This is a genomic window from Campylobacter sp. RKI_CA19_01121 (assembly GCF_025771295.1).
Lineage (GTDB): Bacteria > Campylobacterota > Campylobacteria > Campylobacterales > Campylobacteraceae > Campylobacter_D.
This window is the reverse complement of the sequence record NZ_JAKMQA010000003.1, coordinates 57,672-113,804: the sequence shown is the minus strand read 5'-3', so window position 1 is coordinate 113,804 and position 56,133 is coordinate 57,672. Positions and strand designations below refer to the sequence as shown.

Below are 56,133 nucleotides of genomic sequence, written 5' to 3'. Positions count from 1 at the left end.
AAAAAGATTCTAAAATGCTTTTGGGCTGTGATACTATAAGAGCTGTTTTTACCAAAGAATTTAAAACTTGTTATAAAACCTATACTTCAGCAAAGCTTTTTGATGAGGTTTTAAAGTTAGCAAATTCACGCAAAGTTATAGTTGTCATTACAGGCGGTGAGCCTTTGTTAAATTATCAAAATAAAGATTTTTTGTGTTTTATTAATTTGCTTTTAGAAAATGATTTTAAAGTGCATTTTGAAACCAATGCAAGCATTGAAATTGATTTTGAAAAATATCCTTTGTATAAAAAATGTTATTTTGCTTTGGGTGTAAAGCTTAGTAATAGCGGGGTTAAAAAAGAAAAAAGGATTAATGAAAAAGCGTTGAAAGCTTTTAAATATTATGCTAAAGATAGTTTTTATAAATTTGTTTTAGATAAGGATTTTTTACAAGAAAATAAAGCCTTAGGCGAAATTAATGAAATTTTACAAATTTGTGAAAATGAGGTATTTTGCATGCCTATGGGGTCAAGTGAAGAAGAAATTTCTAAAAATGCCTTAAGTATTGCTGAATTTTGTATAAAAAATGGATATAATTACTCCGATAGATTGCATATTAGAATTTGGGGAGATAAAGAAGGCGTATGATTATTAGAAAAATGTTTGAATTTGAAAATGCTCATATTGTTAGATTTTGTAGCTCCAAGCGATGTAAAACAAGCATACATGGACACTCTTATAAGGTAGAAATTTTACTTGAGAGTAAATACCTTGACAATGCGGGAATGGTGTATGATTTTGGTTTGTTAAAAGATGAAATAAAACAAATTATTGATAGTTTTGACCATGCTATTACGCTTTTTAAAGATGATGATAAAGTTTATTTAGAAGATATGAAAAAACACTCACAAAGATGGGTAAGTTTACCTGTGAATGTAAGTGCAGAAAATTTTGTACGCATATTTTTTGTACTGATAGATACTTTGCTTTTAAAGACTAAGATGGTCAATGGCGAGCAAGGTGTTAGCTTAAAAAGTATTATTGTGCATGAAACAAGAACAGGCTATGCACAAGGTTTTAGAGAAGATGCTTATAGTGAGTTTTTACCAAAGATAAATTTGGCAGATATTGAATTTTCACAATCTATAAGCGATGAATGGAAAGATAAAGATTTTTTTAAAAAACTTCAAGATGCAAATTTTGTTTTTATTAATCAAAAGGAGGTGTAATGAAAAAGATTTTATTGATTGTGCCATTATTGTTTTTTATTGCTTGCTCAAGTCAAGAAGATACAAGCGTAAAAAAAGAGGTGCAGACTGAGCAAGTTCAAATTGAGCAAAGTGATTCTAATGTGATTATAGATGATGATACGCTTCCTATACCTGTAGATGATGATATCAAAGATGAAAATAACACACAAGGACAGTGATGGATCAAAGTTATGAGTTTTTTTTAGCATTACATGTATATAGTTTATACGCAAATGGCTTTTTAATGTTATTTTATTTGTATTTAACTCAAAGTAGTTTTTCGCAAGAGTTTATTTTTATAAAAAGAATTCGCCTATTTTTGCCAATTTATTATTTATTTTTAGCAATTACACTTTTTACAGGAAGTTTGCTTTGGGCTTTAAAGCATTTTGAGCTAAATTTATACATGCTTTCTATGTGGTTTTGTTGGATTTTTATCTTTGCCTTGGCTATTTATCAATTTGTTTTATTTAAAAAAGCAAGATTGTTCAAACGTTATGCTAAATTTAGATTTTTAAGCTTTTTTATTTTGTGTTTAGGAATATTTTTACTTTTTGTGCCTTATTTGCTTCAAAGGTTTTATTTTTAATGCGATTTTTGTATCACCCACAAAGCGGTGCTTTAAATTTAGAGTTAGAAAATGAAGCTTTCTTGCATTTAAAAGCTAGAAGAATTAAAGTAGGCGATAAAATCATATTAAAAAATTTAAAAGATTTTTTTGCTTATACTTATGAATGCATAGAGTTTTCTAGACGCTCATGTGCATTAAATTTACTTGATAAAAAAGAAGAAAAACAAGAATTAAAAACGCATTTACACCTAGCTTTAGCGGTGATTGATCCAAAGATTATAGAAAAAACCTTACCTTTTTTAAATGAACTTGGAGTAGCTAAGCTTTCTTTTGTGTATATGGATTATTCACAAAAGAATTTTAAATTAGATTTTAAAAGAATGGAAAAGATTCTTATAGAATCATCCCAGCAATGCGGTCGCGCCTCTTTAATGGAGCTTGAAAGCTTTGATGATTTTAAAAAATTTCAGCAAGTTTATAAAAATATTGTTTTAATAGACTTTGAAGGTGAAGATTTGATGAGATTTGAACCTAGTAAACATGTATTTTTAATTGGAGCTGAAGGTGGATTTTCGCAAAAAGAAAGAGAGGAGAATGTAAAAAAAGCAAAATTACAGGCTGGTTTTATACTTAAAGCGCAAACAGCTTTAATAGGGGTTGCTTCAAAATTCATAATTTAAAAACATGCTTAAATTTAGCTATTTTTTATATAAAAATTTATATAATTACGCCTTAATGTTTTGAAAAAGGATAAACAATGAAAAAAGAAATTCACCCAGAATATGTAGAATGCAAAGTTAGTTGTGCTTGTGGAAATTCTTTTACTACTAAGTCAAATAAACCAGAAATTAAAGTTGATATTTGCTCAAGTTGTCATCCATTTTTTACAGGTAGTGAAAAAATCGTAGATGCTGCGGGTCGTGTAGAGAAATTTAAGAAAAAATACGCAATGCAATAATGTTATATTTTATTCCTACGCCCATAGGAAATTTAAACGATATTTCTTTTCATTCTTTAGAAATTTTACAAAAATGCAAACTCTTTTTATGCGAAGATACGAGAGTTTGCAAATCCTTAGTTCATCTCCTTAATGAAAAATTTAATTTAGAAATAAAACCTGATAAATATTTAGCCTTACATACTCATAATGAAAAAGATTTTTTAGCAAAAATAGATGATGATTTTTTTAAACAAGATGTTGCATATTTGAGTGATGCGGGTATGCCAGGTATTAGTGATCCGGGGCAATTTTTAATTGAATATGCCATTAAAAATAATATTGATTATGAAGTCTTGGCAGGGTCAAATGCTGCTTTACTTGCATTAGTTTCAAGTGCATTTTGTAAAAAAGAATTTATTTTTATGGGTTTTTTGGCTAATAAAAATCCTCAAAGACAAAAAGATATTGAAAATTTAATGCTTAATCCTTATCCTAGTATAGTCTATGAAGCACCTACTAGGATACTTAATTTAGTAGAAGAAATTAGTAAAATTGATCCTTTAAGAGAAATTTTTATCATAAAAGAAGCAACAAAGAAATTTGAAGCCAAATTTAGAGCAAATGCCTTAGAAGCTTTAGAAAAATTAAAAACAATGGACTTGCGTGGTGAATGGTGTGTAGTCGTAAGTGCTAAAGAAAAGCAATTTCACCAAAATACCTTGTGTGAGCAAGATATTTATGAACTTGATTTGCCTTTAAAAACAAAGGCAAAGCTTCTTTCAAAAATCAATGCAAAATCTCCAAAAGAAAATTATCAAAAACTGCTTTTAAGTTGAATTTGGTTATTATTTAAAAATGATAGTTTATGGTAAGCAAGTGTTTTTTTATATCTTAGAAAAGCACAAAGAAAAAATTAAAGAAATTTATTTAGCAAAAGAATGTGAAAAAGCTGATTTTTCAAAAATAGCAAAGGCATCAAAAAAAATTAAAAAACTTGATTTTAAGGCCGCGCAAAGTTTAGCAAGAGGTGGAAATCATCAAGGTTTTTTAATGGAAATTGATGAGTTTGAATTTAGCTCTTTTGAGGGTTTAAAAGAAAAAGATTTTATAGTTATTTTATATAATATTAGCGATGTTGGAAATATAGGCGCTATCGTGCGTAGTGCTTATGCTTTGGGTGCTGATGGGATTATTTTGGTAGCTAAAAGCGTGGCTATGGATGGAGTTATTCGTGCAAGTAGTGGCGCGGCTTTAGATATGAAAATAGTTTTAAATGATGATATTTTAAGCATGATAAATGAATTAAAACAAAAAGGTTTTTATATCTATGCTAGCGCAAGCGGAGGTAGTGATATACATACTATCAAGGCCAAAAATAAAAAAGTTTTGATTATGGGAAGTGAGGGTTTTGGTATAGCACCAAAGGTGCTTAAAAAATGCGATGAATGTGTAGGGATAAAAATGCACAATGATTTTGATAGTTTAAATGTTAGTGCAGCATTTGCAATACTTTGCGATAGGATGAAAAATGGATAGTTGGAAAAAATTAGAAGATTTAAATTTATTAGAAGTTCAAAAAAGAACACAAATAGAAATAACTTGTCTTGAATATATTATTAAAAAAGATTTTAAGTCTTTATCTCGTTTTAATATAAATGGTTTTATCAAAATTTTACAAAGAGAATATGAGCTTGATTTTTCTAGCTTTTTAGAAGAATATCATGCCTATTTAGAAGAAAATGGTATTGAGAAAAAAAATCATGTGCATATTGCTCCTAGAATGAACTCATATACCAAAGAAAGCTCAAGTGTATGGTATATTGTAATTATAGTAGTAGTGCTTTTGATAGTGGCTTTAGCTTGGGGTGTTTCAAGATTTTTCCAAAGTTCCACACTAGATGAAAATACTACTAATGTGCTAAATCAAGAACAAATTATCTTAGAAGAAAAAGTTGATGAGAATGAAACTCCGGTTCTTAATTTTTTTGCTGATGAAACCACAGAAAATAATGAAACAAACACAAGTGCTATTTTAGAACCAATAGATGAGAGTAATAATACTATAGAAGAAACATTAGAGGGTAATACTAGTTTAAATATGCCCGAAGAAAATATGGTTTTGCTTAAAGAAAGTATTATAAAACCAAGCGCTGAGCTTTGGCTTGGTATGGTGGATTTAAAAACTTTTAGAAAAAGTTCTTTGACTATTAAAAATGATTATACTTTATCTTTAGATAAAGATATGCTTATTACTACGGGTCATGCTGCATTTAGTTTAAATGATGAGAATAATAATACTTTAGAGTTTAAAAATGGTGTGTCTAAGTTTTTAATGATTAAAGATGGCAAAATCAAACAAATTACAAAAGCTGAGTTTATAAAAGAAAATAGAGGAAAATTATGGTAAGAATTTTAATATTTTCCATTTTTTTTGCTCTTAATGCTTTTGCGCTAAGTGCTTTAGAAGTTGCTAAGCATATTGTTAATGATAATTCTAAAGATGCGCAATTGGAACTTTTGTTTGCAAGAAATGATTATAAAGATGAGCGTGGAAATGTAGATATTTACACTATTTCTCAAATTTTAAAAACCAATTCTTTGGCAAATTTTATATTAAATGAACCAAAAACTTTAACTTTTAGTTTTAAAGCCCAAGCTGATTCTGTTTTGTTTTTTAAAACAATCAATGATACTTTAAATGAACTAGGTTATATTTATTTTATACCAACTGAATTAACTTTAAGGGAAAACTATATCACATATAAGTTAGCCGTAGATTCTCAGTATATGCTTGATCCAGGAGTTTTTTATAAGGCTTTGTTGGGTAGTTCTGTTTTTATTAAAGATATTTATAAAATTTCAGAGTTAAATTATGAATATGAGCTAGATTTTTCAAAAGCAAAACCTAAAGTTAATACTCAAATTCCATTAAATACTATTACTCAATTAAACAAACCTTTAAGAGAATATATTATTGATTTGCAAGGTGCAAAAAGTATGGAGCTTAGTGCGCACAATCTTGATTCTTGGTTTTGCAAAATTCAATTTTTAGATAAAAACTTGAATTTTATACAAGGTGTAGAAAATACACATAAGCAAAATGAAGTAAATGTAAATATACCATTGGGTGCAAAATATGCTATTATAGGAGATATGTTTAGCCTTGATAATATAAAAAGGGGTTTAAAAATTTACTTAAGACGCTAAAAAGGACGGACGATGTTTGAAGAAATTCATTTTAATACCATAGAAAGACTTCCAAATTATGTTTTTGCTGAAGTTAATGCGATTAAAATGGCAGCAAGAAGAGCAGGGGAGGATATAATAGATTTTTCTATGGGAAATCCTGATGGCAAAACTCCTCAGCATATTATAGACAAGCTTTGCGAAAGTGCAAATAAAGACAAAACTTCAGGGTATTCTGCTTCGAGTGGAATTTATAAACTAAGACTTGCAATTTGTAATTGGTATAAAAGAAAATATGATGTTGATTTAGATCCTGAAAGTGAAGTAGTTGCAACGATGGGTTCTAAAGAAGGCTTTGTAAATTTAGCAAGAGCTGTTATTAATCCAGGAGATGTAGCTATTGTACCTACACCTGCTTATCCTATACATACTCAAGCTTTTATCATAGCAGGTGGTAATGTAGCAACTATGAATTTTGATTTTAATGAAAATTATGAATTAAACGAAAATACTTTTTTTGAAAATTTACAAAAAACACTACATGAAAGCATTCCGCGTCCAAAATATGTAGTAGTAAATTTTCCGCATAATCCTACAACAGTTACAGTGGAAAAAAGTTTTTATGAGAGATTGGTTGCTATGGCAAAAAAAGAAAGATTTTATATTATTTCTGATATTGCCTATGCGGACTTAACTTTTGGTTCTTATAAAACTCCTTCTATTTTTGAAGTTGAAGGTGCTAAAGATGTAGCAGTAGAAACTTATACACTTTCAAAATCTTATAACATGGCAGGTTGGCGTGTGGGGTTTGTGGTGGGTAATAAACGCTTAATTGCGGCTTTGAAAAAGATCAAATCTTGGTTTGATTATGGTATGTATACGCCTATACAAGTTGCTGCTACTGTAGCTTTAGATGGAGATCAAACTTGTGTTGAAGAGATTAAGGCAACTTATGCAAAAAGATTGGAAGTCTTACTGGAATCATTTTACCAAGCAGGATGGGAATTAAAAAAGCCTAATGCAAGTATGTTTGTTTGGGCAAAACTCCCTCAAAGCAAGGCCCATCTTGGTAGTATGGAATTTTCTAAGCAGCTTTTACAAAAAGCAAATGTAGCAGTAAGTCCTGGAGTTGGCTTTGGTGAAGCGGGTAATGAGTATGTTAGAATAGCTTTAATAGAAAATGAAAACCGTATTCGTCAAGCAGCAAGAAATATCAAAAAATACTTAAGAGAATAAAATGAAAATAGCGATTTTAGGCTATGGCACGGTAGGAAGTGCTGTTGTAGAAACTTTGTTAAAAAATCAAGATTTAATTAAAGCAAGATGTGATGAAGAAATTCTTCCGGTAATTGCTTTAGCAAGAAGTGCAAAGCCAAATGCATTGATTCCTGTGGTTAATGATATTGATGAGGTTTTAGAGCGTGAAGATATCGATGTATTTGTGGAGTTAATGGGTGGTATTGATTTACCCTTTGAGATAATTTCAAAAATTTTAAAAAGAAAAAAATCAGTAGTAACTGCTAATAAAGCTTTACTTGCTTATCATCGTTATGAGCTTGAAAAATTAGCACAAGATACAGCTTTTGGTTATGAGGCAAGTGTAGCGGGTGGAATTCCTATTATTAAAATTTTAAAAGAGGGTTTGAGTGCCAATAATATCGTTTCTATCAAAGGCATTTTAAATGGCACAAGTAATTATATTTTAAGCAAGATGGCAGAAGATAATGCCAAATTTCAAGAGGTATTAAAAAAAGCCCAAGATTTAGGATATGCTGAAGCTGATCCTACTTTTGATATAGAAGGATTTGATGCTGCGCACAAGCTTTTAATTTTAGCAAATATTGCTTATGGACTAAGAGTAAAACCTGAGGATATCTTGATTGAGGGTATTAGTAAGGTAAGCGATGAGGATATTTATTTTGCAAAGGAATTTGAGTACACCATAAAACATTTAGGTATTGCTAAAATAAAAGATGAAAAAATAGAATTAAGGGTTCATCCTGTTATGTTAAATAAAGATAAAATGTTAGCAAAAGTTGATGGGGTGATGAATGCTATCAGTATAGATGGGGATATTTTGGGCGAAAGTTTATACTATGGTCCAGGAGCAGGTGGTAAGGCAACTGCAAGTGCTGTTGTAGCAGATTTAATCGATATAGCAAGAAAAGAAAAAAATAGTGCTATTTTTGGATATTTAAATGATACTTCTTATAAGCTTTTAAATAAGGATGAAATTTATACAAGATACTATCTAAGATTAAAAGTATTAGATAAAATAGGTGTTTTATCAAAAATTACGCAATTAATGAGTGAACATCAAATTTCAATCGATACTTTTTTGCAAAAGCCAAAAAAAGAAAAGCAAGATTGTAGTACTTTATTTTTTATTACTCATCAAACTTATGAAAAAAATATACAAATTTTAACTCAAAAACTTAAAGAACAAGAATTTGTTAAAGATGATGTTTTTATGATGAGAATAGAAGATTAAATGGCTTTATCACAGTATCTTTTTGGTATAAAAGGTGAAGATATAGCATGTGAATATCTTAAAAATAAAGATTTTGAAATTTTAGAAAGAAATTTTCATTCTAAATTTGGAGAAATTGATATTATTGCTAAAAAAGATAAAATTTTACATTTTATTGAAGTTAAAAGTACACAAGGAAATTATGAAGTAGCCTATAGACTAGATGGTAAAAAATATAACAAAATTATTAAAACCATAGAGTATTACTTTATGAAACACAAAAGTAATGAAAATTTTCAATTAGATTTACTTTGCGTGCATAAAGATGATATAAAACTTTTAGAAAACATTAGTTATTAAGAGAATGTTTATTTTAATCTAATAAAATCTTAAAAAATTAAAGGAGATAACATGGGAAAATATATTGATTTAACTGCAGAAAATTTTGCACAAGCAAAAGAAGGCGTAGCTTTAGTAGATTTTTGGGCTCCATGGTGCGGACCTTGTAGAATGCTTGCACCGGTAATTGATGAGCTTGCAAATGATTTTGATGGCAAGGCTAAAATTTGCAAAGTAAATACAGAAGAGCAAGGTGATTTAGCTGCGCAATTTGGTGTAAGATCTATTCCAACTATCTTTTTCTTTAAAGATGGTGAAGTGGTTGATCAATTGGTTGGCGCTCAATCAAAACAAGTTTTAGCAGATAAACTAAACTCACTTTTATAATCTCAAGCCACTTTTAGTGGCTTTTCTTCATATTTTTTACTATTTAATAATTTTTATTATTTATAATTAAAGAAAAATTTGTATAATATCTCTGAAATAAATCACAAGGAAAATAATGATGTTAGATTTAGCTATTATAGGCGGTGGCCCTGCTGGTTTAAGTGCGGGATTATATGCTACTAGAGGCGGATTAAAAAATGTTGTAATGTTTGAAAAAGGTACACCAGGTGGGCAAATAACTTCAAGTTCAGAAATTGAAAATTATCCTGGAGTTGCACAAGTTTTAGATGGAATTTCTTTTATGGCTCCATGGAATGAACAATGTATGCGTTTTGGTTTAAAACATGAAATGATAGGTGTAGAACAAATTAGCAAAAATACTGATGGTAGTTTTAATATCAAATTAGAAAATGGTAAAGTCGAACAAGCAAAGACTGTTATTATTTGTACAGGTTCTACCCCACGTCGTGCAGGTTTTAAAGGCGAGGATGAATTTTTTGGCAAAGGTGTAAGTACTTGTGCAACTTGCGATGGATTTTTTTATAAAAATAAAGAAGTAGCTGTTTTAGGTGGAGGAGATACAGCCTTAGAAGAGGCATTGTATCTAGCTAATATTTGCTCAAAAGTATATTTAATCCATAGAAGAGATGAGTTTAGAGCAGCGCCTTCAACGGTAGAAAAAGTAAGAAATAATGATAAAATAGAATTAATTACAAATGCAGTGGTTGATGAGGTTTGTGGTGATAATATGGGTGTTAATAAGGTAAAAATAGCATTTAATGATGGCTCTAAAAGAGATCTTGATGTGCCTGGAATTTTTACCTTTGTTGGATTGAATGTGAGAAATGAAATCTTAAAACAAGAAAATGGTGAGTTTTTATGTGCTATGGAAGAAGGTGGTCAAGTGAGTGTTGATCTTAAAATGCAAACTAATATAGCAGGGTTGTTTGCAGCAGGTGATTTAAGAAAAGATGCTCCAAAACAAGTAATATGTGCAGCAGGCGATGGAGCAGTCGCAGCACTTAGTGCTTTAGCATATATTGAAAACTTGCATTAATCTTCACATAAATTTCACAAAAATTAATTAAGATTCTCCTATAAAAAATCAAGGAGAATCTAAAATGAAAAAAATACTAATTCTAAGTACAACTTTAGCGCTAATGGCTAGTGCAAATATTACACAACAAAATACTAATTCATATCAACAAAATATGCCTCATATGCCTCAGCATAATCCTTATGCGCAAAATTATTATGGGCTTTCTAAACCTATTATGGATAGAATTCAAAGTTCTTTTCCTGGAGCTTTTATTGTAGATGTGGATTGGGAAGAATTTGGTTATGAAATTAAACTAAGTAATAATATGGAAATGTTTTTTGATAGAAATGGAAATTTTTTAGGGCAAAAATGGGATGATTAATTAAAAGCGTTATTTGCTTTTAAATAAATAAACGCTACAATTTTCCAAATTCTAAAAAGGCAGATTTAAAATGATTAATATTGGAATCCATGGAAGTAATGGGCGTATGGGTACTCAAATAAGACTTTGCCTAGAAGATGATGAGCAGGCAAAGGCTAGTGCGTTTTTTGATCAAGGATCAAATTATGAAGATTTTTTTAATAAATGTGATGTAATTATTGATTTTTCTACTCCAAAGGGTTGTGAGGATTTACTTTTATATGCAAGAAGTAATCCCAAGCCTTTGGTGATAGGTACTACAGGTTTAGATGCTAAGCAAAATGAGTTAATGCAAAGTGCAAGTATTACTATGTCTATTCTTTATGCAACTAATATGTCTTTGGGTGTGGCGATTTTAAAAAAGCTTTCTTATTTAGCTAGTGAGGCTTTGAGAGATTTTGATATAGAAATACTTGAAATGCACCATAATAAGAAAAAAGATGCTCCAAGTGGTACCGCAATGACTTTAGCACAAAATGTTGCTAAGGCTAGAAATTTAGACTTAGAAAAGGTCAGAGTAAGCGGTAGAGATGGGATTATTGGGCAAAGAAGTAAAGATGAAATCGCGGTGATGAGTTTAAGAGGCGGTGATATAGTAGGTTCACATAGGATTGGTTTTTACAATGAAGGTGAATTTATAGAATTAAATCATACGGCTACTTCAAGAGCTACTTTTGCAAAAGGTGCGATAAAATGTGCAAAATGGTTAGTTTCTCAAGAAAATGGCTTATATGATATAGATGATTGTTTAGGAATTTAAATGTGTGCAGTAGTTGGAGTAATTAATTCAAAAAATGCAAGCACTGTGGCTTACTATGCCTTGTTTGCTATGCAGCACCGTGGACAAGAGGCAAGTGGGATTAGCGTAAGTGATGGTTTGAGTATCAAAACACACAAAGCTAAAGGTGAAGTAGGGCAAATTTTTAATACACAAATTCTAGCAGGATTAAAAGGCGAGATAGCTATAGGACATAATCGTTATTCTACTGCAGGAAATTCTTCTTTGCATGATGCCCAACCTGTTGCAGCTACTTGTTCTTTGGGTGATATTTCTTTAGTGCATAATGGAAATTTGATTAATAAAGAAGAAGTTAGAAAAGAATTGATTAACAATGGGGCTATTTTTCATTCTAATATGGATACAGAAAATGTGGTGCATTTAATAGCAAAAAGCAAAAAAGAAACTTTAAAAGATAGATTTATAGAAAGCTTGACTCAAAGCAAGGGAGCGTATTGCTTTATGCTTGCTAGTAAAAATCAACTTTTTGTAGTAAGAGATCCTTATGGGGTTAGACCTTTATCTTTGGGTAGATTAAAAGATGGTGGGTATATTGTAGCGAGTGAAACTTGCGCTTTTGATTTGATAGAGGCTGAATTTATCCGCGATGTAAAACCAGGCGAGATGTTGATTTTTACTCAAGGTAGTGATGAGTTTGAAAGCATTCAAGTATTTGATAAGACAGATCCAAGAATTTGCGCATTTGAGTATATTTATTTTGCTAGACCTGATAGTATTATAGAAGGTAAAAGCGTATATGAAGTGCGTAAAAAAATGGGTGAAGCCTTGGCTAAAAAATTTAAAGAAAAAGTGGATTTTGTAGTGCCAGTTCCAGATAGTGGTGTAAGTGCTGCTATAGGTTTTGCGCAATATTTAAAAATCCCACTTGAAATGGCAATAGTGAGAAATCACTATGTTGGAAGAACTTTCATAGAGCCAACTCAAGAAATGAGAAATTTGAAGGTAAAATTAAAACTCAATCCTATGAAAAAAGTCTTAGAAGGCAAAGATATAGTGGTGATTGATGATAGTGTGGTAAGAGGAACAACTTCTAAAAAAATTATTGCTCTTTTAAAACAAGCAGGTGCAAGGAAAATCCATTTAGCGATTGCATGTCCAGAAATTAAATTTCCTGATATTTATGGTATAGATACACCTACCTTTGAAGAATTAATCTCAGCTAATAAAAGCGTTGAAGAGGTTAGAGAGTATACAGGTGCAGATAGCTTGACTTTTTTGGATATTAATGAACTAGTTTCAAGTATAGGCGATGAAAGAAAATACTCTTTAATTAGTTTTGATGGGGATTATTTTATTAAATAATCCTTATCTGCATTTTAATTGTTTAAATACCTTATAGCTTTGAAAATGAGGCGGTAATCCTACTTCAAATGAAAAATCTTTATAAGTATGCCCTGGTAAATTTTTTGCAATATTGATATTATACGAAGCATCTCTTTGTTCTTGATTTGCTCTTTTTATGCTATCAAAATTTTGTTGATTAAAGATTTCACCACTTACCTCATGTTTTTTGTTATCATCAATTATCCTAAGTTCTAAAAAGCATTCAGAAATTTTAAAATTAGTATCATTAGTTACTCTACCTTTTACAATAATACTTTCTGTTGCTAAGCGTCTGTAGGTTGAAAAATTACTCAAACTTGCTTTTTTGGTATATTGATCTATAGTTAATAGTAATGAAATGGTTAAAATTAATGCTAGTATAAAACTCACTATGCAAAAAATAATCATATATTTTTTATTTTGAACTTTTAAGTAGAGCAAAACCCAAGTTAAACCTGTAGAAGCTAACATAATAACAATGATTAAAATATGAAAAAATGTAAAATATCCCATTAAAAACACTTTGAACTAATCTCAATGTCAAAATTTTGACCTTCTTTAAAATCGGAAAATTTGGTTTTTAAATTAATAGTTTGTTGTGGATTTATTGTTTTTTCTATCATGGTTGATTTGCTTCTTAGAGGTTTTATAGTATGTATTAAATTTTTAAAAGTACTATTATCATCACTTTTCTTAAAAACTTCTACTTTTAATTTGCAGTATCTAAAGCTTTTTTTAGAAGTATTTGTTAAGCTATAATCAACGCTGAGTGAGTTATCATATACAAAAAATTGAGCATTATCTAAGCTGGTTATTCTTGATCTAACTTTAGTATCAATTAAAAAATATCCTAAATAAGCGATACCTGCTGAACATAAAATTCCTAAAAAAATCACCATAAAGGCAAAAGCAGGCTTGTTTCTGATGATTAAAGCTAAAAATAAAGTGATAATGAAAAAAAATACAACCAAGGCCATTAATAAAAAATCTATTAAGTGTAAATGAGTAGTATAAAAAATCATTTGCTCTCGAATGTGTTGGGCATTCATTATCACTTCTTTAGTTTTTAATTTGCTACTGAGCTTGTTCTTTTACTATCTTTGCTATCAACCCAAATATTTGGCACAGCTCCACCAGGTGTTAAGAAAATTTTGGCATCTTTATTAACCTTAAGTGCTTCGTTAAACTGCTTTTGAGTTTCAATTTGTTTTAAATCAAGCAAAGGGTTATTTAAACTTTTTGCTATTTCTCTATTTGAATACGCTTGTGCATCAGCTTCTATTTTAACCGCACTTGCTCTACCTTTAGCACTAATTATGGTTGCATTTGCTTCCCCTTCAGCTAAAGCTGCTTTTTTAAGTGCTTCTTGATTAGCTCTTTCTACTTCGTATTTGGTTCTTTCAGCTTCTTGTTTAGCAATTTGTACTCTTTCAATTTGCTCTTTTACTTTTATAGGCAAGATAATCTCTCTAAGTTGAACTGCTTGAAGCTCAGCAGGCTCATTTGGTTGGCTTTCTATGGTTTTTCTAATGCCTTGATCAATTTGCACTGCTATGGTGTTGCGATTGGTCGGAAGCTCTTCTGCAGTATATTGACCTACCACATTTCTTACTACATCTCTTACAACTGGGTCAATGATTTTATTTTCCCAATTAAGCCCCCATGTCGCGATAGTTTGAGGAACCTGTAAAGGATTTAATCTATATTGAACAGTTACATCAATAGACACAGGCAAACCTCTTGAATCAAGCACCGAAATACTATTTTTATTTACAACCCCTGAACCTATTTGTAAATTTTCATTTACACCTTCAATAGAAGCATAATTAATTTGTCTTACTCTAGTATCTACTATAGTGATTTTTTGTAATACTGGCATAAAAAAATGAAGTCCTGGCTCAAGCGGAGTAGGGCTGTATTTACCCGTGGTAGACTTGATCCCCATTTCCCCTGAATTAACTATTGCAAAAGGTTTAAAAAGTGCAAAGACTAAAACAATTGCAATCGCACTATAAATTAATGGAGAAAATTTTCCAAAACCTTTGAAATTAAATTCTGGGGCTTTGAAATTTAAATTTTGCTTATTGTTGTTTTGATTGTTTTTTTTATTAAAATAATCATTCAAATCAGCTGGCATTTAGTTCCTTTGTTAAATATAAGTTAGCATAGAAGCGTATTTTTCATTGCGTCCATAAACTATATCAAAATACGCATTTTGGAGCTTTGTCGTTAGCTCACCTCTTTTTCCATTTCCTATAATTCTTGCGTCAATATTATTTATTGGGGTTATTTCTGCTGCAGTTCCTGTAAAAAATGCTTCATCGGCCACATAAACTTCATCTCTTGAAATTCTTTGGCGCACTACGCTTATGCCCAAATCATGTGCAATTTTTAAAACAGTATCTTGGGTAATACTTTTTAATGAAAAATCATTTGGTGGCGTGATTAATTTCCCGTCTTTAACCATAAAAAAGCACTCGCCTGTCCCTTCTGCTACAAAACCTTCTTCATCAAGCATTAAAGCTTCTTCATATCCTGCTTCTATAGCTTCATATTTAGCCATTTGAGAATTTAAATAATTTGCACTTGCTTTGGCTTTACCTAGGCTAGATTTTACGCTATTTCTAGCAAAAGAAGAAATTTTAACCTTAATACCTTTTTCTAAGCCTTCTTCGCCCAAATAAGCACCCCATTCCCAAGCAGCAATAGCTACTCTAACAGGAGCTTTAGCATGATAAACTCCCATAGTTCCATCACCCAAAAAGATCAATGGGCGCAAATAAGTGTTATTTTGAAAATCATTTGCTCTTAAAAGTTCAACTTGTGCATTTTCAAGTTCTTCTTGAGAAAAAGGTGAGTTGATTAAAGTGATTTTTGCAGACTCTAAAAGTCTTTTGGTATGTTCTTTTAATCTAAAAATTGCTAAACCATTTTGTGTTTTATAAGCTCTTGTTCCTTCAAAAACTGCATTTGCATAATGTAATGAATGTGTTAAAACATGAATTTTTGCATCATCAAAATCAATGATTTTTCCATCCATCCAAATTTTTTTTGCCCTAATCATAAATAAGCCTTTATTGAAAATAAAACTAATTTTATCAAAAATATACTAATAATTGCTAGAATATAGTAAAATTCTTTATTTAAAGCAAGGAAAAACAATGCCTATTATTAGTATCAAACTCGCTAAACCAGAATTTAGCAAAGTACAAAAAGAAGAGTTAATAGCAGATATTACAGAGCTTTTGCATACAAAATATAATAAACCAAAGCAAAATATAGTCATAATGCTAGAAGATATTGAGCCATATAATATTGCTTTTGGTGGTGAAAGTGTAGAAAAATTAAGATTGAAAGGTAAAAAATGAAAGAATTGCAAATTGGCGATAAAGCCCCAGTTTTTGAACTTTTAAATCAAGATGGGGTTAAAATTTCTCTAAGTGATTTTTTGGGTAAAAAAATTATTTTGTATTTTTATCCAAAAGATAATACCCCAGGTTGTACTACACAAGCTTGTGAATTTAGTCAAAATTATGAAGATTTTTTAGGGCAAAATGCTGTGATTATAGGTATTAGTCCAGATAGTGTGAAATCACATGAAAGTTTCATAAAAAAATATGATTTAAAGCACACTTTGTTAAGTGATAGCGAAAAAGAAATTTGCAAACTTTATGGTGCTTGGGGTTTAAAGAAAAATTATGGAAAAGAGTATGAAGGACTTATAAGATCTACTTTTGTAATTAATGAGGAAGGAAATATCGCAAAAATTTATAAAAATGTAAAAGCTAAAGATCATGCTTTTAAGGTGTTAAAAGAATTATGTTAGTTCATATTTGTTGTAGCGTGGATAGTCATTATTTTATACAAGAATTAAGCAAAGCCTATCCTGAAGAAAAAATCATCGGGTATTTTTATGACCCAAACATCCATCCATATAGTGAGCATGAACTTAGATTTTTAGATGTTAAACGCAGTTGTGATAAATTAGGCATTAAACTTTATAAGGGTGAATATGAGTATGAAAAATGGCTTGAGAGTGTAAAGGGTTATGAGGATGAGCCTGAAAAAGGTGCAAGATGTCAAATTTGTTTTGATTTTAGAATGCATAAAAGTGTTGAATTTGCCCAAAAAATAGGAGAAAAAAAACTTACAACAACTCTTTTAACATCTCCTAAAAAAGATTTAGAGCAATTAAAATTAGCATTACAAAAAGAATGTGATAAAATTGGCATAGAGTTTTTAGCACCTGATTTTAGAAAAAATGGAGGCACACAAAGACAATTTGCCCTAGCAAAGCAAGATATGCTTTATCATCAAAATTATTGTGGATGCATTTATGCACTTTCTAAACAAAAAGGTCAAAAAGCCTTTATAGATGAGCTGATGAGTCCTATTAATAAACAAATATTGCCTTCAAGCATAGAAGAAAAAATTAAATTTTACAACCAAGTAAAAAAGTTAGAAAAAAAAGGCATTAAATTTGAAATTCAAAGAGAAAAATTTTTAAATTATCGCTTGTTAAGGGCTTTGATAAAACAAAACAAGCAAGCTATAAGAACTCATGTTTTATTTTACTCACATTTTAAAAATTCTTACACTAAATTTAGTGTTTTAGATGAGGGTTTAAAGCATTATAAAAGTGCAAAGGATGAGATTAATTTATGGAGTTTTGATTATTTTAATAGCTTATGTAAAATGCGATTTAAAAATTACGAAGATTTTTTACAAAATCCTTTAAAAATAGAGCAAGAAATCAAAATAAGACAAAAGCATTTTGGTGCTTATGATCTTTCACCGGTGATTATTGTTGAAAATATTATTAAAGGTGCTTATGAATTTATGGCAAAAAGTGAAATTTATTTTGATAGCAAAGAAAAGATTGTGAAGTTATAAAACTTAATTAATTTATTAATATTTTTTTTGTAAAATCTGAATTTTGAATATATTTTAAGGCTAAATTTATGATAGATGTAATGCAAATTCAAAAAATTTTACCACATAGGTATCCATTTTTACTTGTAGATAAAATCGTAGAATTAAAAAACAAAGAAGTTGTTAGAGGTTATAAAAATATTAGTATAAGTGATCATGTTTTTATGGGACATTTTCCAGATCATCCAATTTATCCGGGTGTGTTAATTTTAGAAGGTATGGCACAAACCGGAGGGGTTTTAGCATTTGAAAGTATGGATGATAAAGTAGATCCAAGCACTAAGGTAGTATATTTTACGGGTATTGATAATGCAAAATTTAGAAATCCAGTGCGTCCAGGTGATAGACTTGATTATGAAATGAGTGTAGTAAAAAATCGTGGAAATATGTGGATTTTCCAAGGAAAAGCTTTTGTAGATGGACAATTAGTTGCAGAAGCTGAACTTAAAGCCATGATAGTAGATAAATGATGAGCAAAATTCATCCAAGTGCAGTTATAGAAGATGGAGCTATTATAGCAGATGATGTTGTAGTAGAAGCTTATGCTTATGTTGGTAAAAATGCTAACATAGGCGCAAATACCATCATCAAACAGGGTGCAAGAATTTTACCTAATGTAACTATAGGTGAGAATTCAAAAGTGTTTTCTTATGCTATAGTTGGAGATATCCCGCAAGATATATCTTATAAAGATGAGATAAGCTCAGGTGTTATCATAGGAAAGAATGCGGTTATTAGAGAATTTGTTACTATTAACTCAGGTACAGCTAAAGGCGATGGCTTTACAAGGATAGGTGATAATGCTTTTATCATGGCTTATTCTCATATTGCGCATGATTGTACTTTAGGAGATCATATCATCTTAGCAAATAATGCTACTTTAGCAGGCCATGTAGAACTTGGAGATTATACTGTAGTAGGTGGGCTTACTCCAATACATCAATTTGTAAAAGTAGGAGAAGGGTGTATGATAGCAGGTGCTAGCGCACTTTCTCAAGATGTGGTGCCATTTTGTTTGGCTGAGGGAAATCGCGCAAGCATTAGAAGTTTGAATTTAGTAGGCATTAGAAGACGCTTTGATAAAGAAGAAGTGGATGTTTTAAGCAAAGCTTTTAAATTTTTATTCAGACAAGGAAATTTAAAAGATAATGCTTTGAATTTATTAGAAAGTACTTCTAGTGAAAATGTTAAAAAAATGTGTAATTTTATCTTAGAAACAAAAAGAGGAATTCCTATATATAAGGAAAAAAACCATGGTTAAAAGATGTAGTTTTTGTAACGAAATAGAAACAAGCGAAAGAAGAATTTTAGTAAATGATTATAATAATGCCTTTATATGTGAGTATTGTGCTGAAAGTGCTTGTAATATTTTCTTTGGAGAGGAAAAAGAGCTAAAAAATAAAGAAGTTGATAAAGAAAATTTTAAAGACATAACCCCTAAAGAATTAAAAGCATATTTAGATAAATATGTCATCGGGCAAGATAGGGCTAAAAAAATCTTTAGTGTAGGGGTGTATAATCACTACAAAAGACTTTTTAGATCTGACTTAGAAGATGATGATACAGAATTAGCAAAATCAAATATTTTATTAGTAGGTCCAACAGGAAGTGGAAAAACTTTACTAGCACAGACTTTAGCTAGATTTTTAGATGTGCCTATTGCAATTTGCGATGCGACTTCTTTAACTGAAGCAGGTTATGTAGGAGAAGATGTTGAAAATATCCTTACCCGTCTTTTGCAAGCTGCTGATGGAGATGTGCAAAGAGCTCAAAAAGGGATTATATTTATCGATGAGATAGACAAAATCGCAAGAATGGGCGAAAATCGCTCTATTACAAGAGATGTGAGTGGTGAGGGCGTGCAACAAGCTTTGCTTAAAATCATTGAAGGATCTTTGGTAAATATCCCACCAAAAGGTGGTAGAAAACACCCAAATCAAGATTTTATACAAATAGATACGACTAATATTTTGTTTGTGTGTGGTGGAGCTTTTGATGGTATTAGTGATATCATTAAAAGAAAACTAGGCGATAATGTCATGGGCTTTTTTACTGATGATAAAAAAGATGAAAAAGAAGCTTTACTTCAAAGATTAGAACCTGATGATTTAGTGCATTTTGGGCTTATTCCTGAACTTATAGGAAGATTGCATGTGCTTGCTTCTTTAGAAGAGCTTGATGAAGAAAGCATGGTGCGTATTTTAACAGAGCCAAAAAATGCCATTATTAAACAATATCAAAAACTTTTTGCTATTGATAATGTGGAATTAAAATTTGAAGATGAAGCACTAAGAGAGATTGCTAAGCTTTCATTGGAGCGTAAAACAGGGGCTAGAGGTTTAAGAAGTATTATTGAAGAGATGATGGTAGATTTGATGTTTGATTTGCCAGAGTATAATGGATATAGTATAGTAATTACCAAAGAGGTAATCAAAGAAGGTGCAAAACCTTTATTTATAAAAAATAAAAAAGTTAAAGGCTGAGAATGATTTTAGATCAAATAATTGGATTTTTTTCAAGTGATATGGGGATTGACTTAGGTACTGCAAATACTTTAGTTTTGGTAAAAGATAAAGGTATAGTGATTGATGAACCTTCGGTTGTTGCAGTAGAGCGTGAAAGATATGGTAGGGTTAAAATTTTAGCTGTTGGAAAAGAAGCTAAGGAAATGGTAGGAAAAACCCCAGGTAATATCGAAGCAATCCGTCCTATGAAAGATGGTGTGATTGCTGATTTTGATATGACTGAAAAAATGATCCGTTATTTTATAGAAAAAACTCATAGAAGAAAATCTTTTTTAAGACCTAGAATTATCATTTCAGTACCTTATGGTTTAACCCAAGTTGAAAGAAAAGCAGTTAGAGAAAGTGCTTTGAGTGCAGGCGCTAGAGAGGTATTTTTAATAGAAGAGCCTATGGCAGCAGCTATTGGTGCAAATTTACCTATTAGAGAGCCTCAAGGGAGCTTAGTGGTAGATATTGGTGGTGGTACAACTGAGATTGGCGTTACTTCTTTGGGCGGACTTGTAATATCCAAATCAATTCGCACAGCCGGTGATAAACTTGATACTAGTATAGTAAATTATGTAAAAGAAAAATACAATCTTGTCATAGGTGAAAGAACGGGTGAGGAGATTAAAATCGCTATTGGTTCAGCAGTTCAGCTTCCAAAAGAGCTTTCTATGGTGGTTAAAGGACGCGATCAAGTAACAGGCTTGTTAAATAGAATCGAACTAACAAGTGAAGATGTAAGAGAAGCTATGCGCGAACATTTAAAAGAAATCGCTGATGCTTTAAAAATCGTTCTTGAAATGATGCCACCTGATCTTGCAGCTGATATTGTTGAAAATGGTGTTGTTTTAACAGGAGGTGGAGCTTTAATACGCGGGCTTGATAAATATTTATCTGAAATTGTAAAACTTCCAGTATATGTAGCTGATGAGCCACTTTTAGCAGTTGCAAAAGGTACAGGTAAAGCTTTAGAAGAAATTTCATTATTACACCAGCTAACGAATGAAGAGTAAAATTCTTAGCGTTTTAATATTATCTTTTTTAGTATTTATTTCGTTTTATTATGGAGATGTAATAAAACGAAATGTTTTAGATTTAAATATTGCTATTGTTAATCAATTTTCTCAAAGTATTGATCTTTTAAAAAACAAATTCAACGAGCATTTTAACCAAGCTGAAGAAATTAGAACTTTAAGAGAAAGAAATGCTGAGCTTGAAAAAAATAATATTTATATGAAAAACTTTGCTAATGAGCTAAATAATATTTTAAGTGATAAAAACTCAAGTTTTTATTATCCTAATGTGAGTTTAGTTAAAGCAACTTCTTATGCGCAAATTAGTGATTATCATAAGGTTTGGCTTGATGTTGATTATAAAGGAAAAATCAAAGGCTTAATTTATAATGGCTATACAGCAGGCATAGTCATAGAAAAAAATGGTAGAGCTTTGGGGCTTTTGCAAGGTGATGAAGAATGTATTTTTTCTGTTTACATAGGTAAAGAACAAGCACCAGGTATAGCTCATGGAAGAAATGATTATATTTTAGTTAAGTATATTCCTAAATGGCTTGAGCTTAAAATAGGTGATAAGGTTTATACAAGTGGCTTAGATGAGATTTTCTTTTCAGGAATTCCAGTGGGAGAAATTTTTAAAATAGAAGAAGAGGGTGCTTATCAAAATGCTTATGTTAAACCCTATGCTAAGATGAAAGTGCCAAACTATTTTTATATGGTAGAAAATTTATAGTAAAAAATTATTTATTTTAATTAATATAAATTATTATTTAGAATTAAATATTACAATAGCTTCTAAGTTTAAAACTAGGAGCTTTAATGAAAAAATATATCAGCAGTTGTTTGGCTATTTGTTGTTTAAGTGGTGCTATTTATGCAAACGAAGTAGAATATGATGCGCAAAAAATAGCAGATATTTTTTATCAACTTAATGCAGATCCTAAAAATCCAAAAGCAAAAGTTAATCATGCAAAGGGCTTTTGTGCTATGGGAACTTTTGAGCCAGCTTTGTCTATCAATAAAGAAGTTGATGTGCCTTTATTAACACAAAAAAGCTTACCGATTCAAGTAAGATATTCTTTGGGTGGCGCTTTTAAAGATGATAAAAGTAAAACAAGGGGTATGGCTATTAGAATTACTGATCCTAAAGATTCTGCCTCTTGGACTATGGTTATGCTAAATACAGAAATAAATTTTGCAAAAAATCCTAAAGAGTTTGGTCAGTTTTTTGAAATGAGACTTCCTGTAAATGGTAAAGTCGATCAAGAAAAAATAAGCAAGATGATGAAAGAGGTTGATTCTTATAGAAATTTTGCTGCATATACGGATAAAATTGGTATCAGTAAAAGCGTAGCAAATACTCCATTTTTTAGTATCCATACTTTTTATTTTAAACAAGCAAATGGAGAAAATTATCTACCAGCAAGATGGAAATTAGTTCCAAGCGAAGGTGTGGTGTATTTAAATGAGGCACAAATGAAAAGTGCAAGTAGTGATTTTTTAAAAGAAGATTTTCAAAATCGTATAAAGGCTAATAAGTCAGTTGAGTATAAGATGTATTTAGTATATGCAAATAAAAATGATATTACTAATGATACAACGGCTTTGTGGAGTGGTAAACACAAAGAAAGTTTAGTTGGGACTTTTAAAGTTAATGCTTTGAGCAAGGAAGATTGTAATTTTGATGTATATTTTCCTTCAGATATACCTCAAGGGGTTAATCCACCACAAGATCCTTTATTTGATGTAAGAAATGAAGCTTATGCTATAACTTTTGGTAAGCGTCAATAAAATTTAGCTCTTTAAGAGCTAAATTCTTTATTAATTTCAACTTCTAAAAAACTTATATTTGTTATAATTTGGCTAAAAATTCAGCTTAGGAAAATACATGCCAAAAAGAACAGATATAAAAAATATATTATTAATAGGCAGTGGGCCTATCGTTATAGGTCAAGCTTGTGAGTTTGATTACTCAGGAACTCAAGCAGCAAAAACCTTAAAAGAGCTAGGTTATAGAGTGGTTTTGATCAATTCTAATCCAGCTACTATTATGACAGATCCTGAATTTGCTGATGCAACTTATATAGAACCAATTACCAAAGAAAGTATTCTAAGTATAATCAAAAAAGAAAAAATCGATGCGATTTTACCTACTATGGGTGGCCAAGTTGCTTTGAATGTTGCTATGGAAGTTTATGAAAGTGGCGAGCTTGCAGATGTAAAATTTTTAGGTGCAAATCCTGAAGCGATAAAAAAAGGCGAAGATAGACAAGTTTTTAAAGAATGTATGAAAAAAATTGGCATGGATTTGCCAAAATCTATGTATGCGTATAATTATGAAGAGGCTTTAAAAGCTGTTGATGAGATTGGTTTTCCTTTGATGATTAGAGCTTCTTTTACCTTAGGTGGTGCAGGAAGTGGCGTGGTGTATAATATGGATGAGTTTGCAGAACTTGCAAATACTGCTTTAGCACTAAGCCCTATCCATGAAATTTTAATTGAAGAAAGCTTGCTTGGTTGGAAAGAATATGAAATGGAAGTCATTAGAGATAAAAATGATAATTGTATTATCGTTTGCTCTATTGAAAATGTTGATCCTATGGGGGTTCATACGGGTGATTCTATTACTATAGCTCCTGCTTTAACTTTGACTGATAAAGAATACCAAGCAATGCGTAATGCTTCTTTTGCTATTTTAAGAGAAATCGGAGTAGATACAGGTGGATCAAATGTGCAATTTGCTATCAATCCAACTAATGGTAGAATGATAGTTATTGAAATGAATCCTAGGGTTTCAAGATCTTCAGCCCTAGCTAGTAAAGCTACGGGCTATCCTATAGCTAAGGTAGCTACACTTTTAGCAGTTGGATTTAGTTTAGATGAGATTAAAAACGATATCACAGGAACTCCTGCTTCATTTGAACCAGTAATTGATTATATCGTAACCAAAATTCCTCGTTTTACTTTTGAAAAATTCCCAAATGCAAACACAGAGCTAGGTACTGCTATGAAAAGCGTGGGTGAGGTTATGGCTATAGGGAGAACTTTTAAAGAAAGCATTCAAAAAGCACTTTGCTCACTTGAGAGAAATTTAAGTGGATTTGATACTATAGAATGTGATAAAAATGAGCTTTTGACAAAAATTCGCCAAGCTAATGAAAAACGCTTGCTTTATATAGCACAAGCTTTTAGAGAAGGTTTTAGCACACAAGAGCTTTTTGAGCTTTGCAAAATAGATCCTTGGTTTTTAAATCAAATCAAAGAAATAGTGGAATTTGAAAACCAAATAGATATGGATATTTTAAGCAATAAACAACTATTAAGAAAAGCTAAAACCTTAGGTTTTTCAGATAAAAAAATCGCTAGTTTGATTAATCAAAAAGATAATCTTGAGTTAAGCCAAAATGATATTTATTATGCAAGAATTAAACACAAAATCATCGCTCAATATAGTGAAGTAGATACTTGTGCAGGAGAATTTGAAGCACTGACCCCTTATTTATACTCAAGTATTAATACAAATGAAGCTACGCAAGTAAAAGAAAGTAAAGATAAAAAAGATAAAAAAGTGATGATTATAGGTGGTGGACCAAACCGCATAGGACAAGGCATTGAGTTTGATTATGCTTGCGTGCACGCTTCTTTTGCTCTAAAAGATATGGGCGTAAAAACTATAATGTATAATTGTAATCCAGAAACGGTTTCAACAGATTATGATACAAGCGATATTTTGTATTTTGAGCCAATTGATTTTGAGCATTTAAGAGCAGTTATTGATAGAGAAAGACCCGATGGAGTGATAGTGCATTTTGGTGGTCAAACTCCGCTTAAATTTGCAAAACGCCTTAGTGCTTTTGGAGCAAAGATCATAGGAACAAGTGCAAGGGTGATAGATTTAGCTGAAGATAGAAAGAAATTTGCTAAATTTATCGAAGATTTAGGCATAAATCAACCTAAAAATGGCACAGCTATAAGCGTTGAAGAAGCGATTATAAAAGCAAATGAGATAGGTTATCCTGTGCTTGTTAGACCAAGCTATGTTTTGGGTGGTCGTGCAATGCGTGTGGTGCATGATGAGAGCGAGCTTAGACTTTATATGCAAGAAGCCGTAGATGTGAGTGATAAATCTCCGGTATTAATCGATCAATTTTTAGACAATGCAACTGAACTTGATGTAGATGCGATAAGTGATGGAAAAGAAGTTTATGTAGCAGGCATTATGGAGCATATTGAAGAGGCAGGAATTCACTCAGGCGATAGTGCTTGCTCTTTACCTGCTGTAAATATTGATGAAGCTATGCTTGAAACGATTGAGCAAAAAACAAAAGATATTGCTTTAAATTTAGGTGTAGTAGGGCTTTTAAATATACAATTTGCTATCCATGATAATAAACTTTATATGATAGAAGTAAATCCAAGAGCTAGTAGAACTGTGCCTTTTGTAAGTAAGGCTACAGGAATTCCTTTAGCTAAGGTTGCAACGCGCGTGATGTGGCAAGGAAATTTAAGAGAAAGTTTGAAATTTTATGATACCTTTAAAGTGGTAGAAGAAAAAAATGGAATTTTAAAAGCTAAAAAACCAAAACACATTAGTGTAAAATCAGTGGTATTTCCTTTTGCCAAACTCAGTGGAAGCGACCTTGAGCTTGGGCCTGAAATGCGCTCAACAGGTGAAGTTATGGGTGTAAGCAAAGACTTTGAAAACTCTTATGCAAAAAGCCAACTTGCTTCTTCAAATTTCTTACCAGAAAGTGGCAATGTATTTTTATCACTAAGAGAGCAGGATAAAAAATATGCAGTAGATTTAGCTAATGAATACATTAAGCTAGGATTTAAAATCATTGCTACAAGTGGAACTTATAAAATTTTACAAGAAGCAGGTTTAGAGTGTGAGTTTGTGCATAAAATTTCTGAAGGACGCCCAAATGTAGAGGATAAGTTAAAAAATTCTCAAATTCAACTTGCTATTAATACTAGCGATGAGCATAGTTTTAAAGGTGATACTAAAAAAATCAGAGCAAATATTTTACGCTTTAAAACCCCATATTTTACAAACTTAAGAGCAGCGTATGCAGGTGCTAAAGCGATTAAAGCTATACAAAATAAATCATGTCTTGAAGTAAAGAGCTTGCAAGAATACTTAAAAGCATGATTTATCTTGCTCAAACTGATACAACAGCGGGGTTTTTAAGCAAGGACTTAAAAACCCTTAATACTTTAAAGAAAAGACCTTTAAGCCAAGATTGTTTGATTACCACAGCTAAATTTAGTGAGCTTAAAAAACTTACAAGAGTGCCAAATCATTTTAAAAACACTATTAGAAAATCCAAAAAAACTACTTTTTTATATCCTAATTCTAAAGCAATACGTGTCGTGAAAGATTGTGCTCATGAGGAATTTTTAAAAGAGTTTGATTGGCTTTATTCTACTTCTGCAAATCTTCATGGAAAAAAATTTGATCTAAATTGGGCTATGCAAAATGCAGATAAAATAGTAGATGAAAAGTTTTTTGAAAGCGGAGCCTCAAAGATTTTTAAACTTCGAGGCGTTAAAAAAGTTAAGTTACGCTAATTATTTTCCAAGTGGCCAAAATACTTTTGGTTCTTCGCCGATTTTTGCTTGTCCATGATACATTCCAAGTTTATCTTTAGTCCAAGCATAGCCAACTTTTCCATTTTTATCTATTGAGATGATTCCACCTGTACCGCCAAGTTTAGCTACTTGTTTGATAGTTTCTTCGGCTGCTTTTTGTACTGAAAGTTTTTTATATTTATATAAAGACGCAACTTCATGAGCCACAGCCACTCTTATGTAAATATCACCTGTTCCTGTGCAAGAAATCGCAACTGAGTCATTATTTGCATAATTTCCTGCCCCTATGATAGGAGAATCTCCAATGCGTCCTGTCATTTTATTTGTAGTGCCACCTGTGCTTGTGCCCGCTGCAAGATTGCCATTTTTATCTAAAGCTATCGCACCTACTGTGCCTAAATATGGCTCAGTACTTACACCAAGATGAGCCTTTGCTTTATCGCTATCTAGTAATACTTCTTTGCTTTTTTTAGCTTCTTGAAGTTGTTTGTATCTGTGCTCTGTGAAAAAATATTTTTGACCTACTATTTCTAAACCATGTTTTTTGGCTAATTTATCAGCACCTTCCCCTGCTATTAAAGTATGAGGTGTTTTTTCCATAACAAGTCTTGCTGCCTCTATAGGATTTTTAATTGTCCTAGCCATAGCAATTGCACCTGCTCTTAAATTTTTTCCATCCATTATAGATGCGTCAAGTTCATTAAATCCATCAGAAGTAAAAACAGCACCTTTTCCAGCGTTAAATTCAGGACTATCTTCCATTACTTTAATGGCAGCTATAACTGCATCAACAGAGCTTCCACCTTTTTCAAGTATGCTTTGGCCTGCTTTTAAAGATTCTTTCATTACTTTTTCCCTTTTAGCAAATTCTTCTTTAGTAAGTCCTAAGCCACTTGTACCACCGTGTATCACGATGATAGGTTCAAAATCTTTTGCAAAAGTATTATTACTTGTTAAAAATGCTAAACTAGCTAATATTAATAAAGCCTTTTTACTATTTGTTAAAAAACTCATTTTTATCTCCTTTTTACAAGCTTTTGATTTTATAATAATAAAAATTAAATATAAATTAATATTATAAAAATATTTATAATAATGATATTTTTTATTATTATATGTTTAGTTTTTGATTAAAGTTTTATTTTTGTAATTTTAGCTATAATTTGCGCTTTTGAAAAAAGGTAGATTATGATAGAAAGAACAAAAATAAGCTCTAATTTTGGTTGGTTTATGGTGATTTTAGGTGGTTTGGTTGAGTGTTTTTGGGTGAGTGGTTTAAAATACTCTACTGAAATTTGGCATTATGCTTTAACAGCCATTGGGGTTTGCATATCTTTTACATGTTTTTTAAAAGCTTGCGAAAGACTTGAAGTAAGCATTGCTTATAGTGTTTTTGTAGGTATTGGCACGGTTGGGGTAGTGCTTAATGAGATGTTTATTTTCAATGAGCCAAGTTCTATCACCAAGCTTACTTTAATAGCTATTTTACTTTTAAGTATCATAGGCCTTAAAATCATTAGCAAGGAAGCTAAATAATGGAATGGTTCTTTTTGTTTTTAGCGACTGCTTTTGAAATTTTTGGTGTGATTATCATGAAACAACTCGTAAGCACTAAAAATAAGCTTTATCTTTTAGCTTTGATAGTGTGTTTTGGTTTTTCTTTTGGATTTTTAAGTCTTAGCATGCAAAGTATTGCTATGAGTGTGGCTTATTCTATATGGACAGGAGCTGGAACTGCAGGTGGGGTTATCATCGGAGTGCTTTTTTATAAAGAAAGCAAAAGCTTTTTAAAGCTTTTTTTGATTGCTCTTATCATTGCTTGTACTGTGGGTTTAAAAATACTTTCATAGGCTTAAAATGAAAATATACATTAGTGGCATAGACACAGATGTTGGCAAAACTTATCTAAGTGCTAGAATTTGTAAGGAATTAGGATTTGATTATTTTAAGCTTATCCAAGCAGGCACGCCAAAAGATAGTGAGGTAGTAGCTGAGTTTAGTCCAAAAACTAAGATTTTTAAAGAAGGTGTGTTTTTACAAACTCCTGCTTCCCCGCACAAAGGCAGGATTTTAGAAAATTTAAGCTATAAAGCTTTTGATATACAAATTCCACAAAGTGAAAAACTCATTATCGAGCTAGCTGGTGGGCTTTTTTCGCCTCTTGATGATGAAAAAACAATGATTGATTATATGAGTGCGTTTAAGCACCCTACGATTTTAGTGGCAAAAGATTATCTAGGAAGTATCAATCACATGCTTTTAAGCATAGAAGCACTAAAACAAAGAGATATTAAAATCCTTGCTTTGATCTTAAAAACCCAAGATACTTTTAGCAAGGATTTTATAAGCAATTACGCTAAAATTCCTATCATAGAATTTGATGATAAAGTGTGCGAAAATATTAAAAATAGTATTTATTCAATTAAATAAAATTTTTTAAATAAAATTGATTTTGTTATATTTTTCCCATTCTTTTCCAAAAAGTTCATATTCTGGAATTCTATTTAAAACTATGCATGTATAACTAGGTCTAGTTAGTGCTATATAAGTCTCAAAGTCACTTAGTTCGGTTTTTGTAGTACTTGTTAGAAAAATCACACATTGCAATTGCATTCCTTTGAAGCTTTTGATAGTTGAAATTTTAACGTTATCACTTGTAAAAGAAAAATATTCTTTGTTGTTTATCATATCTTCAACTGAAACATTTTTTTCTTTGAAATATTTTTTTATAATATCAACTTCCTCGTGATTAGATGTTAAAATTACAATATTTTTTGGAGAATTATGCTTTAATAGAAAATTATAAGCCCTGAAAACTATTTCAGTGTAATTATTTTTTTCTATATTGCACCAATAAAGCTCTCTAATTAAAGAGCTATCTGCGTTTTGAGTATTAATTATAGGAGGTTCTAGAGTTTCACCAAAATTTTTGTTTGATTTTATCAAATAACCACTAAGATAAAACACATAAAACCTATAGGCTTCTATTAAAATTTCAGGGAAATTGTATTGTCGTATATTTATATTTAATTTCCCCCATTGCCCCTTAAATTTATACCCTTTATTGTTCATATTTCCAATCCATGAAATTTCTCTATCATATATATTTTGCTTATCATCTGCAACGACCATTACTTGCCCGTTGTCTTTTAGAAAATATAATAAAAAATCAAACCATTTTTGTTTAAAATCTTGAGCTTCATCAATTAAGATAGCATCATAATATCTAGAATTTGAAAAATCTTCTGATTGTAAAATATAATTTGCATTTTCTAAAGCTTCTTTTTCATTATTTTCAAAAGATTTTGTATATTGTAATGATATGTCGCTATTTTTTATAAAGTTAAACAATAAGCCATGAAAGTGATCTATGTCTATCAAATTCCAATCAAATTCTTTTCTCACATCGTTAATTTGTGCTTTTAAATATTGTTTTAATGTTTTGTTATAACAAATTACTAAAACTTTTTTACCTTTTGAGGCTATATTTGCTGCTCTGTGTGCTATAATCAAACTCTTTCCACTCCCTGCAACACCTTTTATTCTGTTCCAGGTATTAGGTTTGTCTTCAATATAATATTTTTGTTGATTTGTTAGTGTTATGTTTTTTCCATGTTCTACTTTATGTATATTTTTTAAAAAAAGCTTCCTAAAGTTATCACAAGTATAATAATTTTTACATTGTATGTAAAATGTAATAAAATTAAATAGCTCGTTTGCGTTATTTTTTCCAAAAATTTTTATACCTTTATTGTCTATTTTTTCTAGAATATCTTTTGTAGTAGCGTTGTGAAAATAAAGAATTTCATATATTGGGATAAAATTATTTTTTAAAAAATTTGATATTATATTTTTATATTCATTAGTTTGTTGTATTGGATTTTTGATTGATATATTATTTTTATAAACTATTTCAGGATAGATTTTATTGTTAATAAGTTTGTTTTTACAGTTATTATTTTCAGTAAAACTAAAATTTTCTAATTTCCAATCTTTAACCTCTATTATAAAAATACCTTTATTTTTATGATAAATAATAAAATCAGGTATATATAATTTGTTCTTATAGTTGATTTTCGGTTGCTCATAAATTTCATAATCTCTACTAAGTCCATTATAAAGCATGTTAGATATATATTCTTCGCCTTTTGTGAATAGTTTATACTGCTCTTTACTCATTATATATCCTATTTTTTGGTATTTTTAGCTTTCAAAAATCCTTGAAAATCTCTCTTAAAGACTGCACTACATAAGCAATCTCATCTTCATTTATAACATATGGTGGCATGAAATATATTGTATTTCCAAGTGGTCTTAAAAGCAAGCCTTTTTCTAAGGCTCTTTGAAAGACTTCAAGTCCTGCTCTTTGGTATTTGCTTTTTTGTATATCAAATGCACTCACCATGCCTAAATTTCTAAAATTTCCTAAAAAGTCAAATTCTTTTAAACTCTCCCATTGAGTTTTTATAAAAGCACTTTTGATTTTATTTTTTGCGATGATATTTTCTTTTTCAAAAATATCCAAAGTCGCATTAGCCGCTGCACAAGCTAGGGCATTACCCGTGTAAGAGTGAGAGTGCAAAAAGGCCTTTTGGCTCTCATAACTATCATAAAATTTCTCATAAATTTCATCTTTAGTAAGCACCACTGAAAGCGGTAAATACCCACCCGTGATAGCTTTAGAAAGACATATATAATCAATACTTTGTGAGCAATAATCAAGCGCAAACATTTCCCCTGTGCGTCCAAAACCTGTAGCTATCTCATCAAATATCACTTGCACACCATAATCTTTAGCAAGTTTAACTGCCTCATCTAAATACCCAAGCTCATACATATGCATATTACCCGCACATTGAAGCAAAGGTTCAAGTATAAAAGCACAAATTTCATGATGATGATTTTTTAAAATACTTTCTAAAATTTCGAGTTCTTTTGTATAGTCCTTGCTAGTTGGCACAGGTGTTGTGATGCTTTTTAAAAGTAAAGGCTCATAGGTTTTTTTATAAAGAGCTACATCGCCAACACTTAATGCACCTAAGGTTTCTCCATGGTAAGAATTGCTAAGAGATAAGAATTTATCCTTTTTAGAGCCATTGTTTAAGTGGTATTGAAAGCTCATTTTTAAAGCCACTTCTATGGCTGAACTACCATTATCTGCAAAAAAGCATTTATCAAAAGGCAAAAGCTTGCAAAGTCTTTGCGAAAGCTTTATGATAGGCTCATGTGAAAAGCCTGCAAGCAAAACATGCTCTAAATTTTGAAGTTGATCTTTGATTTTTTCATTGATATATTCATTACAATGGCCAAAGATATTCACCCACCAAGAGCTAATGCAGTCTATGTAGGATTTTTCATCAAAATCATACAAATACACTCCCTTAGCCTTTTTTATAGGTATTAAAGGTAAAAACTCATGATCGCTCATTTGTGTGCAAGGGTGCCAAATGTGTTTTAAGTCTAGTTCTTTTAAATTCATTTTTACTTCTTTGATTTTTATTACTAATGATACTACAATTTTTACTCAAATTTATGCTTTAAAATGAAAAAGGATTATTTAGAAAATATTTATATAATTAGCTTTTTATCTTAAATTTAGAGGTAAAGTATGAAAAAAGTTTTGATTATCTTAGCGATTTTATTTTTAAATTTTGCATACTCACAAGAGGATATACTCGAAAAAGGAATTAAAGCCTATGAGAGTGGTGATTATATAAATGCTATGAAGTATTATAAAAAAGCCTGTGATTTAAATAGTGGAAATGGCTGTTCTAATCTTGGTTTCATGTATGCAAATGGACAAGGTATAAAAAAGGATAATTTTAAAGCAGTAGAATTATATCAAAAAGCATGTGGTTTAAATAGTAGTTTGGGTTGTTTTAATCTTGGAGTTACGTATGAAAATGGATTCGGCGTAAAAAAGGATAATTTTAAAGCGGTAGAATTGTATCAAAAATCATGTAATTTAAATGAAGGCTTGGGTTGCTCTAATCTTGGCTCTATGTATAGAAATGGTTATGGTATAAGAAAAGATAATTTTAAAGCGGTAGAATTGTATCAAAAGGCTTGTGATTTAAATATAGGCATAGGTTGTACCAATCTTGGTGCTATGTATGTAAGTGGAGAAGGTGTAAGAATAGATAATTTTAAAGCAGTCAAATTATATCAAAAAGCTTGCGATTTAAATGATGGATTAGGCTGTATTCGCCTTGGATTTATGTATGGGTTTGGAAATGGTGTTAAAAAAGATATTTCCAAAGCTTTAGAGTATTTTGGCAAAGCTTGTGACTTAAAAAATGAAGATGGGTGTATGCTTTATGCAAATTTTAAAGAACAATTTTAGGTTCAAATATGCAAATTACACAAATTTTAGATGCATTAAAACAACAAGATAATTTTAGAATTCTACGCTCATTAAAACATGAGGGAAAATATGTCGTTTATAATGGGCAAAAATTACTAAATTTAGCGAGTAATGATTATCTAAATTTAAGTAATGAAAAAGCATTGAAGCAAGATTTTTTAACGCATTTAAAAGAATTTGAATTTTCTAGTTCAAGTTCAAGAAGCTTGAGTGGAAATTATGCGATTTTTGATGAATTTGAAAGCTTTTTAGAAACTAAATTAGGCAAAAAAATTTTGCATTTTAACAACGGCTATGCCTTAAATGTTAGCTGTTTGCAAGCTTTAGCAAGCATTAAAAATACTTTATTTTTAGCAGATAAGCAAGTGCATGCAAGTATCATCGATGGTTTAAGGCTTGGCGGGGCTAAATTTATAAGATTTAAACACAATGATATAAAGCATTTACAAAGCTTAGTGCAAAAGCATTATAAAGAATTTGAAAATATCATCATTGTAAGTGAAGCACTATTTAGTATGGATGGAGATTTTGCACCTATAAAAGAATTTATAAATTTAAAAAAAGAGTTTAAAAATATCAAAATTTATATTGACGAAGCTCATAGCATAGGGTGTTTTAATGATGATGGTTTGGGTTATGTGAGATTTTTGGGCTTCGAAAAGGAAGTGGATTTTTTAGTTTTTACCTTTGGTAAGGCTATAGCTTCTATGGGAGCTTGCATGATAAGTAATGAAAAAGATTTTTTTATCAACAAAGCAAGAGCTTTTATATACTCAACTGCTATTGCTCCCATTAATGTAGCTTGGACTTTGCATGTTTTTAAGCATTTGCATGAATTTAACGCTCAAAGAAAAGAGCTTTTAGAGTTAAGCACTTGGTTTAAAAATGCTTTGGCAAGTAAAGGTGCAGTTTTAGGTGAGGCTTATGTGATATCTTTTATTTTAGGGCAAAATGCACTAGCTAGTGAAATTTCACAAAAGCTTTTAGAAAATGGTATTTTTGCACCTGCTATTAAAGAGCCAACTGTGGCTAAAAATACAGCTAGAATTCGCTTTTCTTTGCATGCTGGGCTAGTGAAAAAAGACTTAGAAAAGGTTTTGGAGGTACTTTGAAAACTCATTTTTTACATAAAAATGCAAATTCATCTGAGTTGATTTTATTTTTTTCAGGGTTTTGCTCACATTTTAGCCATTTTGCGCATTTAAAAAGTAGTGTAAATGTTTTAATGGTGTATGATTATACGAGCTTTGATTGGGAATTTGATCTTCATAAATTTGAAAAAATCACCCTTATTGGCTTTTCCATGGGAGTTTGTGTAGCGAGTAAAATTTTAAAAGATATAAAATTTGATAAAAAAATAGCCATAAATGGCACAAATTTACCTATTGATGATGAATTTGGGATTAAAAAAGCCATTTTTAAACTTACTATGAAAAGGTTTGCTTTAGAGGATTTTAAATTAAATTTACTTGAGAAAAGAATGAGTTTAAGTGATGAGTTTTACTTTGAAAAAGATGAGTATTTAAAAGAAGAACTTTTAAGTTTATATGAGTTTTGCACTAAAAACTTAAATGAAAATTTCACTTGGGATAAAGCCATAATTAGCAAAGATGATAAAATCTTTCCACCAAAGCATGCTTTTAATTTTTTCAAAGAAAAGGCAATGTTTATTGATGAGCCACATTTTGCATTTTTTAAATACCACACTTGGGAAGCACTTTGCAAACTTTCATAAGAGCAAAAGACACTTATAGCGCAAATACACCTGTGCAAAAAGACATGGCTAAAGAGCTTTGTAAAATGCTTAGTGAGAATGATTTGAGCGATTTTGAAGCGGTGTTTGAATTTGGCTGTGGGGTAGGGGTTTTTAGCAAGGCTTTGCAAGAGTGTATTAAATTTAAGCATTATTTTTTAAATGATATTTATCCTTTTGAAAATCCTTGTAAGTTTGATGAATTTGGTGTTTTTGATATGAATGAGCTTAAAAATCATCATTTTTATACGAAAAAATTTGATCTTATAGCTTCCAATGCTTGCATGCAGTGGCTAAAGATAGATGAGCTTTTAGAAAATCTTGCAAGCATGCTAAATAAAAATGGGATTTTACTTTTTTCTACTTTTGGAGAAAAAAATTTCACTCAAATAAAGCAAAGCACTAATTTATCACTAGAATATTTAACTTTAAAGCAAATTGCACAAAAGCTTTCTAAAAAATTTAAGATTATCAAGGCAAAAGAAGAACTAAAAGAGCTAAAATTTGATGATACTTTAGAGCTTTTTAGACATTTGAAATTAAGCGGGGTAAATGCTTTGAGTGAAAAATTTTTCATAAGCAAGGCATTTTTAAAAAACTATGAAAAAGAATTTCAAAATACCTTGACTTACCATCCTTTATTTTTTATGTGTCAAGTTTGTTAAATTTGATAGATATTTTTTTGCTAATTCTTCTCTTAGATAAAGCTTGTTAAAATCACTTATATCCATACATAAAGCAAAAGCATAAATTTGATGAGTTTTTTTGTCTTTTATAAAACCTACGATTTGTCCGTATTTTTCTTTTCCCCAGCCTGTTTTTGCAAAAAACTCATAATGGTTATTTTCACTAAGTTTTATTATATTTATAATTTCTTTTTGTATATTTTTAGGATAATCTAATTTTATATTTGCTAGTTCAAAAAGTAAGTTTGCTTGTTCTTTAAGACTAATTTGCAAAGAATCATCAAGCCAAAATTCATCGATTTTACTTATTTTTTGATTACCATAATTGAGTTTATTTAAGTTTTTTTGCATTTTTTCTAAGCCTATTTTTCTAGCTAGTTCTTTATAAGCAGGTAGTTGTGATCTTTGCATAGCTAGGGCTAAGTTTGCGTCATTTTTCCAAGAGGGTAAAAATACTTTTTCGCCTTTGTAGTGATAAAAAATCTCATTAGTATTTTTCACAACGCCTTCATTAAGTGCGATTAGGGCATTGAAAATTTTAAAAGTAGAGGCAGGTAAAATGCGCTTGTTTGCTTTTTTAAAATCATTACTATAATAATTTTTGCCATCATAAGCTATAAAAGTCCCACTTTTGTTGTAATCTTTAAAAAGATCTTTTAAATTTTCATTTGCCAAAGCAAAAGAGCAAAAAAGACTAAAAAGTAAAAGTAATTTTTTCAATTTATTTCCTTTTTCATTAAAAAATTTTTCAATTCTTGTTGATCTCTTATAGCAATGTTTTCTTTGATGATTTTAAATCCTGCTCTTAAAAAGAAATTTTTAGCGCTAAGGCTAGCAAAAGTATAAATTTCACTATAAGGGTAGTTTTTAAGAGCAAATTCTAATAAAGCTTTGCCATAACCTTGATGAGCATAGTTTGCATGAGTAAAGCAAAGATCGAGCGTTTTTTCTTCTAAATTTATATTTATAAAAGATATGATTTGACATTTTTCTTCATAAACAAAGCCTAGTTGATTTTGAAATTTTCTTTCCCAAGCTTTTTGGTTTATATTAATCCATGCATGAATTTGTTCTTTTGTGTAATCATTTTTACAAAGAGTGGATACGCTTTGCTTAAAAAGCTTGATACAAGAAGCTAAGTCTTTTATATCAAGCTTTCTTATCAAGCACTTTCCTTAAAGCCAAAGAAGCTAAAGCAAGTCCAAAAGAGGCTGTTACACCCATAAATGAGCCAAGATCTTTACAATGAGCTTCTTCATCTGAAAATACCACATCAAAGTCTCCTTTAAAGCCTGATTTTCTAAGTTCATAACGGAATTTTTTAGCTAAAGCATCGCCGTGTGTTTTAAATATGCTTGTCGTTTTAATACGCGTTGGATCAAGCTTTCTAGCTCCACCGGTTGATGAGATAAAAATTTGCTTTTTCAAATCAACTAAATTAGCCAAAGCAACCTTAGCAGGTATATCATCAATCGCATCAATGATTAAATCAAACTCGCTCAAATCAAAACTTTTTAAAAACTCATCATCGATTTTACTAACTATACCTTTGGCATTGTAAATACGCTCAAAAACCTTAGCTTTTTCCTCACCTATATTTTCGCTGTGAAGTTGGCGGTTTTGATTAGTAGTTTCAAATTTATCTGCATCAATTAAAGTTAGATTACTAAAGCCACTTCTAAAAAGCGCATCAACGCAAATTCCACCAACTCCACCAAGTCCGCAAACTAAAACTTTGGTATTTTGAAATTTAATAAAATTTTCTTCATTAACAAGCCATTTTATGCGCGTGTATCTATCCATTTTTCATCCATTTTTTGAGATTTTTCATTTGATTATAAGCTGTTAGATCAAGCATTATAGGTGTTATTGTGGCATAGCCTTGTTTTAAAAGTGCTATGTCTGAGTCTTTTTCATTTTCATGATCAAGATTAGCAGCAGCTAGCCAGTAGTATTCTACACCTCTTGGATTTGTATTTGAGTGTGCTTCATAACTATAAATTCTTTTACCTGCTTTGCAAATTTTTAAGCCCTGAAAGGCTGTTTTGCTAGAAGGAAAGTTGATATTTAAAAATTCTTTTTTGTCTAAAGGAAAGCCCTTTTCAAAGATATTTTTGACTATTTTTTTAGTAAGTTTTAAAGCAAGTTTATAATCAAGCTCTTTTTGATTATCTTTATAAAATTGTGATAAAGCAATGGCAGGAATTCCATGAAGTACTGCTTCCATTGCTCCTGCACAAGTTCCTGAGTAGGTTATATCCTCGCCTACATTAGCTCCTTTATTAATCCCACTTATGACAAGATCAGGCAAACGCTTTTTGTATAAAGCATGCAAAGCAAGATAAACACAATCTGCAGGCGTGCCATCATCAAGTTTATAAAATCTTTTGCCAACCTTGTGAAATCTCAAAGGTTTGGTTAGTGTTATAGAGTGCGAGCATGCTGACTTTTCACTAGCAGGAGCTACTATGGTGATTTTAGCTTTAAAATGCTTTCTTAGCATTTTAATAAGTTTTTTTAAACCTTCACTTTCGTAACCATCATCGTTTGTTATTAAAATTTCTTTCATATTTTTCCTTTTTTTAAATTTTAACATAAGTGATAAAATATTTTTTAAAATAAAGAAAAATTATTAATGGTGTTTTGTATTACAATTTATTTATAATTATGATAATATATTTAAATTTAAATATTCAAGGAGGAAAAATGCAAAAAATTAAATTCATAATGATATTTAGTGTATTTGTAGCTTTTTTTATCGGATGTTCTTCTAAAGAGCAATTTAATCCTTTGGCACGTTCTTTGGGCGGTGTAAATGATATTGATCCTTTAAAAATAGGTAAAAATCCAACACCACCTGCTAAGCAAAAAACACCAGCTTTAGTAGATGGGAAACATTTTCCTGCTATACCGCTTGTGCCACCAGTAATTACTACAAATACTTTTAAAGGAGATAATCCCATAAAAGGACCCTTGCCAAGGTTAACTTCGGATAATAAATTTACTTCAAACGCTTTGTATGAAAATTCAGGTATTGCAAGTGATTTTGTAACTATTATGAATCCAAATGGTGCTGCATTAACTGTTTGGGCATTAAATCCAGGGAATTGGATATGGGGTTATAATTTATTTGATAGCAAGCCTTTTGGTGATGCAAGAGTTTGGCAACTCATTGAATTTCCAAATAATAAGGTAATGATTAAAAATGCAAAAACTTTAACTTGTTTAAATGCCTATGGAAATGGCATTGTGCATTATCCTTGTGATCAAAGCAATTTTGCTCAGTATTGGAGACTCTTTCCTATGAGCAATGGTGCTTATCAAATTCAAAATTATGCTACCCAACAATGTATACAAACAACAGTTGGAAATGTAATGGAGGAGTTTTATTTTAACTATTATAGTATTTATTTGACGCCTTGTTTGAAACCAAAAGAAAAAAATTTAGATAGACAATGGAGTATAAGTGCACCTGCTTTTCAAACAAGATCACCTTATGCTTATACGGGAGAGTAATAATGAGAAAGATAATATTTTTAATTTTTAGTTTTAATTTATTATTTGGAGCTTTAGAAAATTATAATAGCGGAACTTGGAATTTACAAGGCTCATCAGCTTCTACTGAAAGCAAATGGAATATTAGTATAAGACAGCTTGTAACGGGTGCTAATCCTATGGATATATTAGCTGTTCAAGAAGCAGGAGTTTTACCAAGCACAGCTATAATGACTCCAAGACAAGTTCAACCTGTGGGAGTTGGAATTCCAATTCATGAGTATGAGTGGAATTTGGGCTCATCAAGCCGTCCAAATTCTGTTTTTATATATTATTCAAGAGTTGATGTTGGGGCAAACCGTGTGAATATGGCTATAGTAAGTAGAGTGCAAGCTGATGAGGTTTTTGTTTTACCACCTCCAACCGTTGCTTCAAGACCTATTATAGGAATTCGCATAGGAAATGATGCGTTTTTTAGCATACATGCTTTAGCAAGTGGAGGTAATGATGGTGGAGCTATTGTGAGTGCTGTGGATAGTTTTTTTAGAAATAGACCAGAGATTAATTGGATGATTTTGGGTGATTTTAATAGAGAAGCAGGATCTTTGGTTTCTTTACTTGATCCAGATTTAAGAGCGCGTACACGAGTGATCCCTCCAAATACTAATACTCAAACTAGCGGAAGGATTATTGACTATGCTATCACAGGAAATTCCAATACAGCTTCTTTGTATAATCCACCGCCAATCATTGCTCTTTTAGCTGTAGCAGGACTTAGGACTTTTTTAGCTTCTGATCATTTTCCTGTGAATTTTAGAAGACCTTAGGAGTAAATGATGAAAAAAATTGGTATTTTATTTTTTATGGTTTTGAGTTTTTTAAGGGCTGAGGTTAGTTTAGATGAATTAGAAGATTTTACACCTATGTTTGCTATAAGATCTTTAGAAACAGGAATTTCACTAAGCCCTTTTAGGTATAGCTCTGAAATATTAGAAGAGCAAAATTGGTTTTTAAAAGAAATAATACTTAGCGATGAGTTAAAGGAAAAAGACAGGTATGCTGTGCAACGCCCTTTTGGTTATGTGCAGTTTATAAATCCTAGAGGTGCTGATGTATGTTTGGCTGTTTTAGATGAAAGAACATTTGGAACAAAATCTTGCAAGCAAGATTTACAAGATGGACAAATGCAAACGGTTTTTTCTATCATGCCTACTACAAGTTCTGCTGTGCAAATTAGGTCTTTAACGCATGGTGGGGTAAAATGTATGAGTACTTTTTATGAAGCACGCGTGCCTATAGAAAATCGCTTTGGCTTAGACGATTGCACCGTAAATCCTTCTGTACCTATAGAATTAAAAGAATTATTTTTCTTTGCCCCTGCTATCGTTGAAGCAACTCCGCTTTATTAAACTAAACCCGCTTTGCGGGTTTAAACTCTAAGTTAAAATTTGTTAAAATATCTTTTAAAATTGATATAAGGTAGGTTAATGAAAACCTTTTTAGTTTGTGCCTTAGAGCCTTCAGCAAATTTGCATTTAAAAGAAGTTTTAAAAGCTTATAAAAATGAGTATAAAGAATTTGATTTAGTAGGAATTTATGATGAGAGTTTGTGTAAAGAATTTAGTCTAAACTCCAAGCCACTTTATAGCTCACATGAGTTTAGCGCTATGGGTTTTATAGAGGTTTTGCCACTCATTTTAAAAGCCAAAAAAGCTATAAAAGAGCTAGTAAATTTAAGTCTTACTCAAAAAATTGATGCGATTTTATGTATAGATTCACCTGCTTTTAACATACCTTTTACAAAGGTTTTAAAAAAAGCAAATTCCAAAGCAAAAAGAATTTATTATATCTTACCTCAAGTTTGGGCATGGAAAAAAGGTCGCATACCTATCATAGAAAGTCATTTTGATGTGCTAGCTTCTATCTTGCCTTTTGATAGCGAGTTTTTTAGCAAAAGCACTTATGTGGGTCATCCACTTTTAGATGAGATAAAAGAATTTAAAAATCAAGAAGATATAAATTCTATACTTTTAAAAAAAGATGATGAAAAAATCATCGCTTTTTTACCAGGTTCAAGAAAAAGTGAAATAAAGCGTTTAATGCCTATTTTTAGAGAATTAAGCATTAAATTTAAAGGTAAAAAAATCCTTTGTGTGCCCGAGTTTAATCTAAAAAGATTAGATCTTTATGGAGATGTGAGTAATTTTGAAATTCAAAGCAATACCCCAAAAGTGCTTAAAAATGCTGATTTTGCTTTTATTTGTAGTGGCACAGCTACGCTTGAAGCAGCTTTGGTCGGCACGCCTTTTGTACTTGCTTATAAGGCTAAAGCTATTGATGTATTTATCGCAAGATGTTTTGTAAAACTCAAACATATAGGCCTTGCAAATATTTTTTTAGATTTTGCAGGAAAAAGCGAGCTTAATCCTGAATTTTTACAAGAGCAAGTGAATGTGGAAAATTTGTATCAAGCTTATCTTAAATACGATTATAAGGCATTTTTTGATAAAGTAGATTTTTTAAAAGAATATTTGCAATTTGCAAGTGCAAAAAATTTAGCTAAAATACTTTATGAAATCAAATAAGGATAAATCATGCAAAAAGAACCTATGAGTAAATATGGCTATGAGAAATTAGAAAAAGAATTAGAACATTTAAAAAAAGTTGAACGCCCAAAAGTAGTAGAAGAAATAGACATAGCAAGAAGCCATGGAGATTTAAAAGAAAATGCAGAATATCACGCGGCTAGAGAAAAACAAGCTTTTATAGAAGGTAAGATAGCTGAACTTGGGGATTTGATCTCAAGAGCACAAATCATCGATCCATCTTCTTATGAGCATGATAGTGTGAAATTTGGCTCAACTGTTGTTGTAGAGGATTTAGAAAGTGAAAAACAAAGCACTTATACTTTGGTAGGGGTAAATGAGGGAAATTTAGAAAAAGGTTATATTTCCATTAGTTCGCCTATTGCTAAAGCAATGCTTGGTAAAAAAGAAGGCGATGATTTTAAAGTGCGTTTGCCAAAAGGCGAGAGTGAATTTGAAATCATTTCTATAGAATATAAAGCTTTGGAATTTTAATTTTTGCAAAAAATAATTATAAAAGAAAATGCTATTTTCATTGCTGATGTGCATGAAAATGAGAATAGGCGTGGTTTTTGGGATTTTTTACAAGCCTTAAAAAATAAAAAAATTCAAGCCCCACAGCTTTTTTTAATGGGCGACATATTTGATCTTTTAATTTATGAAGTAAAAGCCACGCATGATTTTGCAAAAGCTTATATAGCCTTACTTGAAGAGCTTGCTGATGAGATTGAAATCATTTATTTAGAAGGTAATCATGATTTTAATTTAGCTAAATTTTTTAAAAAAGTGAAGGTTTTTAATATAAAACAACAGCCTTTGCTTTGCGAATTTCAAGATAAAACCTTAGTAGAATTAGCCCATGGGGATATTTTTTTAAAACCTTTTTTGCAATTTTGCTTAAAAAGTTTGAGAAATCATTATCTACTACTTTTTTTAAATTTTTTAAATGTTACTAGTAAAGAAAAAATTACTCAAAAAATTTTAAAAAATCAAAATAAAAAACAACTTCTTAGAAAAATTCCTCAATTTGCTACTTTAGTAAAAGAGCGTATAAAGCACTACAATGTAAAATTTATAATAGAAGGACATTATCATCAAGATGTATTTTTAGAATTTGAGGATACAAAATATTTAAATTTACCTACTTTTGCATACAAGGAAAGTTTTTTTGTAGTAAAATATGAACCAGAAATCAGATTTCACAAAATAGAACTTAAGGAGGCATAATGTTTGATGAGAATGTCGTTAAAACAGGTTCAAATGAAATGGAGCTTGTTGATTTTCGCATCTTTAAGCAAGGCCAAGATAAAGTCTATGAGGGAATTTATGGTGTAAATGTTTCTAAGGTTAGAGAAATCATAAAAATTCCTTTTTTGACTGAAATTCCAGGGGTGCCTGAGTATGTTGAAGGTATTTTTGATCTTCGTGGTGTGGTGATTCCTGTGATTAATCTAGCTAAATGGATGCAAATTCAAGAGCCAGAAATGACAAATATAAAACCTAGAGTTATTATTACTGAATTTAGTAATGTATTAATCGGTTTTATCGTACATGAGGCAAAAAGAATTCGTAGAATTAATTGGAAAAATATCGAGCCAGCTAATTTTGCTACAAGTGCAGGTAGTTTGGATAAAAGCAAAATAACAGGTGTAACTAGAATTGAGGGTGATGAGGTTTTGCTTATCCTAGATTTAGAAAGTATAGTGCAAGAGCTTGGAATTTATACTCCACAAACTGATATTGAAGATGATAAGATTCAAAAAATTGAGGGTATAGCTTTAGCACTTGATGATAGTTCTACTGCAAGAAAACTTGTTAAAGATTTACTTAATAAAATCGGCTTAAAAGTTGTAGAAGCAAAAGATGGTGTTGAAGGTTTACAAAAACTTCAAGAACTATATGGGGCATATGGTGATGATTTAAATAAACATCTAAAAATCATCGTAAGTGATGTTGAAATGCCTCAAATGGATGGTTTTCACTTTGCAGCTAAAGTAAGAGAAGATGAGAGATTTAAAAATATTCCTATCGTGTTTAACTCTTCTTTATCAAATGAGTTTATGAGTGATAAAGGTGTTAAAGAAGCAGGTGGTGAGGGGTATTTGGTTAAATTTAACGCAAGTGATTTCTTTGCTGAAATTTCTCGTGTTATTAAAAAACATGAAAAAGGTGAGGAGTAAAAATGGAAGATATTCAAGAAATACTTGAGGATTTTTTAGTTGAAGCCTTTGAACTAGTTGAGCAAATTGACCATGATTTGGTTGAATTAGAAGCAAATCCTGAAGACTTAGAACTATTAAATAGAATTTTCCGTGTTGCACATACTGTTAAAGGTTCATCAAGCTTTTTAAATTTTGATGTTTTAACAAAACTTACTCATCACATGGAAGATGTTTTAAATAAAGCAAGACACAATGAGCTTAAAATTACTCCTGAAGTAATGGATGTGGTTTTAGAGTCTATTGATATGATGAAAACCTTATTAAATTCTATTAGAGATAATGGAAATGATACAGCAATAGGACTTGATATAGCTCCAATTTGTACAAGATTAACCGCTATTTCAGAGGGTGAAAGTTTAGAGTCTGTTGCACCGGCTAAAACTGAAGAGCCAAAAGAAGAAGTAAAAGAAGAGCCAAAGGCTGAAGAACCTGAAGTTGATGTAAATAAACTCAGCGATGATGAGGTTGAGGCTGAAATTGAAAGACTTTTAAAAGTAAGAAAAGCTGAAGACCAAGCAAGACGTGCTGAAAAGAAAAAAACACAAGAAGCTAATCCAGCTCCAAGTAAACCAGCCGCTCAAGCACAAAATGCAACTGCTGAGAAAAAAGTTCCTGCAGCAGGTGGTGGAAGCAGTGGTGCAAATATGGATCAAACCATTAGAGTTGAAGTAAAAAGACTTGATCATTTGATGAACTTAATTGGCGAGCTTGTTCTTGGTAAAAACCGCTTATTAAAAATTTATGATGATGTTGAAGAAAGATATGATGGGGAAAAATTCTTAGAAGAATTAAACCAAGTAGTATCGCAACTTAGCATTGTTACTACAGATATTCAATTAGCAGTTATGAAAACAAGAATGCAGCCTATTGCAAAAGTTTTCAACAAATTCCCAAGAGTTGTACGTGATTTGGGTCGTGAACTTGGCAAGCAAATGGAGCTTGAAATTTCAGGGGAAGAAACTGAACTTGATAAGTCTATTGTGGAAGAAATTGGCGATCCTATTATGCATATGATTAGAAACTCGTGTGATCATGGTATAGAAGATCCAGCAACACGTGTGGCTAATGGTAAACCAGAAAAAGGAACCGTTAATCTTAAAGCATACAATGAAGGAAACCACATTGTAGTGGAAATTGCTGATGATGGTAAAGGACTTGATGCGGATGCTTTAAAATCAAAAGCTATAGAGAAAAACTTAATCACAGAGCGCGAAGCTGATCAAATGAGCGATAAAGAAGCGTTTGCATTGATTTTCAAACCAGGTTTTTCAACTGCTGCTAAAATTACTAATGTTTCAGGTCGTGGCGTTGGAATGGACGTTGTTAAAACTAATATTGAAAAACTAAATGGTGTGATTGAGATTGACAGTGAACTTGGTAAAGGCACTGTGATGAAGCTTAAAATCCCACTTACTTTAGCAATTATTCAATCATTGCTTGTAGGTACACAAGAAGAGTTTTATGCTATTCCTCTTGCAAGTGTTCTTGAGACAGTTAGGGTGCCAATTGATGATATTTATACCATTGAAGGTAAAAACGTACTTCGCTTAAGAGATGAGGTTTTATCTTTAGTAAGACTTTCAGATGTATTTGGTGTAAAACAAGTGCTTGAAAATACTGATCAAACTTATGTAGTTGTTATAGGTGTAGCAGAAAGTAAGCTTGGTATTATAGTAGATACTTTAGTAGGTCAAGAAGAAATCGTTATTAAGTCTATGGGTGAATATTTACAAAACATCCAAGGTATAGCAGGAGCGACGATTCGTGGTGATGGTAGAGTTACTTTGATTATTGATGTTGCTGCTATGATGGATATAGCTAAAGAGATCAAAGTAGATATTAAAGCACAAATTGAAGCGCAAGCTAAAAAAGTTGTGAAAGAAAAACCAAGTGATTATACAGTACTTATAGTGGATGATTCTAAGATGGATAGAAATATCATGCAAAAATCACTAGAACCACTAGGTGTGAGTATTATAGAAGCAACTAACGGTGTTGAGGCATTAAATACAATTAAATCAGGTGAGCATGATATTGATGCAGTGCTGATTGATATTGAAATGCCAAGAATGGATGGTTATACCCTAGCAGGTGAAATTAGAAAATATTCTAAATACAAAAACCTTCCACTTGTTGCGGTAACTTCAAGAACTAGTAAATCAGACCGTCTAAGAGGTGTGGAAGTAGGAATGACTGAGTATATTACTAAGCCTTACTCTCCAGAGTACTTAGAAAATGTAGTTAGAAAAAATTTAAAACTAGGATAAGAAGATGAATGATAAATTAAGCCAGGTTTTGCAAAAACAACAAGCGCAAATTGCAGAACCAGATGTGGATAAAGAAGAGGATATTATTCAGCTTGTTGGTTTTGTGGTAGGAGATGAGGAATATGCTATTCCTATTCTTAATATTCAAGAAATTATTAAACCTATAGAATATACTAGGGTTCCAAGTGTACCTGATTATGTTTTAGGTGTGTTTAATATGAGGGGTAATGTTATGCCTTTGATAGATCTTGCAAAAAGATTTAATCAAGGTAGTTCTAAAATGACACCTCAAACTAGATATATTGTTTTAAAAGGCGTAGCAAATGGAAATCAAACTCCTGCAGGTAATGCGGGTTTTGTGATAGATAGATTAACAGAGGCTATCAAAATTCACAGAAGCAGAATTGATCCGCCACCTGAAACTTTACTAAAAGAAAAAGGTATGATTTTTGGTATAGGTAAAAGAGAGGAAAATATTTTAACTATATTAAAAGCCGAAGCTTTATTAAAGCGTGAGTTTTAATGATAAAGCTTTGTGCCTTTGACTTTGACTCTACGCTAATGGATGGAGAAACCATCGACATTTTAGCACAAGAGTATAATGTCGGTGATGCTGTTAAAAGTATCACCGATAAAGCAATGAATGGTGAGCTTGATTTTTTTGAAAGCTTAAGTGCTAGAGTAGCCTTGCTTGAGGGAATGCCAGTTGATCAAGTAAGAAAGTGCTGTGAAAATTTACCTTTGATGAATGGCGCTAAAGAATTATGCGAGTATTTAAAAAATAAAAATATAAAAATTATTGTTTTTAGTGGTGGATTTCATGAGGGAATTGACTTAATACAAAATAAACTTCATTTTGATTTTGGTTTTGCTAACTTTTTGCATAGTAAAAATGGTGTTTTAACGGGAAAAGTTGGTGGAGAAATTATGTTTAACAACTCAAAAGGTATTATACTACAAAGACTTAAGAAATTTTTAAATTTAAAAACAGAAGAAATTATGTGTGTGGGCGATGGAGCTAATGATATTTCTATGTTTAAAGAATGTGGATTAAAAATAGCTTTTTGTGCCAAAGAAATTTTAAGATCTCATGCAGATATTTGTATAGATAAAAAAGATTTAAAAGAAATAATAAAGGTAATACAATGAAAAAATTTTCACTATGGTGTGATTTTATAGAAAATGAATTTTTAGATCATGAATTTTTGGATTTAATATACTCAAGAACAATCAATGGTGCTACTTCAAATCCTGCTATTTTTAAAAATGCGATTTTGAACTCAGCTGTTTATAAAGAAAAAATCAAAAAATCAAATCTCAAAGATAAAAAAGCCTTATATGAGTATCTTGCGGTAGAAGATATTGCTAAGGCTGCAGATAAATTAGCTATTAATTATTATGAAAATAATGATGGTTTTATTAGTATTGAAATTGACCCAAGATTAAAAGATAATACTAGCTTATCTTTGGCTGAGGCAAAAAGATTATACACGCAAATTGCAAAAGAAAATGTGATGATGAAAATTCCTGCAACAGAAGCTTCTTATGAAGTAATGCAAGAATTAATGAAAAATGGTATTAGTGTAAATGCTACTTTGATTTTTGATTTTGAGCAAACTAAAAAATGTTTTGAAGCTTTAAATTTAGGTTTAAAAGAATTTAGAAAAAATAATACCGCAGCCAAAAAAGAACCTCAAGCTGTTATTAGTATTTTTGTAAGCCGTTTTGATAGATTATTAAATAATCAAGTTTTAGATAAAAATTATATAGGAATTCTTACTGCAACAAAGGCTTATAATTATATCATTAAACAAAATGAAGCAAATATTAGAGCTTTATTTGCAAGTACGGGTGTTAAAGGTGATGATTTAGAAAAAGATTATTATATTAAAGAATTACTCTATGATAAAGCTATTAATACTGCACCACTAGATGCTATTAAGGCTTTTAAAGGTAAGCAAATCGTATTTAAAGAGCCTTTAAAAGATGAGTGTATAGAGAAAAAATTGAATGCAAATATTTCAAAAAATGCTTTAAGTAAAGCTTGTAAAGATTTGCTTGATGATGGTTTAGAGCAATTTTGCATAGCTTATGAAGATATTTTAAAATCTTTATAAACTTATTTAGCTATAATTAGCGTTTATTTTTTTAGAAAGGAAACAGATGTTAGAAGGTATCGTTAGAGAGAGTATCGGTAGAAAAGCTGCTAAAGCTTTAAAAAGAGATGGTTATCTAATCGCAAACATCTACGGAAAAGGATTAGAAAACATCAATGCTGCTTTTAAAGTAAATGAATTTATTAAAGAAGTACGCAAAAAAACTACTTTAGCTTTTGATGTAAAAGTAGCAGATAAAGTATTAAATGTTGTGGTAGTTGATTATCAAAAAGATCCTGTAACTGCAGAATTAAAACACGTAGATTTAAAAGTAGCACAAAAAGGTGTTATTTCTAAATATATGGTTCCTGTAAAAATCGTAGGAACAGCTATGGGTCTTAAAAATAAAGGTGTTTTAATCCAATCAAAAAGAAGATTAAAAGTAAAATGTGCAGCTGAAAACTTACCAAATTATTTTGAATTAGATGTAACCAAACTTGATGTTGGTGATGCACTTTTAATCCGCGATGTAGTTGTACCCGAGGGTGTAACTATGGTTGATGCTGATAGAGTAGCTGTAGTTGGCGTAGAAAAAGCAAGATAAAATGACCTTAGTCGTAGGACTTGGTAATATAGGAGAACAATACGCCCAAACCCGTCATAATGTAGGGTTTATGCTAATTGACTTAATTTTGAAAGACTTGCAAACAACAAAGCTTTCAAATACTAAATTTAAAGGAGAGCTTTTTAAAAGCTCTTCTACTCTTTTTTTAAAACCTTCCACTTATATGAATTTATCCGGAGAAAGCGTAAAAGCTGTTAGTGAATACTATAAATGCGATAGAATTATTGTAATCCATGATGATATAGATTTAAATTTAGGTGCTTTGAAATTTAAAATAGGTGGATCAAGTGGTGGGCATAATGGACTTAAAAGTATAGATAATCTTTGTGGTAATGCTTATGAGAGAGTACGTATAGGAGTAGGAAAAGGACAAGATGTAATTTCTCATGTTTTGGGGAAATTTAAACAAGAAGAGCAAGAAAGTTTAACTAAGGTTTTAGAACATAGTAAAAAAGCCTTATTTGAGCTTTTAAATTCTGATATAGAAAAAATCGCTTCAAAATATTCTTTAAAAAGTTAAACGATGAGTATATTTTTTCGCTATATTTCATCTTTGTATTTAAAATCATTTTTTATTTTATTTTTTTCTTTGACTTTTTTCTTTGTAGCGATTGATTTTTTGCTCAATTTCAATAGGCTACCAAAAAGTGCAAATTTAGAGCTTTTATATATATTTTTCTTAACATGCTCAGCGGCTTCTTATATACTACCTTTAGCTATAGTCCTTGCTTTGGTTTTATGTATTTTTAATATGATACGCTCGAATGAATTTGTTAGCTTATATGCTTTGGGTTTAAGTAAAAATCAAGTGATTTTTTATCCTTTTTTATGGGCTATGTTTTTTTGTTGTGTTTATGTTGGACTTAATTTTAGCTCCTTTGCTTATGCAGATGAATATAAAAGTAATATTCTTAAGCGTGGCGTTGTAGATAGAGAGGGTGGGGAAGTTTTGATTAAATATAATGATAAATTTATTTATATACAAAAAACAAGTTCTCAAACCCTATATAATGTAAAAATCTTTGATGTAAAAAATTTAGACATTCAAAGCATAATCCATGCAAAAACTGCTAAATTTAATGGAGATTCTTGGGATTTAAATGATGCTAAAGCTACTAATGTACCACAAAATTTGATTGTTTCAAAAGAGGGTTTAAGTATAGAAGAATTTAAAAATATTAAAGGTTTAGAAGACTTTTCTCCAAAAATTTTAGAAAGAATTTCTTTAGTAGAGAGCAATCCTTCTTATTCTATTTTAGACGCGCTAGAAAGTATGGCAATTTTTGCAAAACAAAATATTTCTACTAATACACTTAGAACAAGCTTGTATTCTTTGGTTCTTACACCATTTTTTGCGCCATTTTTAATGCTTATTGTGTATTATTATTTCCCTTTAACAGCAAGATTTTTTAATCTCGCACTTTTAGCTTTTGTGTTTTTTGTGTGCATACTTTTAGTTTGGGGTTTATTGTTTTTATTAACAAGATTGAGTGAAAATGAAATTTTACTTCCAGAGCTTGGTATAATGCTGCCAGTATTTATTTTAATGAGTATAGGAAGTTTTTATTATTTTAAACACAAATAACTACAAGTGAGGTTTTTATGGATTATTTAAAACTAGCAAAAGAATACAGCACACCATTTTATATTTATGATTTTGATAAAATCAAAGAACGCTTTATAATGTTAAAAGATGCATTTAAAGCAAGAAAATCACAAATTTTTTATGCAGTTAAAGCAAATTCTAATTTAAGTGTTTTAAAACTTTTAGCTTCTTTAGATAGTGGGTTTGATTGTGTTAGCGCAGGCGAGATTTATAGAGCTTTAAAAGCAGGAGCTAAAAATTATAAAATTATTTTTAGCGGGGTAGGTAAAAGTGCTGATGAGTTAAAATATGCTTTAGAACAAAACATACTTTATGTAAATTTAGAAAGCTATGAAGAAATGCTTCTTTTAGAACAAATTGCTAAAGAAAATCAAAAGATAGCCCGTATAAGCATAAGAGTAAATCCAAATGTAGATGCTAAAACACATCCTTATATTTCTACAGGTTTGCATGAAAATAAATTTGGTGTAGATATAGAAAGTGCTAAAAAAATGTATCTTTATGCTAAAAACTCACAATTTTTAGAGCCAGTTGGAGTGCATTTTCATATAGGCTCTCAAATTCTTGATATAAGTAGTATTCATGAAGCTTCAGCGATTGTTGCAAAATTAGTAAAAGAACTTTTAGCTTTGAAAATTAATATTAAATTCTTTGATATAGGTGGGGGTTTAGGAGTTTGTTATAAAGATGAACAAGAGCCAAATTTATATGATTATGCTCAAGGAATTTTAGCAAGTTTACAAGGTCTTGATGTGTGTATAGGTATGGAACCTGGTAGATTTTTAGTGGCAAATGCAGGTGAGTTTGTTACTAAAGTTTTATATGAAAAATTTAATGATAAAAAGCGTTTTGTGGTTGTTGATGGGGCGATGAATGATTTATTGCGTCCAAGTTTATATAGTGCTTATCATGAAATCAAGCTTTTGAGCGAAAATAAAGAAGAAAGCCTTTGTGATATTGTTGGCGGGGTTTGTGAAAGTGGAGATTTTTTAGCTAAAGATAGAAAACTAGCTAAAACAAAAGCAGGAGATTTGATCATAGTTAAAAGCGCAGGTGCGTATGGTTTTAGCATGAGTAGTAATTATAATACTCGCAATAGAGTATGTGAGCTAGCTTGTGAAAATGGTAAGGTAAGAATGATTAGAAAAAGAGAAAGTTATGAGGATCAAATTGCATTAGAGCTTGATTTTTTAAAGGATTGAAATGTTGTTTTTAGATGTGCAAGGAACTTTGATTTCAGATTATGATAAAAGTCCTATAAATGGTGCTTTAGAACTCATTAAATCTTTAAATAAAGAAAAAATTCCTTATGTGATTATTACCAATAATACCAAAAAATTAGATTTTTTAAATTATTTGCAAAATTTGGGTTTTGAAATTAATGAAAAAGTTTATATCGATCCTTTTTGTGTTTTAAAAGATCATTTAAAACCTTGTAAAATAGCAGCTTTTGGAGCAAAAGAATTTTTAGATTCACTTCAAGAGTTAGGTTATGAGCTTGATTATAAAGATCCAAAAGCATTCTTGGTGGCAAGTTATGATGATTTTAAATTTCAAGATTTTGCTAGTATGATAGAGTATCTTAAAAATGGTGTGCAAGCTATAGCAATGCATGAAAGTAGTATTTATAAGAAAAATTCAAGGCTTTATCCAGGCGTTGGAAGTATTATGTCTATGCTTAAAAATGCATGCGAGTTTGATTATAAAGTGATAGGAAAACCTAGTAAGGCTTTTTATGAAAGTGCTTTAAATTTATTAAAACAACAAGATTGTAATGTAAGTTTTGAAAAGACTTTAATCATTAGTGATGATTTTAAAGGCGATTTGCTTGGTGCTTATGAGCTTGGCATGCAAACAGCCTTAGTTTTAAGCGGTAAAATTTCTAACACTCAAGGTCTTGATACAACTAAACTTAATTTTGTATATGATAGTATTAAGGATTACTACATATCGAGGTTTAAATGAAAGAGATAGAAAAATTACGCAATAAAATCGATACCATTGATGATAAAATTTTGGCTTTACTTAATGAAAGAATGCTTCATGTTAAAGATATAGGAGTTATTAAGCAAAATTTAGGTGGAAGTATTTATAGACCTGAGCGCGAAAGAGCTATTATAAATAGACTTAAAAATTATAATCATGGTTTATTAGATCAAAATGCAATCGAAGCAATTTATCAAGAAATTTTTGCTGTATCAAGAAATTTAGAAATGCCCCAAAGCATAGCTTATTTAGGACCTGAGGGAAGCTATACGCATCAAGTAGCAAGAACGCGTTTTGGTGCTATGAGTCGTTATACTCCACTTGCAAATATAGAAGATGTTTTTAAAGAATTAGCTCACAAAGAAGCAAAATATGGAGTAGTACCTATAGAAAATAATACAGCAGGTGCAGTGGGTGTGACGCTTGATTGTCTTGGAAAATATGAAGATGTAAAGATTTTTGCTGAAATTTATATGGACATTCATCATTCTTTTGTAAGTATGAGTGAAAATTTAAAAGATATTAAACGCATATATTCTCATCCACAAGGCTATAATCAATGTAGAAATTTTTTAGAAAGTCATGATTTAAGCGAAGTGGAATTTGTAGCAAGTAAATCCACAGCTCATGCAGCTTACTTAGCTTCGCAAGATGTTACTTCAGCTGCGATTTGCTCTAAAATTGCAGCAAAACTTTATAATGTGCCTATATTATTTGAAACGATTGAGGATAATTTGGCAAATCGCACTAGGTTTTTGATTTTAAGTGATATAAAAATACCTCAAATGCCTCATTGTAAAACTTCTATTTTAGCACTTGCTGCACATAAACCAGGTGGGCTTAGTGATTTATTATATGAGTTTAAAAAAGAGGGGATAAATTTAACAAAACTTGAATCACGCCCTATAAAAACAAGAGAATTTGTACATAGTTTTTATATAGATTTTGAAGGACATATTGATGATGAAAATGTCCAAAGAGTATTAAAAAAAGCTGATCATATAAAATGGCTTGGATCGTATTTATCAGGAGAAAGTAATGAAATTTAATCCTTTTTTAGAAGCTATTAAAACTTATGAAAGTGGCAAGGATATGGATTTAATTGCTAAAGAATATGGTTTAAAAGAAGTTATTAAACTAGCGAGTAATGAAAATCCTTATGGTACAAGCAAAAAAGCTAAAGAAGCCATTATAAATAATGCACATTTAGCTCATTTGTATCCTGATGATACTATGAGTGATTTAAAACAAGCTTTAGCGCAAAAATATGATATTTTAAAAGAAAATCTCATCATAGGTAGCGGGAGTGATCAAATCATAGAATATATAGTACATGCAAAACTTGATCATTCTAAGGCTTATTTACAATGTGGGGTTAGCTTTGCTATGTATGAAATTTATGCAAAACAACTAGGAGTTAAGGTTTATAAAACCCCAAGCTTAACCCATGATTTAAATGAGTTGTATGAGTTATATCAAAAGCATAAAAATGAAATCAAAGTAATTTTTTTATGCTTGCCTAATAATCCTTTAGGTGAGTGTTTAGACGCAAGTGAGGTTTTTGAGTTTTTAGAAAAAATTGATGAGGATTGTTTGGTAGCCATTGATGGAGCTTATAATGAATTTGCTTCATTTAAAGATAGCAAAAAACATATCAACCCTAAGGAATTAATCCATAAATTTCAAAATACAGTATATCTAGGAACCTTTTCTAAGCTTTATGGTTTGGGTGGTATGAGAGTAGGTTATGGTATAGCTTGCAAGGAAATTATCAATGCGTTTTATAAATTAAGAGCACCTTTTAATGTGACTAATTTGAGTTTAAAAGCTGCTGTTGCTGCGTTAGATGATGATGAGTTTGTGCAAAAAACTTTGGAAAATAATTTTTCGCAAATGAAACTTTATGAAGATTTTGCTAAAAATTATAAAATTCGATACATTCCAAGCTATACAAATTTTATTACTTATTTTTTTGATGAAAAAAATAGCACAGATTTATCTGAAAAATTGCTTAAAAACGGTATAATAATAAGAAATTTACAAAGTTATGGTTTAAATGCTGTGCGTATAAGTATAGGTACAGAGTATGAAAATTCAAGGTTTTTTGAAGAGTTTTCTAAAAATTTTTAGTTTGTAGGAAATAAATGGATTATAAAACTATACTGCACCAAGTAGGTCAGCTTTATCAAAATTTAAGTTTAAGACAGCGTATTATCATTGCTGCTTCTATTGTTGTTGTAGTTGGATTTTTAGTATTTTTAACCCTTTTTAGAAGTGGTTCTACAGTAGCTAGTGAGGCTGGATATTCAGTATTATTCGAAAATGCTAATACTAGTGATTCAGCGATGATAGTAACGCAACTTGAAAAAAGCGGGGTTCCTTATATTTTGCGCAATGAAGGAACTATTTTAGTACCTAATGAACAAGTGTATAAACAGCGTTTGGCTATTGCTTCTGCAGGGTTATTGCCAAAAGATAATAAAGTAGGTTTTGAGCTTTTTGATAAACAAGAATTTGGCGCAACAGAAGCTGAGCAAAAGGTAAAATACCAAAGAGCATTAGAAGGTGAACTTGCCAGAACGATTGAAAGTTTAGAGCCTATTCATAGCGCCACAGTGCATATTGCTTTTGCTAAAGATACACTTTTTACTCAACAACAAGTCCCACCAACTGCTTCAGTAGCTTTGACGATAAAAGAAGGCTTAAAGCTTAATAAAAAGCAAATTATGGGGATTAAAAACTTAATTGCTTCTTCAGTGACAAAACTTACTCCTGAAAATGTAAAAATCATGGATCAAAAAGGTATTCCTTTAGATGATGAGGGTGCTTTTGAGAGTGATTTAATTGCTGCTCAAATTAAATATAAAAGAGATCAAGAATATGAATTAGAGCAAAAAATTGTTGCTTCTATTGCTCCATTTGCGGGTGGTTATGATAGAGTAGTGGCAAAGGTTAGTATTGATTATGATTTTTCTAAAGAAGAATCACAAAGTGAAGTATATGATCCAAACACAGTCGTGCGTAGTGAGCAAACTTTAGAAGAACATAGAGAAGGCTATAAAGATAAAGAAATTCAAGGTGTGCCAGGTGCTGTTTCAAATATCGGTCCTGTAGAAGGTTTAGATGATAAAGGTGCACGCGAGGTTTATACTAAAAACCAAACTACAACTAATAATGAAATTTCTAAAAAAATTACCAATACCACTAAGCAATTTGCAACCGTTAAAAGAATTTCTGCGGCCGTTGTAGTAGATGGAAAATACAAAGTAATTACTGATGATCAGGGAAATATTACTAATGAATATATTCCTTTGAGCGATAAAGAAATTCAAGCTATTGAAAATCTCACTAAAGGCGCTATAGGTTTTAATCTTGCTAGAGGTGATGCGGTTGAAGTAAATAATTTGGAATTTCATAGAACAGCTAAAGTTGAAAATAAGGTTCAAACTTTCTATTCAAGATTTGTTGAGCCATTTATCCCACCTGTTAAGTATATCTTTGCTGCGATTTTACTTTTCATCTTTTATAAAAAAGTTATTGTGCCATTTTCACAAAAAATGCTTGCAGATATTAAGCTTGAAGAAGAGATGGAAGGAAAAGACGGGCAAATCATTGATGAGGCTGAAGATGCTATTGAAAAATTCAACGCAGCACGTAAGAAAGTTGAAGAACAACTTGGCTTTGGGGATAATTTT

At 30.8% G+C, this 56,133-nt stretch carries 66 protein-coding genes (2 of these 66 running past the window's edge); 55 read left to right on the top strand and 11 right to left on the bottom strand.

Annotation, left to right across the window (positions count from 1 at the left end; genetic code table 11):
* The 18 genes from L8T90_RS02415 to purF form a co-directional block, all read left to right on the top strand.
* A protein-coding gene (locus tag L8T90_RS02415) for a 7-carboxy-7-deazaguanine synthase QueE (protein ID WP_263736608.1) crosses the window boundary here: on the top strand, positions 1 to 629 show its 3' portion. It extends 121 nt beyond the left edge of the window; 629 of the gene's 750 nt are visible here — the last part of the coding sequence; its start codon lies beyond the left edge, outside the window; it ends in the stop codon at positions 627 to 629.
* Positions 626 to 1,210 carry a 6-pyruvoyl trahydropterin synthase family protein gene (locus L8T90_RS02410; RefSeq protein WP_263736607.1) on the top strand — a complete coding sequence of 195 codons (585 nt, stop codon included), beginning with the start codon at positions 626 to 628 and terminating at the stop codon, positions 1,208 to 1,210. The genes L8T90_RS02415 and L8T90_RS02410 overlap by 4 nt, the downstream gene beginning before the upstream one ends.
* Positions 1,210 to 1,410: a hypothetical protein gene (locus L8T90_RS02405; protein ID WP_039668882.1), complete on the top strand. Its 201-nt coding sequence runs from the start codon at positions 1,210 to 1,212 to the stop codon at positions 1,408 to 1,410. Before L8T90_RS02410 ends, L8T90_RS02405 begins: the two co-directional genes overlap by 1 nt.
* Positions 1,410 to 1,820, top strand: coding sequence for a hypothetical protein (locus L8T90_RS02400; protein WP_263679516.1), 411 nt, complete (start codon positions 1,410 to 1,412; stop codon positions 1,818 to 1,820). Before L8T90_RS02405 ends, L8T90_RS02400 begins: the two co-directional genes overlap by 1 nt.
* Complete coding sequence (locus L8T90_RS02395; protein WP_263736606.1) at positions 1,820 to 2,482, top strand: 16S rRNA (uracil(1498)-N(3))-methyltransferase; 663 nt, start codon at positions 1,820 to 1,822, stop codon at positions 2,480 to 2,482. The genes L8T90_RS02400 and L8T90_RS02395 overlap by 1 nt, the downstream gene beginning before the upstream one ends.
* A 77-nt stretch (positions 2,483 to 2,559) precedes the next feature.
* A complete protein-coding gene (gene rpmE, locus L8T90_RS02390) occupies positions 2,560 to 2,760 on the top strand; it encodes a 50S ribosomal protein L31 (protein WP_012662118.1) in 201 nt (66 codons plus the stop codon).
* A complete protein-coding gene (gene rsmI, locus L8T90_RS02385; RefSeq protein WP_263679514.1) occupies positions 2,760 to 3,578 on the top strand; it encodes a 16S rRNA (cytidine(1402)-2'-O)-methyltransferase in 819 nt (272 codons plus the stop codon). Before rpmE ends, rsmI begins: the two co-directional genes overlap by 1 nt.
* 19 nt (positions 3,579 to 3,597) lie before the next feature.
* Positions 3,598 to 4,278: a 23S rRNA (guanosine(2251)-2'-O)-methyltransferase RlmB gene (rlmB, locus tag L8T90_RS02380; RefSeq protein WP_263727631.1), complete on the top strand. Its 681-nt coding sequence runs from the start codon at positions 3,598 to 3,600 to the stop codon at positions 4,276 to 4,278.
* On the top strand, positions 4,271 to 5,149 hold the full coding sequence (locus L8T90_RS02375) for a hypothetical protein (RefSeq protein WP_263702302.1): 879 nt from the start codon (positions 4,271 to 4,273) through the stop codon (positions 5,147 to 5,149). The genes rlmB and L8T90_RS02375 overlap by 8 nt, the downstream gene beginning before the upstream one ends.
* Positions 5,143 to 5,949: a hypothetical protein gene (locus L8T90_RS02370; protein WP_263663884.1), complete on the top strand. Its 807-nt coding sequence runs from the start codon at positions 5,143 to 5,145 to the stop codon at positions 5,947 to 5,949. The genes L8T90_RS02375 and L8T90_RS02370 overlap by 7 nt, the downstream gene beginning before the upstream one ends.
* Positions 5,950 to 5,961: 12 nt before the next feature.
* Positions 5,962 to 7,164: an LL-diaminopimelate aminotransferase gene (locus tag L8T90_RS02365; protein ID WP_263663885.1), complete on the top strand. Its 1,203-nt coding sequence runs from the start codon at positions 5,962 to 5,964 to the stop codon at positions 7,162 to 7,164.
* Position 7,165: 1 nt separating this feature from the next.
* Positions 7,166 to 8,419 (top strand): homoserine dehydrogenase, encoded by a 1,254-nt coding sequence (locus L8T90_RS02360; protein ID WP_220555476.1) that lies wholly within the window; start codon positions 7,166 to 7,168, stop codon positions 8,417 to 8,419.
* Positions 8,420 to 8,758 (top strand): YraN family protein, encoded by a 339-nt coding sequence (locus L8T90_RS02355; RefSeq protein WP_263702305.1) that lies wholly within the window; start codon positions 8,420 to 8,422, stop codon positions 8,756 to 8,758.
* A gap of 51 nt (positions 8,759 to 8,809) precedes the next feature.
* Positions 8,810 to 9,124 carry a thioredoxin gene (gene trxA / locus L8T90_RS02350; RefSeq protein ID WP_012662110.1) on the top strand — a complete coding sequence of 105 codons (315 nt, stop codon included), beginning with the start codon at positions 8,810 to 8,812 and terminating at the stop codon, positions 9,122 to 9,124.
* Between the two features lie 118 nt (positions 9,125 to 9,242).
* The gene (gene trxB, locus L8T90_RS02345) at positions 9,243 to 10,181 is read left to right on the top strand and encodes a thioredoxin-disulfide reductase (RefSeq protein WP_263725197.1); all 939 of its coding nucleotides are present in this window, start codon (positions 9,243 to 9,245) and stop codon (positions 10,179 to 10,181) included.
* Positions 10,182 to 10,245: 64 nt separating this feature from the next.
* Positions 10,246 to 10,545 (top strand): PepSY-like domain-containing protein, encoded by a 300-nt coding sequence (locus tag L8T90_RS02340; protein WP_263736605.1) that lies wholly within the window; start codon positions 10,246 to 10,248, stop codon positions 10,543 to 10,545.
* Positions 10,546 to 10,615: 70 nt separating this feature from the next.
* Positions 10,616 to 11,344 (top strand): 4-hydroxy-tetrahydrodipicolinate reductase, encoded by a 729-nt coding sequence (gene dapB / locus L8T90_RS02335; RefSeq protein ID WP_263736604.1) that lies wholly within the window; start codon positions 10,616 to 10,618, stop codon positions 11,342 to 11,344.
* Positions 11,345 to 12,685 (top strand): amidophosphoribosyltransferase, encoded by a 1,341-nt coding sequence (purF, locus tag L8T90_RS02330; RefSeq protein WP_220555473.1) that lies wholly within the window; start codon positions 11,345 to 11,347, stop codon positions 12,683 to 12,685.
* Between the two features lie 3 nt (positions 12,686 to 12,688).
* Here purF and L8T90_RS02325 read toward each other — a convergent pair whose 3' ends face one another.
* The 4 genes from L8T90_RS02325 to ilvE are packed head-to-tail and all read right to left on the bottom strand — an operon-like array spanning position 12,689 to position 15,770.
* Positions 12,689 to 13,219: a DUF2393 domain-containing protein gene (locus tag L8T90_RS02325; protein ID WP_263663889.1), complete on the bottom strand. Its 531-nt coding sequence runs from the start codon at positions 13,217 to 13,219 to the stop codon at positions 12,689 to 12,691.
* Entirely contained in the window at positions 13,219 to 13,755 is a 537-nt protein-coding gene (locus L8T90_RS02320) for a DUF2393 domain-containing protein (protein WP_263663890.1), read from the bottom strand. Before L8T90_RS02320 ends, L8T90_RS02325 begins: the two co-directional genes overlap by 1 nt.
* Before the next feature lie 17 nt (positions 13,756 to 13,772).
* Positions 13,773 to 14,843 carry a prohibitin family protein gene (locus L8T90_RS02315; RefSeq protein ID WP_263663891.1) on the bottom strand — a complete coding sequence of 357 codons (1,071 nt, stop codon included), beginning with the start codon at positions 14,841 to 14,843 and terminating at the stop codon, positions 13,773 to 13,775.
* A 12-nt stretch (positions 14,844 to 14,855) separates the two neighbouring features.
* Positions 14,856 to 15,770, bottom strand: a complete 915-nt coding sequence (gene ilvE / locus L8T90_RS02310) for a branched-chain-amino-acid transaminase (RefSeq protein ID WP_012662102.1) — start codon at positions 15,768 to 15,770, stop codon at positions 14,856 to 14,858.
* A gap of 97 nt (positions 15,771 to 15,867) precedes the next feature.
* Here ilvE and L8T90_RS02305 point away from each other — a divergent pair, with 97 nt between their 5' ends.
* From L8T90_RS02305 to L8T90_RS02255, 11 genes are all read left to right on the top strand, one after another.
* Positions 15,868 to 16,074, top strand: coding sequence for a tautomerase family protein (locus L8T90_RS02305; RefSeq protein ID WP_263706753.1), 207 nt, complete (start codon positions 15,868 to 15,870; stop codon positions 16,072 to 16,074).
* Positions 16,071 to 16,532: a thioredoxin-dependent thiol peroxidase gene (gene bcp, locus L8T90_RS02300; protein WP_263736603.1), complete on the top strand. Its 462-nt coding sequence runs from the start codon at positions 16,071 to 16,073 to the stop codon at positions 16,530 to 16,532. The genes L8T90_RS02305 and bcp overlap by 4 nt, the downstream gene beginning before the upstream one ends.
* Positions 16,526 to 17,599, top strand: a complete 1,074-nt coding sequence (locus L8T90_RS02295; RefSeq protein ID WP_263736602.1) for an epoxyqueuosine reductase QueH — start codon at positions 16,526 to 16,528, stop codon at positions 17,597 to 17,599. The genes bcp and L8T90_RS02295 overlap by 7 nt, the downstream gene beginning before the upstream one ends.
* A 68-nt stretch (positions 17,600 to 17,667) precedes the next feature.
* On the top strand, positions 17,668 to 18,108 hold the full coding sequence (gene fabZ / locus L8T90_RS02290) for a 3-hydroxyacyl-ACP dehydratase FabZ (RefSeq protein WP_039619275.1): 441 nt from the start codon (positions 17,668 to 17,670) through the stop codon (positions 18,106 to 18,108).
* Positions 18,108 to 18,899, top strand: a complete 792-nt coding sequence (lpxA, locus tag L8T90_RS02285) for an acyl-ACP--UDP-N-acetylglucosamine O-acyltransferase (RefSeq protein WP_257942047.1) — start codon at positions 18,108 to 18,110, stop codon at positions 18,897 to 18,899. The genes fabZ and lpxA overlap by 1 nt, the downstream gene beginning before the upstream one ends.
* Positions 18,892 to 20,121, top strand: a complete 1,230-nt coding sequence (clpX, locus tag L8T90_RS02280; RefSeq protein WP_039619273.1) for an ATP-dependent Clp protease ATP-binding subunit ClpX — start codon at positions 18,892 to 18,894, stop codon at positions 20,119 to 20,121. The genes lpxA and clpX overlap by 8 nt, the downstream gene beginning before the upstream one ends.
* A 2-nt stretch (positions 20,122 to 20,123) precedes the next feature.
* Positions 20,124 to 21,161: a rod shape-determining protein gene (locus L8T90_RS02275; protein ID WP_012662095.1), complete on the top strand. Its 1,038-nt coding sequence runs from the start codon at positions 20,124 to 20,126 to the stop codon at positions 21,159 to 21,161.
* The gene (mreC, locus tag L8T90_RS02270; RefSeq protein ID WP_263736601.1) at positions 21,151 to 21,894 is read left to right on the top strand and encodes a rod shape-determining protein MreC; all 744 of its coding nucleotides are present in this window, start codon (positions 21,151 to 21,153) and stop codon (positions 21,892 to 21,894) included. The genes L8T90_RS02275 and mreC overlap by 11 nt, the downstream gene beginning before the upstream one ends.
* Positions 21,895 to 21,980: 86 nt before the next feature.
* Positions 21,981 to 22,952, top strand: coding sequence for a catalase (locus L8T90_RS02265; protein ID WP_263736600.1), 972 nt, complete (start codon positions 21,981 to 21,983; stop codon positions 22,950 to 22,952).
* A 97-nt stretch (positions 22,953 to 23,049) separates the two neighbouring features.
* Complete coding sequence (carB, locus tag L8T90_RS02260) at positions 23,050 to 26,313, top strand: carbamoyl-phosphate synthase large subunit (protein WP_263736599.1); 3,264 nt, start codon at positions 23,050 to 23,052, stop codon at positions 26,311 to 26,313.
* Positions 26,310 to 26,732 carry a Sua5 YciO YrdC YwlC family protein gene (locus L8T90_RS02255; RefSeq protein ID WP_263736598.1) on the top strand — a complete coding sequence of 141 codons (423 nt, stop codon included), beginning with the start codon at positions 26,310 to 26,312 and terminating at the stop codon, positions 26,730 to 26,732. Before carB ends, L8T90_RS02255 begins: the two co-directional genes overlap by 4 nt.
* Here L8T90_RS02255 and L8T90_RS02250 read toward each other — a convergent pair whose 3' ends face one another.
* The gene (locus L8T90_RS02250) at positions 26,733 to 27,767 is read right to left on the bottom strand and encodes an isoaspartyl peptidase/L-asparaginase family protein (protein ID WP_263736597.1); all 1,035 of its coding nucleotides are present in this window, start codon (positions 27,765 to 27,767) and stop codon (positions 26,733 to 26,735) included.
* Between the two features lie 174 nt (positions 27,768 to 27,941).
* Here L8T90_RS02250 and L8T90_RS02245 point away from each other — a divergent pair, with 174 nt between their 5' ends.
* The 3 genes from L8T90_RS02245 to bioD are packed head-to-tail and all read left to right on the top strand — an operon-like array spanning position 27,942 to position 29,183.
* Positions 27,942 to 28,289: a DMT family transporter gene (locus L8T90_RS02245; protein ID WP_087699708.1), complete on the top strand. Its 348-nt coding sequence runs from the start codon at positions 27,942 to 27,944 to the stop codon at positions 28,287 to 28,289.
* Complete coding sequence (locus L8T90_RS02240; RefSeq protein ID WP_039619256.1) at positions 28,289 to 28,603, top strand: DMT family transporter; 315 nt, start codon at positions 28,289 to 28,291, stop codon at positions 28,601 to 28,603. Before L8T90_RS02245 ends, L8T90_RS02240 begins: the two co-directional genes overlap by 1 nt.
* A 7-nt stretch (positions 28,604 to 28,610) precedes the next feature.
* Positions 28,611 to 29,183 carry an ATP-dependent dethiobiotin synthetase BioD gene (gene bioD, locus L8T90_RS02235; RefSeq protein WP_263736596.1) on the top strand — a complete coding sequence of 191 codons (573 nt, stop codon included), beginning with the start codon at positions 28,611 to 28,613 and terminating at the stop codon, positions 29,181 to 29,183.
* A 6-nt stretch (positions 29,184 to 29,189) separates the two neighbouring features.
* Here the strand turns inward: bioD and L8T90_RS02230 are convergent, their stop codons facing one another.
* Together L8T90_RS02230 and L8T90_RS02225 are read right to left on the bottom strand one after the other, a co-directional pair.
* A complete protein-coding gene (locus L8T90_RS02230; protein ID WP_263736595.1) occupies positions 29,190 to 30,932 on the bottom strand; it encodes a nuclease-related domain-containing DEAD/DEAH box helicase in 1,743 nt (580 codons plus the stop codon).
* Positions 30,933 to 30,963: 31 nt separating this feature from the next.
* Positions 30,964 to 32,232 carry an adenosylmethionine--8-amino-7-oxononanoate transaminase gene (locus tag L8T90_RS02225; protein WP_263725161.1) on the bottom strand — a complete coding sequence of 423 codons (1,269 nt, stop codon included), beginning with the start codon at positions 32,230 to 32,232 and terminating at the stop codon, positions 30,964 to 30,966.
* A gap of 129 nt (positions 32,233 to 32,361) precedes the next feature.
* Between L8T90_RS02225 and L8T90_RS02220 the strand changes: the two genes are divergently transcribed.
* The 4 genes from L8T90_RS02220 to bioC are packed head-to-tail and all read left to right on the top strand — an operon-like array spanning position 32,362 to position 35,535.
* The gene (locus L8T90_RS02220; protein WP_263672508.1) at positions 32,362 to 33,096 is read left to right on the top strand and encodes a tetratricopeptide repeat protein; all 735 of its coding nucleotides are present in this window, start codon (positions 32,362 to 32,364) and stop codon (positions 33,094 to 33,096) included.
* An 8-nt stretch (positions 33,097 to 33,104) separates the two neighbouring features.
* Complete coding sequence (locus tag L8T90_RS02215) at positions 33,105 to 34,229, top strand: aminotransferase class I/II-fold pyridoxal phosphate-dependent enzyme (protein ID WP_263736594.1); 1,125 nt, start codon at positions 33,105 to 33,107, stop codon at positions 34,227 to 34,229.
* Complete coding sequence (locus L8T90_RS02210) at positions 34,226 to 34,852, top strand: pimeloyl-ACP methyl esterase BioG family protein (RefSeq protein ID WP_263663904.1); 627 nt, start codon at positions 34,226 to 34,228, stop codon at positions 34,850 to 34,852. Before L8T90_RS02215 ends, L8T90_RS02210 begins: the two co-directional genes overlap by 4 nt.
* Positions 34,837 to 35,535 (top strand): malonyl-ACP O-methyltransferase BioC, encoded by a 699-nt coding sequence (gene bioC, locus L8T90_RS02205; protein WP_263736593.1) that lies wholly within the window; start codon positions 34,837 to 34,839, stop codon positions 35,533 to 35,535. The genes L8T90_RS02210 and bioC overlap by 16 nt, the downstream gene beginning before the upstream one ends.
* On the opposite strand, the gene blaOXA is transcribed toward bioC, so the two are convergent.
* From blaOXA to surE, 4 genes are read right to left on the bottom strand one after another with little or no spacing between them, the layout of a single operon-like run.
* Complete coding sequence (gene blaOXA / locus L8T90_RS02200) at positions 35,509 to 36,276, bottom strand: OXA-493 family class D beta-lactamase (RefSeq protein WP_263736592.1); 768 nt, start codon at positions 36,274 to 36,276, stop codon at positions 35,509 to 35,511. The genes bioC and blaOXA overlap by 27 nt on opposite strands.
* On the bottom strand, positions 36,273 to 36,722 hold the full coding sequence (locus L8T90_RS02195; protein ID WP_263736591.1) for a GNAT family N-acetyltransferase: 450 nt from the start codon (positions 36,720 to 36,722) through the stop codon (positions 36,273 to 36,275). Before L8T90_RS02195 ends, blaOXA begins: the two co-directional genes overlap by 4 nt.
* Entirely contained in the window at positions 36,706 to 37,359 is a 654-nt protein-coding gene (locus L8T90_RS02190; RefSeq protein WP_039619235.1) for a dinucleotide-utilizing enzyme, molybdopterin/thiamine biosynthesis family 1, read from the bottom strand. The genes L8T90_RS02195 and L8T90_RS02190 overlap by 17 nt, the downstream gene beginning before the upstream one ends.
* Complete coding sequence (surE, locus tag L8T90_RS02185; protein ID WP_263736590.1) at positions 37,352 to 38,125, bottom strand: 5'/3'-nucleotidase SurE; 774 nt, start codon at positions 38,123 to 38,125, stop codon at positions 37,352 to 37,354. The genes L8T90_RS02190 and surE overlap by 8 nt, the downstream gene beginning before the upstream one ends.
* Before the next feature lie 137 nt (positions 38,126 to 38,262).
* Here surE and L8T90_RS02180 point away from each other — a divergent pair, with 137 nt between their 5' ends.
* The 19 genes from L8T90_RS02180 to fliF form a co-directional block, all read left to right on the top strand.
* On the top strand, positions 38,263 to 39,072 hold the full coding sequence (locus L8T90_RS02180; protein WP_263663908.1) for an RICIN domain-containing protein: 810 nt from the start codon (positions 38,263 to 38,265) through the stop codon (positions 39,070 to 39,072).
* Between the two features lie 2 nt (positions 39,073 to 39,074).
* Complete coding sequence (locus L8T90_RS02175; protein ID WP_263663909.1) at positions 39,075 to 39,878, top strand: cytolethal distending toxin subunit B family protein; 804 nt, start codon at positions 39,075 to 39,077, stop codon at positions 39,876 to 39,878.
* A 9-nt stretch (positions 39,879 to 39,887) separates the two neighbouring features.
* Entirely contained in the window at positions 39,888 to 40,460 is a 573-nt protein-coding gene (locus L8T90_RS02170; protein ID WP_263736589.1) for a cytolethal distending toxin subunit A, read from the top strand.
* A 78-nt stretch (positions 40,461 to 40,538) separates the two neighbouring features.
* Positions 40,539 to 41,636 (top strand): lipid-A-disaccharide synthase, encoded by a 1,098-nt coding sequence (lpxB, locus tag L8T90_RS02165; RefSeq protein WP_263736588.1) that lies wholly within the window; start codon positions 40,539 to 40,541, stop codon positions 41,634 to 41,636.
* A 9-nt stretch (positions 41,637 to 41,645) separates the two neighbouring features.
* A complete protein-coding gene (greA, locus tag L8T90_RS02160) occupies positions 41,646 to 42,131 on the top strand; it encodes a transcription elongation factor GreA (protein ID WP_039619215.1) in 486 nt (161 codons plus the stop codon).
* Between the two features lie 3 nt (positions 42,132 to 42,134).
* Positions 42,135 to 42,863 carry a UDP-2,3-diacylglucosamine diphosphatase gene (locus tag L8T90_RS02155; RefSeq protein ID WP_263736587.1) on the top strand — a complete coding sequence of 243 codons (729 nt, stop codon included), beginning with the start codon at positions 42,135 to 42,137 and terminating at the stop codon, positions 42,861 to 42,863.
* Positions 42,863 to 43,816, top strand: a complete 954-nt coding sequence (locus L8T90_RS02150) for a chemotaxis protein (protein WP_263663913.1) — start codon at positions 42,863 to 42,865, stop codon at positions 43,814 to 43,816. The genes L8T90_RS02155 and L8T90_RS02150 overlap by 1 nt, the downstream gene beginning before the upstream one ends.
* A gap of 2 nt (positions 43,817 to 43,818) precedes the next feature.
* Positions 43,819 to 46,125 carry a chemotaxis protein CheW gene (locus tag L8T90_RS02145; protein WP_263663914.1) on the top strand — a complete coding sequence of 769 codons (2,307 nt, stop codon included), beginning with the start codon at positions 43,819 to 43,821 and terminating at the stop codon, positions 46,123 to 46,125.
* 4 nt (positions 46,126 to 46,129) lie between these two features.
* Positions 46,130 to 46,648: a chemotaxis protein CheW gene (locus L8T90_RS02140; RefSeq protein WP_039668837.1), complete on the top strand. Its 519-nt coding sequence runs from the start codon at positions 46,130 to 46,132 to the stop codon at positions 46,646 to 46,648.
* Positions 46,648 to 47,274 carry a phosphoserine phosphatase SerB gene (gene serB, locus L8T90_RS02135; RefSeq protein WP_263679481.1) on the top strand — a complete coding sequence of 209 codons (627 nt, stop codon included), beginning with the start codon at positions 46,648 to 46,650 and terminating at the stop codon, positions 47,272 to 47,274. Before L8T90_RS02140 ends, serB begins: the two co-directional genes overlap by 1 nt.
* The gene (locus L8T90_RS02130) at positions 47,271 to 48,242 is read left to right on the top strand and encodes a transaldolase (RefSeq protein ID WP_263736586.1); all 972 of its coding nucleotides are present in this window, start codon (positions 47,271 to 47,273) and stop codon (positions 48,240 to 48,242) included. Before serB ends, L8T90_RS02130 begins: the two co-directional genes overlap by 4 nt.
* A 46-nt stretch (positions 48,243 to 48,288) precedes the next feature.
* Complete coding sequence (locus L8T90_RS02125; protein ID WP_133319540.1) at positions 48,289 to 48,825, top strand: 50S ribosomal protein L25/general stress protein Ctc; 537 nt, start codon at positions 48,289 to 48,291, stop codon at positions 48,823 to 48,825.
* Between the two features lies 1 nt (position 48,826).
* Positions 48,827 to 49,366, top strand: a complete 540-nt coding sequence (gene pth, locus L8T90_RS02120) for an aminoacyl-tRNA hydrolase (RefSeq protein WP_263736585.1) — start codon at positions 48,827 to 48,829, stop codon at positions 49,364 to 49,366.
* Positions 49,367 to 49,369: 3 nt separating this feature from the next.
* Entirely contained in the window at positions 49,370 to 50,431 is a 1,062-nt protein-coding gene (locus L8T90_RS02115; RefSeq protein WP_263702333.1) for an LptF/LptG family permease, read from the top strand.
* 17 nt (positions 50,432 to 50,448) lie between these two features.
* Positions 50,449 to 51,654, top strand: a complete 1,206-nt coding sequence (gene lysA / locus L8T90_RS02110) for a diaminopimelate decarboxylase (protein WP_263736584.1) — start codon at positions 50,449 to 50,451, stop codon at positions 51,652 to 51,654.
* A 1-nt stretch (position 51,655) separates the two neighbouring features.
* Positions 51,656 to 52,417 carry an HAD-IIA family hydrolase gene (locus L8T90_RS02105; RefSeq protein ID WP_263736583.1) on the top strand — a complete coding sequence of 254 codons (762 nt, stop codon included), beginning with the start codon at positions 51,656 to 51,658 and terminating at the stop codon, positions 52,415 to 52,417.
* Complete coding sequence (locus L8T90_RS02100; RefSeq protein WP_039668829.1) at positions 52,414 to 53,487, top strand: chorismate mutase / prephenate dehydratase; 1,074 nt, start codon at positions 52,414 to 52,416, stop codon at positions 53,485 to 53,487. Before L8T90_RS02105 ends, L8T90_RS02100 begins: the two co-directional genes overlap by 4 nt.
* Complete coding sequence (gene hisC / locus L8T90_RS02095) at positions 53,477 to 54,568, top strand: histidinol-phosphate transaminase (RefSeq protein WP_263736582.1); 1,092 nt, start codon at positions 53,477 to 53,479, stop codon at positions 54,566 to 54,568. Before L8T90_RS02100 ends, hisC begins: the two co-directional genes overlap by 11 nt.
* Before the next feature lie 14 nt (positions 54,569 to 54,582).
* A protein-coding gene (gene fliF, locus L8T90_RS02090) for a flagellar basal-body MS-ring/collar protein FliF (protein WP_263736581.1) crosses the window boundary here: on the top strand, positions 54,583 to 56,133 show its 5' portion. Its footprint extends 135 nt past the window's final position; the window shows 1,551 of its 1,686 coding nt (coding positions 1-1,551); it begins with the start codon at positions 54,583 to 54,585; its stop codon lies off the right edge, out of view.

Coding starts and splice junctions, on each gene's coding strand:
- L8T90_RS02275 (WP_012662095.1), top strand. CDS start 20,124: ATGATTTTAGATCAAATAATTGGATTTTTTTCAAGTGATATGGGGATT.
- surE (WP_263736590.1), bottom strand. CDS start 38,125: ATGAAAGAAATTTTAATAACAAACGATGATGGTTACGAAAGTGAAGGT.
- L8T90_RS02320 (WP_263663890.1), bottom strand. CDS start 13,755: ATGAATGCCCAACACATTCGAGAGCAAATGATTTTTTATACTACTCAT.
- L8T90_RS02295 (WP_263736602.1), top strand. CDS start 16,526: ATGTTAGTTCATATTTGTTGTAGCGTGGATAGTCATTATTTTATACAA.
- L8T90_RS02365 (WP_263663885.1), top strand. CDS start 5,962: ATGTTTGAAGAAATTCATTTTAATACCATAGAAAGACTTCCAAATTAT.
- carB (WP_263736599.1), top strand. CDS start 23,050: ATGCCAAAAAGAACAGATATAAAAAATATATTATTAATAGGCAGTGGG.
- L8T90_RS02215 (WP_263736594.1), top strand. CDS start 33,105: ATGCAAATTACACAAATTTTAGATGCATTAAAACAACAAGATAATTTT.
- pth (WP_263736585.1), top strand. CDS start 48,827: ATGACCTTAGTCGTAGGACTTGGTAATATAGGAGAACAATACGCCCAA.
- ilvE (WP_012662102.1), bottom strand. CDS start 15,770: ATGATTAGGGCAAAAAAAATTTGGATGGATGGAAAAATCATTGATTTT.
- purF (WP_220555473.1), top strand. CDS start 11,345: ATGTGTGCAGTAGTTGGAGTAATTAATTCAAAAAATGCAAGCACTGTG.
- L8T90_RS02325 (WP_263663889.1), bottom strand. CDS start 13,219: ATGGGATATTTTACATTTTTTCATATTTTAATCATTGTTATTATGTTA.
- lpxA (WP_257942047.1), top strand. CDS start 18,108: ATGAGCAAAATTCATCCAAGTGCAGTTATAGAAGATGGAGCTATTATA.
- L8T90_RS02405 (WP_039668882.1), top strand. CDS start 1,210: ATGAAAAAGATTTTATTGATTGTGCCATTATTGTTTTTTATTGCTTGC.
- L8T90_RS02375 (WP_263702302.1), top strand. CDS start 4,271: ATGGATAGTTGGAAAAAATTAGAAGATTTAAATTTATTAGAAGTTCAA.
- L8T90_RS02370 (WP_263663884.1), top strand. CDS start 5,143: ATGGTAAGAATTTTAATATTTTCCATTTTTTTTGCTCTTAATGCTTTT.
- L8T90_RS02100 (WP_039668829.1), top strand. CDS start 52,414: ATGAAAGAGATAGAAAAATTACGCAATAAAATCGATACCATTGATGAT.
- trxB (WP_263725197.1), top strand. CDS start 9,243: ATGTTAGATTTAGCTATTATAGGCGGTGGCCCTGCTGGTTTAAGTGCG.
- L8T90_RS02190 (WP_039619235.1), bottom strand. CDS start 37,359: ATGGATAGATACACGCGCATAAAATGGCTTGTTAATGAAGAAAATTTT.
- L8T90_RS02225 (WP_263725161.1), bottom strand. CDS start 32,232: ATGAATTTAAAAGAACTAGACTTAAAACACATTTGGCACCCTTGCACA.
- L8T90_RS02170 (WP_263736589.1), top strand. CDS start 39,888: ATGAAAAAAATTGGTATTTTATTTTTTATGGTTTTGAGTTTTTTAAGG.
- L8T90_RS02245 (WP_087699708.1), top strand. CDS start 27,942: ATGATAGAAAGAACAAAAATAAGCTCTAATTTTGGTTGGTTTATGGTG.
- L8T90_RS02150 (WP_263663913.1), top strand. CDS start 42,863: ATGTTTGATGAGAATGTCGTTAAAACAGGTTCAAATGAAATGGAGCTT.
- L8T90_RS02400 (WP_263679516.1), top strand. CDS start 1,410: ATGGATCAAAGTTATGAGTTTTTTTTAGCATTACATGTATATAGTTTA.
- bcp (WP_263736603.1), top strand. CDS start 16,071: ATGAAAGAATTGCAAATTGGCGATAAAGCCCCAGTTTTTGAACTTTTA.
- L8T90_RS02240 (WP_039619256.1), top strand. CDS start 28,289: ATGGAATGGTTCTTTTTGTTTTTAGCGACTGCTTTTGAAATTTTTGGT.
- L8T90_RS02105 (WP_263736583.1), top strand. CDS start 51,656: ATGTTGTTTTTAGATGTGCAAGGAACTTTGATTTCAGATTATGATAAA.
- L8T90_RS02315 (WP_263663891.1), bottom strand. CDS start 14,843: ATGCCAGCTGATTTGAATGATTATTTTAATAAAAAAAACAATCAAAAC.
- serB (WP_263679481.1), top strand. CDS start 46,648: ATGATAAAGCTTTGTGCCTTTGACTTTGACTCTACGCTAATGGATGGA.
- L8T90_RS02115 (WP_263702333.1), top strand. CDS start 49,370: ATGAGTATATTTTTTCGCTATATTTCATCTTTGTATTTAAAATCATTT.
- L8T90_RS02180 (WP_263663908.1), top strand. CDS start 38,263: ATGCAAAAAATTAAATTCATAATGATATTTAGTGTATTTGTAGCTTTT.
- mreC (WP_263736601.1), top strand. CDS start 21,151: ATGAAGAGTAAAATTCTTAGCGTTTTAATATTATCTTTTTTAGTATTT.
- L8T90_RS02255 (WP_263736598.1), top strand. CDS start 26,310: ATGATTTATCTTGCTCAAACTGATACAACAGCGGGGTTTTTAAGCAAG.
- L8T90_RS02145 (WP_263663914.1), top strand. CDS start 43,819: ATGGAAGATATTCAAGAAATACTTGAGGATTTTTTAGTTGAAGCCTTT.
- L8T90_RS02130 (WP_263736586.1), top strand. CDS start 47,271: ATGAAAAAATTTTCACTATGGTGTGATTTTATAGAAAATGAATTTTTA.
- L8T90_RS02410 (WP_263736607.1), top strand. CDS start 626: ATGATTATTAGAAAAATGTTTGAATTTGAAAATGCTCATATTGTTAGA.
- trxA (WP_012662110.1), top strand. CDS start 8,810: ATGGGAAAATATATTGATTTAACTGCAGAAAATTTTGCACAAGCAAAA.
- rpmE (WP_012662118.1), top strand. CDS start 2,560: ATGAAAAAAGAAATTCACCCAGAATATGTAGAATGCAAAGTTAGTTGT.
- L8T90_RS02360 (WP_220555476.1), top strand. CDS start 7,166: ATGAAAATAGCGATTTTAGGCTATGGCACGGTAGGAAGTGCTGTTGTA.
- L8T90_RS02340 (WP_263736605.1), top strand. CDS start 10,246: ATGAAAAAAATACTAATTCTAAGTACAACTTTAGCGCTAATGGCTAGT.
- L8T90_RS02230 (WP_263736595.1), bottom strand. CDS start 30,932: ATGAGTAAAGAGCAGTATAAACTATTCACAAAAGGCGAAGAATATATA.
- L8T90_RS02140 (WP_039668837.1), top strand. CDS start 46,130: ATGAATGATAAATTAAGCCAGGTTTTGCAAAAACAACAAGCGCAAATT.
- lysA (WP_263736584.1), top strand. CDS start 50,449: ATGGATTATTTAAAACTAGCAAAAGAATACAGCACACCATTTTATATT.
- L8T90_RS02175 (WP_263663909.1), top strand. CDS start 39,075: ATGAGAAAGATAATATTTTTAATTTTTAGTTTTAATTTATTATTTGGA.
- dapB (WP_263736604.1), top strand. CDS start 10,616: ATGATTAATATTGGAATCCATGGAAGTAATGGGCGTATGGGTACTCAA.
- L8T90_RS02250 (WP_263736597.1), bottom strand. CDS start 27,767: ATGAGTTTTTTAACAAATAGTAAAAAGGCTTTATTAATATTAGCTAGT.
- rsmI (WP_263679514.1), top strand. CDS start 2,760: ATGTTATATTTTATTCCTACGCCCATAGGAAATTTAAACGATATTTCT.
- greA (WP_039619215.1), top strand. CDS start 41,646: ATGCAAAAAGAACCTATGAGTAAATATGGCTATGAGAAATTAGAAAAA.
- fabZ (WP_039619275.1), top strand. CDS start 17,668: ATGATAGATGTAATGCAAATTCAAAAAATTTTACCACATAGGTATCCA.
- clpX (WP_039619273.1), top strand. CDS start 18,892: ATGGTTAAAAGATGTAGTTTTTGTAACGAAATAGAAACAAGCGAAAGA.
- L8T90_RS02265 (WP_263736600.1), top strand. CDS start 21,981: ATGAAAAAATATATCAGCAGTTGTTTGGCTATTTGTTGTTTAAGTGGT.
- L8T90_RS02395 (WP_263736606.1), top strand. CDS start 1,820: ATGCGATTTTTGTATCACCCACAAAGCGGTGCTTTAAATTTAGAGTTA.
- hisC (WP_263736582.1), top strand. CDS start 53,477: ATGAAATTTAATCCTTTTTTAGAAGCTATTAAAACTTATGAAAGTGGC.
- L8T90_RS02125 (WP_133319540.1), top strand. CDS start 48,289: ATGTTAGAAGGTATCGTTAGAGAGAGTATCGGTAGAAAAGCTGCTAAA.
- bioD (WP_263736596.1), top strand. CDS start 28,611: ATGAAAATATACATTAGTGGCATAGACACAGATGTTGGCAAAACTTAT.
- L8T90_RS02305 (WP_263706753.1), top strand. CDS start 15,868: ATGCCTATTATTAGTATCAAACTCGCTAAACCAGAATTTAGCAAAGTA.
- lpxB (WP_263736588.1), top strand. CDS start 40,539: ATGAAAACCTTTTTAGTTTGTGCCTTAGAGCCTTCAGCAAATTTGCAT.
- L8T90_RS02355 (WP_263702305.1), top strand. CDS start 8,420: ATGGCTTTATCACAGTATCTTTTTGGTATAAAAGGTGAAGATATAGCA.
- rlmB (WP_263727631.1), top strand. CDS start 3,598: ATGATAGTTTATGGTAAGCAAGTGTTTTTTTATATCTTAGAAAAGCAC.
- L8T90_RS02220 (WP_263672508.1), top strand. CDS start 32,362: ATGAAAAAAGTTTTGATTATCTTAGCGATTTTATTTTTAAATTTTGCA.